The sequence below is a fragment of the Gordonia aquimaris genome (assembly GCF_026262595.1).
GTDB lineage: Bacteria > Actinomycetota > Actinomycetes > Mycobacteriales > Mycobacteriaceae > Gordonia > Gordonia tangerina.
This window is the reverse complement of record NZ_JAPKFM010000028.1, coordinates 1-56,104: the sequence shown is the minus strand read 5'-3', so window position 1 is coordinate 56,104 and position 56,104 is coordinate 1. Positions and strand designations below refer to the sequence as shown.

The following is a 56,104-nucleotide window of genomic DNA, read 5'->3' as shown; positions in this document are numbered from 1 at the left end:
CGGATGCCGGCATCATCTCAGGGAGCTCACCGCTGTCGTCGGTCGCGGACGGCAGCGGGACATCAAACAGCGACTGGGATCGTCATCTCGGCTTGTTCGCGTGACCGGGAGATTCAAGTAGAGGCATAGCGAACTGCACACGGAGAAGCCCTACCGAAGCGACGGAGGACCCGGGTTCAATTCCCGGCAGCTCCACCGACGAGACCCCCGACCGCCTGGTCGGGGGTTTCGTGCTTTTCTTGGTTTTGTTTGTAGGCGCGTCTAGGGCCTTTCGTGACCGCCGTGCTGGTGGCGTTTGGGAGCGCGGGCTACGGGTGATGTGCGCGCAGGACGGTGCCGACGAAATCGAGGGCGGCGTTCTGCCAGAGTCCGATGTGATCGAGCATCGCGTGCTTGCCGTCGGGCACGGGGACGAAGGTGGCGTCCACCCCGCGTTCGTCGAGTTCGTGCACACCTCGCTCGGTCCGGCGCGCGAAGGTCCGAGTGTCATCGGTGCCGTGTACCGCGACCACCCGGACGCCGTCGCGGATGTGACGCCAATCGGCATGCTGCCACCACGGTGCCAGTGCGAGCAGTCCGACGACTCGGCTGTCGGCCGCGAGGTGCGCACCCACCCGTCCGCCCATCGAGTGGCCGACGAGGACCACCGGTACGCCCGGATGCTCGCGCGTCAGATCGTCGAGTGCCTTGCGGGCGTCGTGGACCGGACAGTTCTGTGCGCCGTTCCATCCGTAGAAGCGGTAGCGCACCTGGTGCACACGTACCCGGTTGCGAAAGCGCGCCCGGATCGACCACGTGAACGGGTACATCCGCAGCGCTGACGGCTGGCGTGGGCTGAACGGCCGGTAGCTGCGGTCCGTTCCGCCCGGCAACACCAGGACCACCAGCTCGGTGCGGTCCGAACCTGACGTCGCCGGATCACGTTTCAGCACGACGAGCTGCCGGCTCTGGCGGACGACCGGGTGGCCGGTGGGCGCACCTGTGCGACGGTGCGTGCCTCGACGACGTGCATGCCAGACGATCCTCCTGTGTCCGGGCTCGGGGGCGGGCCTGCTGAGTCGGTGCCCACAGTAATCATTCGTACGATGCCGACGTTCGGATCGGTTCCGATGGCAGAATTGCGGCATGGCACATCCGAGAGCAGGAACACCGGCGCTCCCCGAGGACCTGATCGACGTCGCCGCGGTCGAGCGGGCCTACTACGACCGGGTGCCCGACCCCGACGATCCGATGCAGCAGGTGGTGTTCGGCACCTCGGGTCATCGTGGGTCCAGCCTCGACGGGGCGTTCAACGAAGCCCACATCCTGGCCACCACGCAGGCGATCGTGGAGTACCGTCGGTCGGCGGGGATCACCGGGCCGTTGTTCATCGGCTTCGACACCCATGCGCTTTCGATTCCGGCGTGGCGCAGCGCACTCGAGGTACTCACCGCCAACGAGGTCACCGTTTACATCGCCGAGAACGAGAAGTTCACGCCCACCCCGGCAGTGAGTTTCGCCATCCTCCGGTTCAACCAGGCCAACCCCGGTGTGCTTGCCGATGGCATCGTCGTCACCCCGTCGCACAACCCGCCGCGCGACGGTGGGTTCAAATACAACCCACCCAGCGGTGGGCCGGCCGACACGAGTATCACCTCGGTGGTGGCGCGCCGGGCCAACGAACTGCTCGCCGACAACCTCTCCGGCGTCAACCGGATTCCGTTCGAACGCGCCCGCAGCAGTGAATTCATCCACGAATATCCTTACACCGCAACCTATGTCGATCATCTTCAGGAGGTGGTCGACATGTCGGCCATCCGCGATACCGGTATCCACATCGGGGCCGATCCATTGGGTGGTGCGTCGGTCGGCTACTGGGCCGAGATCGGGTTCCGGTACAACCTGACGAACCTGACCGTGGTGAACCCGACGGTCGATCCGACGTTCCGGTTCATGACGCTGGACACCGACGGCAAGATCAGAATGGACTGCTCCTCGCCGAACGCGATGGCGTCGCTGATCTCGGCGCGCGAGCGCTACGACATCGCCACCGGTAACGACGCCGACTCCGACCGTCACGGCATCGTGACCCCCGATGGCGGCTTGATGAATCCGAATCACTACCTGGCGGTGGCGATCGACTACCTGTTCACGCACCGCCCGGGTTGGGGTGCACAGGCGGCGGTGGGCAAGACCCTGGTCAGCTCATCGTTGATCGATCGGGTCGTCGCCGGGATCGACCGCAAACTGCTCGAGGTCCCGGTCGGCTTCAAGTGGTTCGTCGACGGGCTGCTCGACGGCAGCATCGCGTTCGGTGGAGAGGAGAGCGCGGGCGCGTCGTTTCTCACCTTCGACGGCAAGCCGTGGTCGACCGACAAAGACGGGATCATCCTGGCGCTGTTGGCATCGGAGATGCTCGCGACGACCGGCAAGACACCGTCGCAGCGCTATCGGGAACTGGCCGACCGCTACGGCGAAAGCGCCTACGCCCGCGTCGACGCGCCGGCCTCACGGGCACAGAAGGCACTTCTCGGGAAGCTGTCGGCCGATCAGGTCAGCGCGACCGAACTTGCCGGCGAACCGATCACGGCCGTCCTCACCGAGGCGCCGGGGAACGGGGCGCCGATCGGGGGACTCAAGGTGACCACGGAGAACGCGTGGTTCGCCGCCCGACCGTCGGGGACCGAGGACGTCTACAAGATCTACGCAGAGTCGTTCAAGGGCGCCGATCACCTCGCGACGGTGCAGGCGCAAGCCCAGGAACTGGTCGACTCGGTACTGGTTTAAGGGTCACCGCCGCGTGCTCAACGCAGTCCTCGAACCAACTCAGACAGCTCTTATCGCTGCCGCATTAGAGTCGGCATGGTGAGCGACAAGCGCAAACCGAAATCCTCGACGGCGAACTCGAAGTACCAGCCGAGCGCGACGTCGAGCCGCACCACGTACATCCTCGGTGGGGTGGCGGTGGCGATCATCGTGGCCCTCATCGTCGGCGGTTTGGTGTGGAACAACAGTCAAGACGACGGCGGCGGCGTCGACGAGGCGGTGCTCAGCGAGAACGCCGCACTGATCATCGGCGAGCCCTCGGCTCCGCAGACGATCGACGTGTTCGAGGACTTCATGTGCCCGGTCTGTCAGGAGTTCGAGGAGCAGTCGGGCACCGCCATCACCGAGGCGATCAACAACGGGTCGCTGCGGGTTCGATACCACATGCTCACCTTCCTCGACGACAGGTCGGCATCCGGCGACTACTCGACGCGGGCCGCCGGGGCCGCCCAATGCGTAGGCACCGGAGAGGACAAAGAAGTCTTCGAGAAATTCCACACTGCGCTGTTCACCAATCAACCGGAAGAAGGCGGGGACAGCGACCTCAGCAACGCGGACATGGCTCGGCTGGCGGGCGCGCAGGGTGCCTCACCACAGACCCAGCAGTGTGTCGCGGACGGCGCCAGGGTGACCGAGGCGACGGAGGCCTCCGAACAGTCGCGGAACCAGCTCGGGAAGGCCACCGGCGGGCAGGTGGCCACGCCGACGGTGCTGTCCGGCGGCGAGCCGGTGAACGGCATCATGGACGGCACGGGCTGGCTGGACCAGCTGCTGAACGAGCAGGGCTGAGGTGGGTGACTCCGGTCCCAGGTAGCCGTCCAGGCGATTTGGTCGGAGTCGGAGCGATGGTGTAATTTCGCCTTTGCCCTTGAAACGGGGTGAACAACAGAAGACGGGGCTATGGCGCAGCTGGTAGCGCACCACACTGGCAGTGTGGGGGTCAGGGGTTCGAGTCCCCTTAGCTCCACAAACAGGGAGAAGCCCGCTTCATCGTCGAAGCGGGCTTCTCCCTGTCTTGGCCTATGTGCCCGACCCGCGCCGCCGACGGTGACCAGATCGGAGTTGGTCAGCCAGTCACACCTACCAAGAGATCTCGATTTCGATCTCGGACTCGTCGCCACGCTCGATCTCGACCGTCAACCGCACCATCGGCGGGATGTCGACCCGCACGGTCTTGTTGTTCTCGACGTAGGACACCTCGTTGTGGCGCGAAATCGCATCGGCGAGGTCGCGCAGACGTTGTGCGGCTTCTTCGCGCGTCATCTCGGTCGTGGTCTCGTGTTCGAACAACTCGTCGCTCATGCATCCATCCGAGTCGAGCGGGACGGCAAGGGCAAGGGGGTTCACCGACTGTTCAGTCGTTCGCAGCCGATCCCGTCGGGGTCTCGATGTTCGACGACGAGTGCGACGATGGTGCCCATGACCGCCACTCTCGTCGCCAAGGATCTCTCCGGCGGCTACGCCCACCGCGTACTGTTCGACCACCTCGATCTCACGGTCGCGCCGGGTGACGTGGTGGGGGTCGTCGGCGCCAACGGCGCCGGCAAGTCGACGCTGCTACGGGTGCTGGCCGGCGACCTGGCGCCCCTCGCGGGTTCGGTGACGAGATCACCGGCCGACGCCTTCGTCGGCTGGTTGCCGCAAGAGCATGAGCGCGTCCCGGGGGAGACCGTCGCGCAGTACGTCGCGCGCCGAACCGGGTGCGCCGCGGCCACCGCGGCGATGGACGTCGCGGCGGCTGCGCTCGCCGACGATCCGGCAGCATCATCCGGACCCGACGATCCAGCCGACGTCTACGCCGCCGCACTCGATCACTGGCTCGCGACCGGCGCCGCCGATCTCGACGACCGGTTGCCCGGCGTACTGGCCGATCTGGGCCTCGACGTCGACGCCGTCGAACCAGGCGCAGTCCTGATGGACGTCCTGTCGGGTGGCCAGGCCGCGCGGGTCGGCTTGGCCGCGCTGCTGTGCTCACGGTTCGACATCGTCCTGCTCGACGAACCGACCAACGATCTCGATCTCGACGGGCTCGCGAGGCTGGAGGACCTGGTCGGCGGCATGCGGGGTGGGGTGGTGCTGGTCAGTCACGATCGGGAATTCTTGGCGCGCAGCGTGACCCGGGTCGTCGAACTCGATCTGGCACAGCACACCAACACCGTCTACGGCGGCGGATACGAGAGCTACCTGGAAGAGCGTGAGGTCGCACGGCGGCATCGGCGCGAGGAGTACGAGGAGTACGCAGAGAAGAAGGCGGACCTGGTGGCGCGCGCGAGGACCCAACGTGAGTGGTCCTCCCAGGGCACCCGGAACGCGATACGCAAGGCGCCCGACAACGACAAGATCCGACGCCGCGCGGCGACCGAGTCGAGTGAGAAGCAGGCACAGAAGGTCCGGCAGATGGAGAGTCGGATCGCACGTCTCGAGGAGGTAGTCGAGCCGCGTAAGGAATGGGTTCTCGAGTTCACGATCGGGGCCGCACCCCGATCGAGTTCAGTGGTGGCGACGCTGAACAATGCGGTCGTCAGACACGGCGATTTCACGCTCGGGCCAGTGTCGTTGCAGGTCGATGCCGGCGACCGCATCGGAATCACGGGACCCAACGGCGCGGGCAAATCGACCCTGCTGAGACTGCTGCTCGGCGTGATCGGCCCCGACGTGGGCACCGCGCAGCTCGGCACCAATGTCGCGATCGGCGAGATCGACCAGGCGCGGGGCCGATTCGCCGGCGCCGCACCGCTCGTCGATCGATTCGGCGAGCTCGTGCCGGAGTACACCTCGGCCGAGGTCCGAACGCTGCTGGCGAAGTTCGGACTGCGAGCCGACCATGTCGGGCGGAGCGTGGACGATCTGTCGCCGGGGGAGCGCACCCGGGCGGCGCTGGCGTTGCTTCAGGCCCGCGGCACCAATGTCCTGGTGCTCGACGAGCCCACCAACCACCTCGACCTCCCGGCAATCGAACAGTTGGAGTCCGCGCTCGAGTCGTACGACGGGGCGCTGCTGTTGGTCACCCACGATCGGCGCATGCTCTCCACAGTGCGTACGAATCGCGTGTGGCATGTCGCTGGAGGCGTTGTCACCGAGCGCTGAGCCGGCTGCGTCCGCCGACGGATGCGCGCTGTGCGGGACCACGAGTTGTGCGGGGAACTCGGCATTGTTGCCTCAGTGATCCGGCGAGCCGTCCGGGTCTCTCTCGGTCGGTGGCTGCCCGGCGGTGAACGACAACAGCCCGGGAAGTGTGTGCTGCACGTCCTGCGCAGAAATGCGCGGGAGCCCCTCGTGGCCGTGGATGTAGCCGATTCCGGCGTACACCAGCAGCCCGGCCAACACGCGGGCTCGGCGCGGGCTCAGCTGGAGTTCGCGCAGGGTGGCATCGACCGCGGCGAAGATTTCCTCGTCGATGCTGCGAACCGTGTGCGCGACCTCGTCGTTGCTGCGCGCCCAACTCCGGATGGCGCGCTCCACCGTCAGATGGTCGTCGCCGACCAGCATCGTCGACAGCGCGGCGAGACGCTCGTCGGGCGGCAGCTCGGACAAGGCTTCGAGGTCGGCGACGCGTTGACGGTTCATTGTCTGCCAGCGCACCGCCATGGCCTCTCGCAGTGCGTCGAGGTCGTCGAAGTGCCAGTAGAAGCTGCCCTTCGTGACCTTCAGCGTCGTGCACAGACGGGCGATGGTGACCGCATGCGCACCGTCGGAGGTGACCAGTGCCAACGCAGCGTCCACCCAGTCGGTGGCGCTGAGACGTCTGGTGCGGCGGGAGCTGGTCATCGGTCGGTCGATTCTCTCAGACCGACGCGGGTGATGGTCGCGACCGAGGCAACGCCCGGGCGGACCGGACACGGGATGGCGCCACACCATACCGATGGTATGGTTCATCGGTCTCGACGTGGCCGAGCAGGGGGGAACCGAATGGGCCAGAGGATGAATCGTCGTCGATTCCTGTGGGGGGCAGCGTCGGCCGCTGCCTCGGGGGTGTTGGTGGGGCGCGTCGGTGCCGGGCCGGCAGGTGCCGATCCGGCGCCACCGATCAAGCTGCCCACCATCTTCCATTCGCCGGAGATGGTCAAGTACGTCGACGAAATGTCGGTGCCGAGCACCATCACCTCATCGCCGACGCAGCCGATCGAGATCGTCGCGCGCACCACGAGCACCAGATTCCACCGGGATCAGCCGAGGGTGCCGACGATGGCCTACAACGACGAGCCATACCTGGGCCCCACCGTCGAGGCGCATGTCGGTGAGCAGACCACTGTGCACTATCGCAGCGAACTCGCCGAACACATCTTCGCGGCGGATCTGGACACCTCGCTGCACGGAGTGACCGAACGCTATCGAGGCCAACCCGTCACCTCGATGCACCTGCACGGCGGGGTCACTCCGCCGGAGTTCGACGGTAACCCGGAGCGCCTGATGCTGCCCCACCACGGCACCGCAGTGTTCGAGTTCCCCAACCGCCAGGAAGCCGGGCACCTCTGGTATCACGACCACGCGATGGCGATCACGCGTGCCAACGTCTACGCCGGCCTGGCCGGGATGTATTTTCTGCGCGACGGCCACGACACGGGGACATCGGGCAATCCGCTGGGCCTGCCGGCCGGCGAACACGAGATCCCGTTGATTCTGCAGGAGAAGATCTTCCGCGTGGACGGGCATCAGTCATTGCGCTCGACACCGGTTGTGCCGCAGGGTATGTGGGAGGGTGGCGCGGTCGGTGACCGCGGTCTGGTGAACGGCAAGGTGTGGCCGACGATGACGGTCGATCGCGGGCTGTACCGGTTCCGACTGATCAACGCGGCGTCGTTCTCGGTCTGGAATCTGTTCTTCTCCAACCGCATGCCGTTCTGGGTGATCGGCAACGAGGGCGGTCTGCTCAACGCGCCGGTTCGGACTCGCTCATTCGCCGCGGCGCCGGCGGAGCGTTTTGATCTGCTCGTCGATTTCAGCTCGCTGGCGCCAGGGGAGACGGTGGAACTGTGCAACGACCTGGCACCACCGTTTCAGGCGGCCATGCTCGGTGAGGTCGTGATGTCCCGGTTCTGCCGGTTCGTAGCAGGCGCCGACCGCGGTGACCGACGGCCGGTACCGACGACGCTGCGCGGCGGTCGGGGACAACCGGCCCGCATCCCGCCGATCGCGACACCACAGCGGGTCCGGCACGTCAGCGTCTCGCAGCCCTACGAGCTGCGCGTCCCGCCGGCCATCATGTCGTTGAACAATCTGCGCTACGCCGATCCGCAGATCGAGAAGCCGCGCGCGGGCACAACGGAGCGCTGGGACATCATCAACATCACCCCGGACCCTCATCCGATTCATCTGCACCTGGTCATGTTCCGCATCCTGGGGCGTCGGCCGTTGCGCACTGTCGCGTATCAAGCCGCGAATCCGCAACCTCCGATCGGTACTCGCTGGGCTCCGGATCCGAGCGCGTTCTACGCCGGACCGATGCGCGGTCCGGCCGCGTGGGAGGCCGGCTCGAAGGACACGGTGCACGCCGTCGGTGGCCACGTCACCTCGATTGTCGTGCGGTTCCCGACGGCCGACGAGCTCGGGTTCGATCCGGACGCGATCTTCTCCTCCGATCCGACACAATCGTGGACCCGGCCGTCGGGTGGACATGCGGTGGCGCCATCCGCATCGGGACAGCACCGCCACGCCGCAGCCACGCCGGTGCACGGCATGGTGACCAAGGATCTACAGGGATATGTCTGGCACTGCCACATCCTCGATCACGAAGACCACGACATGATGCTGCGCTACCGAGTGGTGTCGTGAGGTTCGCGCTCACCCGAGGGCGGGTGGATCGTACTTCGGTTCGTAGATCGTGATCTGCCCTGCGCCGGGCACCGTGACGCCGATGGTCACACCCCACGGTTCGTCGACGGGTTCGCCGACGAACTGTGCGCCTTTCGCCGTCAGGTCGGCCATGGTCGTAGCGAGGTCGTCGCACATGAAGGAGATGTCGAAGCGCTGATCGGTGCCGCCGGTCGTGCCCTGGTACTCCCACGAGCTCGGATGTGCGCCCAACTCGCTGGGGCCGGTCCGGAAGATCAACCAGCCCCCGCCGGTGTCGGCGTAGGGGAATCCGAGCACATCGCGGAAGAAGGCGCGTGCGGCCTCGGGGTCATCGCAGTAGATCAACGTGTGCATGGCGGTGATCATGGGTTCAGGTTAGGCCGTACGCGCGGTGCGGGCAGCTGATTGCCTGCGGCGAGACGGGAGCGGCCGGTCTCGCTGCGGGGGTACCATGTGACCGTTGGCATTCGAGGCCAACTCAGCATCGGGAGTGCCCCATGGATACCGACGGCTCCGGCCACTGGTGACCCGAGGTGGGACGCGATGGTGCGACGAAGGTGGTGGCGAGCCATCGCGGGTGTGGTGGTCGCGACGTTGATCTTGGCCGCATGCGGTGGCGGTCCGGAAGACGATGTGGCAACAAGGTTCTCGTCGTGCTCGGTGTCCGACCGCATCGCCGATGCGACTGCGGAGCCGGTGGGGGATCGCGACATCATCATCGGCGCGTTCGTCGGTTGGGACGAATCTGCCGCTGCCGCTTACCTGATGAAAAACGTCCTCGCGACGAACGGCTACGGCGTACAGGTGAAGACAGTGGACGTGCAGGCCGGGTTCTCGGCGACGGCACACGGGGACATCGACGTCATCCCCGACGTCTGGTTGCCCACGACGCATAGTTCCTATGTCAATCGACACGGATCCCAGCTGGAATCGCTGGGCTGCTGGTACGACGACGCGACCTTGACCATCGCGGTGAACAGTTCGTCTCCGGCCCGGTCGATTGCCGATCTGAAGGACATGAGCGATGCCTACGACGACACGTTGGTCGGCATCGAGCCAGGCGCCGGTGAGACATTGCTGGTCACCGACCGGGTCATCCCGGAATACGGTCTGGGCGATCTGACCTTTCGCAGTTCCTCGACGGCGGACATGCTCGGGTCCCTGCAGCAGGCGATCGTCGATGAACGCAACATAGCGGTGACGCTCTGGCGGCCGCACTGGGCCTACGCGGAGTTCGACATCCGCGACCTCGATGATCCACTGGGCGCGTTGGGCGGCACCGAGGGAATCTGGAGCTTCGCCACGGAGGGATTCGCAGGCGCCGCACCGAAGGCCGCGCAGATGTTCGCCAATCTCATCCTGTCGGATGCCGAACTCGCCGATCTCGAGTACCTGATGGTCGCACGTCACGATCGGTCCGACCCCGACGGCGCCGTCGTCGACTGGCTCGGCGCGCACCCCGACTTCGCCGATCGACTCGTCCGCGGGACCTTGGGGTGAGGACCGTCGGACTCAGCCCTGGCGAGCCTTGAACCGGGGTTCCTTCTTGTTGATGACGAACACTCGTCCCCGTCGGCGGACCACTTGGGCCCCGGGGCGCTTCTTGAGGGATCGGACTGAGTTGCGTACCTTCATAGCTCTATCGTAAACGATAATCGTTGTCATTTAGAACCCGAGGGTGGTGCTGCTCGCGGCTGCGAGTCGGACCTCAACGCACTACCGCCGACGCCCCATCGGTGGCGCCGGCGGTAGTGCGGGTCGGGATAAGTCAGTGCGCGGCTTCGAAAGCCTCGATGACATTGAGCGGGATGCGGCCGCGATCGCTGACCTCGTATCCATTCTGGGTTGCCCAATCACGGATTGCCTTCGTCTGCTCTTTGCTGCGTCCGGCCGACACCGGAGCTGCACGTTTTACGCCGCGTGCTGCCGAGGTGACCCGGGAAACCGAGATGTATTTGGCCAGCGAATCACGGAACTGTGCCGCGTGCTTTGCCGATGTGTCGAATTCGTAGGTCTTTCCATCGAGTGACCACCGCACGGTCTCGTACTCCTCGAGAACCTTACCGTCGATGTCGTCGATGACCTGGACGATTTCTTTCTTCGCCATAGTGAACTCCGTCTTTCCTCGTCGTGACAATGTGTTCTCGGGTGGATTGGATGACCAACGTGCCGATGGCTGTCCCGCGCAGCATTGTTGCGAATTCTTCGATGGTCACATACTAGCGGTCAGAAAATAAGCGGTCCCTGAGAAACGCCCACATTCTCAGATGTATGTGAATAATCGCTGCGGACATTACCACCGGCGCGGTCAAGGGGTCGGGACCGCGCGGGGCGACGTCGTCGAGTCCATCGGTGTATCACCGTCCGTGTCAGGTGTGGCCGACGCGGACCCGGCGCGTGATTCGGGTATACCGAGAAGTTCTGCGGGCGCTCGATCTGACGCCTCGATTTCCGTCAAACCCGTTGGAGTGACTGCGAATCCATTGTCCGAGCGGGATTCGACGCAGAACATGCCCGCGGTCTCGACGAGACAGGAAAATCTTGAAATCGAAATCGTGTGACCGTAGTCGACGATTGTGCTCCGGTAGAGAACCGGATTGCGGTCGGAACAGGCTGCCAGGTCTGTTCCTTGTGGAGTCAGAGCGATCAGATTGTTCTCGCCGTCGCACCCGTCAGGGGTGACCGCTGCGGCCGAGTTCGGGATTTCTGTGTTCAGTCGGCACGCCAACGTCGCGGTGTCCGCGGCAATCGTCGAGCAGTTCACACTGCGGTCCGGAGGTGAGAAGTGAAAGCCGGAAGTGTCCTCGAGTGCGGAATCCGGTGTTTGGGACCCTTGGTGATACTTGGCATTGTCCACGCGGGGCGCAAGGGCTATCAGTCGACCGATCGTCCAATCGGGCAGCGGCGGGCCGGCGGTGTCCTCGACAAGAGGCGTGGCACTTGTGGTCGCGATGCTGGTTTCCGATTGGGTCGACAACACGTCGGTCGGTGGCAAGACGATCTCCGACGGACCGGTGTCGGCAGAGATTTCGCATCCGGTGGCCGATGCAAGCATGAATGCGCCGAGAACGAGGGTGCCGGGCAGCTGTAGCGAGCTGCGGCGCAGGTGTCCGTACCCTTGCATTGTGTCGACCCCCAAGATCGTGTTGTTCTACCAATTCACCCCGCTGGCCGACCCGGAGGCGATTCGTCTCTGGCAGCAGGCGCTGTGTGAGCAACACGGCCTGCGCGGCAGGATCATCGTGTCACCTCACGGCATCAACGGCACCGTCGGTGGCGACATCAGGCAGGTCAAACGCTACGTGAGGGCCACCCGCTCCTATCCGGCCTTCGCTGCCGCGGACATGAAATGGTCCGACGGCACCGGCGAGGACTTTCCCCGTCTGAGCGTCCGGGTTCGGCCGGAGATCGTCACCTTCGGTGTGCCCGAGGAGGTCAGGGTGACCGCCGAGGACGGGGTGGTCGACGGTGGGGCGCGCTTGTCCCCGCGCGACGTCCACGACCTGGTGGCCGCACGTGGCGAGGACGTCGTGTTCTTCGACGGTCGAAATCGCATCGAGGCCGAGATCGGACGCTTTTCCGGTGCGGTGGTCACTGACGCCCAGACGACCCGCGACTTCGTCCCCTTGCTCGACAGCGGGCGGTTCGATCACCTCAAGGACCGTCCCGTCGTCACCTACTGCACCGGTGGCGTGCGCTGTGAGGTGCTCAGCGGATTGATGCGGGCGCGTGGGTTTCGCGAGGTCTATCAGCTCGACGGCGGCATCGTGCGCTACGGCGAGGAGTTCGGTGACGACGGCCTCTGGGAGGGTTCCCTCTACGTCTTCGACAGCCGGATGACCGTCGAGTTCTCCGAGCACGCCGCCATCGTCGGTACCTGCGCGCGATGTGCGTCGCCGACCAACGAGGTGGCGAACTATCCCGACATACTGGGGCGAGAGCTCGCGGTCCTGTGTGCCGATTGCCGACAGGAGATGGGCACCGTCGCGGTGGAGCGATCGGCCCCGTGACCCGCTCGACGGTGCCTGTGATCGTGGTCGCGGGCTTTCTCGGTTCGGGTAAGACCACGCTGCTCAATCACCTGCTGCGCAACTCCGGCGGCGCTCGCATCGGGGTACTGGTCAACGATTTCGGGTCGATCAACGTCGACGCGATGTTGATCGCGGGTCAGGCCGACAGCACTGTGAGTCTGTCGAACGGGTGTATGTGCTGTGCCGTCGATGCCGACGGTGTGCAGGATGCGTTGGCGCGGCTGCTACGGCCGCGGGCAGCCATCGATGCGATCGTGATCGAGGCCAGTGGCATTGCAGAACCCCGCACGCTGGTTCGGATGGTGACCGAACTCGACGACCCGCGACTGCGTTATGGCGGACTGGTGTATCTCGTCGATGCCGCCTCCGGGAGTTCGCTCCGCACCCGGCATCCGGAGATCGACCGGCACGTGGAGATCGCCGACCTGATGGTGGTCAACAAGTCCGACCTGGTCGGTGACGACGAACTCACCCGGATCCGGGCCGACATACGGGCTGTCAACGACACCGCACCGCTGGTGGTGACCACCGAGGGCGGGATCGACCCGACCGCGTTGTTCGACGTGCTCCCGCGAGACGTCGAGGACGACCGGGTGCGCAGTCGGCAACTGACCCTCGACGAACTGCTCGACGAGTGTGCACACGAGCCACGTGCCCATGACGACGCTGGCCGGCACGGACACCTTCACGACGCGTTCACCTCGGTGGAGTTCACTTCCGAGGCGCCGTTGCAGCCGCGTCGGCTCGCCGAATTCCTGGAACGACCACCGGCCGGCTGCTACCGGATCAAAGGGGTGGTGTCGTTCGACGTTCCCGGTCACCGACAGCGGTTCGTCGTGCACGCGGTGGGCGGATTCGTCCGCGTGCAGCGCGAGACCTGGGGTGGTCGGCCGAGGGTGTCGACCCTGGTCGCCATCGGTACCGACATGGACGCCGACCTGGTCGATCGTCGTCTGCAAGCACTCGTCGACGACGGGCAACCCGACCCCAACGGCATCCTCAGTGTCACCCGGCACCTGGTCACAGCTCACTAACGGTTTGCGGTCAGCCCAGGTCGCGGATTTCCCATCTGGACGACAGACTGTTTCACTTGTTACAACTGTGACTGATGTGGCCAGTGTTGCGTCTTGGAAGGAGTGTGGCGGCGGTTCCCGGTCTCGGCCGGCCGACGCCCGATGTAGCGATGACCCAGCAACGCATGACATACCCCGAGATCACGTCCCGCCCGACCGCCGTCCGGTGGGCCACACCGCGTCGTCGGCGTCGACTCGTCGTCGCCGCGATGTCGGCGCTGGCACTGACCGCCGGCGCCGTGTCGGCGACGACCCCAGTGGCTTCGGCAGCACCTGCTCCCGCGCCGACCGGCAACGCGCTGGCCGGCAAAACGGTCTTCCTCGATCCGGGGCATCAGGGCAGCGCTGCCGGACGCGACCTGAACGCGCAGGTGCCCGACGGCAGGGGCGGTAAGAAGGACTGCCAGACCAGCGGCGCCACCGGGGTGAACGGCGCCCGAGAGCACACCGTCAACTGGGATATCGGGCAGCTCGTCAAGGCTGGTCTGGAGAGCCAGGGGGCGCGGGTCGTGCTGAGCCGGCCCGACGACACCGGGTGGGGCGGCTGTATCGACGAGCGTGCTGATGCCGCGAGTCGGTCGGGTGCGGCCGTCGCGGTCAGTCTCCACGCCGACTCGACCACCGCTGGCGCGGACGCCTCGAAAAAAGGCTTCCACATGATCGTGCCGTCACTGCCGGTGCCGGACGCCACCGTCAACCGGGTTCAGGGCGATGAAGGGCGCAAGGCGTCGGAAACCATGCGTGACGCCTTCGTCAAGGCAGGTTTCCCGGCCGCGAACTACGCCGGGGTCGACAACGGCCTGCAGACGCGGTCGGACATTGCGGCGGTCAACCTGACCAAGGTGCCCGCGGTCTTCGTCGAGATGGGCAATCTGTCCAATCCCCAAGAGGCTGCGGCGCTGTCGGGCAAGGACGGCCAGCTCAAGTACGCGATGGCCATCACCGACGGCATCCTCAACTATGTGCGCGGCGCCGCCACCACACCGGCCGATCCGCCGGCGGCGACCGGTGCTGCGCCCGGGGCCACGGCCTCGCCGACCAGCACCACCCCGGAGCCGACCGACGGCGAGCAGGGACTGGAGATCGTCATCCCGTTCGTGCAGCAGTTGCTCGCCACCGAGGACCCCGCCGAGGTGGTGCAGTTGCTGCTCGGCGAGGGACAGGACGTCTCCGCGCAGGTCCTCAAGGCGATGCTGACGATCGTCTACGGCCTCTTCGACGGCGATCTGCCGGTCGGCTGACGCCCCGCACCCAGATCCTCGCAGGTCCCACCCGCGACGGCGCACCGCAACTATGGTGGGGCCATGGGGATCAAGGACCTGCTCGTGATGAAGACGCCGGTACCCACGCTCGGCGGCCGGACGGTCCTGATCACCGGCGCCGCCAGCGGGATCGGGCGCGCCACCGCCGAAGCGGCCGCCCGCGACGGTGCACAGCTGGTGCTGACCGACCTGCACGCCGATGCGCTCGACGACGTGGTCAAGCGCATCAACACCTCCGGTGGCGAGGTCGTCTATCACCAGGCCGGTGACATCTCCGATCATCAGTGGGTGTCGACATTCGCTCGTCAGGTCGACGCGGAGGTCGGCGTGATGGGCGTCGTGATGAACATCGCCGGCGTTTCCGCGTGGGGCACGGTCGACAACCTCGAACACCGACACTGGCGCACGATGGTCGACGTCAACCTGATGGGTCCCATTCACGTCATCGAGAGCTTTGTGCCACAGATGATCCGGCGAGGTGCAGGTGGGCACCTGGTCAACGTGTCGTCGGCGGCGGGGCTGTTGGCCTTCCCGTGGCATGCGGCGTACAGCGCCAGCAAGTTCGGGGTGCGGGGCATGTCGGAGGTCCTGCGTTTCGACCTGCGACGCCACGGCATCGGCGTGTCACTGGTCTGCCCGGGCGGTGTCGACACACCGTTGGTGGACACCGTGGACATCGTGGGCGTCGACCGCACCGATCCTCGTGTCAAAGCTGCGGTGGCGAATTTCCACAAGGTCGCGGTGAGTCCGGAAAAGGCCGCCCAGGCGATCCTGGCCGGTGTGCGGCGCAACCGTTTCCTCGTCTACACCTCGTTCGATGTCCGCTTCGGCTACTGGTGGGCACGCAAGTTCGCGTTGCCCTACGAGATCGTCATGCGTGTGGCCAACGACCGCTTCGACCGTCTGGCCCGGATCAGCTCGCCCGAGTCGAGCTCCCGTACCAGCGCCCCCGACGGCTCCGACGCGACACCGTAGATGCCGACGACACACCGCAAGCAACGTACCGACGTCGATCGCGACTTCTTCCGCGCGGAGGCGGCCGGTCTGCGATGGTTACGCGAGGGCGGCGGTCCGGTCGTCGACGTCCTCGATGTGGGCGACGACTTCATCGCGTTGGCCCACCTCGACTCCTCCCCACCGACCGTGCACGCCGCCCGAGAATTCGGCGCCGCGCTGGCCGGCATGCATGACGCGGGGGCACCCCGGTTCGGCACGCCGCCCGCCGGGCATACCGGCAAGCAGTACATCGGTGAGCGCCGACTGAGTTCGCACACCCATGATCGGTGGGGGGAGTTCTACGCCGCGGAACGAGTGCTGCCGTACCTGGCGCCGGCCATCGATGCCGGCAATCTGCAATCCGACGATGCCGCAGCCACGCGGCACGCCTGCGAGTTGATCGCCGCCGGTGCCTTCGACGACACGGATCCGCCGGCCCGTATCCATGGCGATCTGTGGAACGGGAATGTCATCTGGACTCCGTCGGGTGTGGTGCTGATCGATCCGGCTGCGCACGGCGGCCACCGCGAAACCGATCTGGCGATGCTGGCGCTCTTCGGTTGTCCGCATCTCGACGTCGTCATCACCGGCTATCAGGACACACATGCATTGCGGCCGGGATGGGAGCAGCGCGTGCCACTTCATCAACTGCACCCGCTGGCCGTGCACGCGGCCGGTCACGGTCCCTCCTACGGCAGCGCGTTGGGCCGCGCCGCCCGCACGTGTGTCGCGCTTGCCCAGCGGGCCCGCTAAGTTCTGCTGCGTGACGACAGACCCCTTCGATCGTTCGACCCTGCTGGTGGCCGCCACGCGCGCCGAGGCGCACCACCTACCGGCCGACGCCCGCGTGCTCGTGACCGGAATCGGCAAGGTGCGCGCGGCGACCACGCTGACCCGGGCGCTGGTGGAGGCCGAGCGTGACGGCCGACAACCGATTCGGCAACTGATCAGCATCGGCACGGCAGGTGCGCTGCGCGCCCAACACACCGGCATCTTCTTCCCATCGGTCGTGATCGAACACGACATATCCGCAACGGAGTTGCGCGCGATGGGCTACCCGCTGGTCGACCGGTGGGAGCTGCCCGACGGGGACGGCACGGTGCTGGCCTCGGGCGACACATTCGTGGCCGATCCGGTGCGCCGCGACGTCCTCGCCCGCCACGCCGACCTCGTGGACATGGAGGGTGCTGCGGTGGCACATGTCGCCGCCGATTTTGGCATCCCATGCCGCATGGTCAAGATCGTCAGCGATGCCGCCGACGAGTCGGCGATGGACTGGCCATCGGTGGTCGACGCGGCGGCGCGCCGGCTCGGCGAGTGGTGTGCGGGGGCTGCTGCGATCGGCTGAACGCCGACCCGGCGATCAGCCGCGGTTGCGGGCGCGCGTGGACCGATATTGCGCGGTCGGGGCTCGTCCGGTGGCCGATTCGTACCGTGGATACTCGTCCGCGGCCGGGCGGACGCGTCCGCGCGCGGCGACCTCGCCTGCCGTCGCGGTGGTTGCGGGCGCGGGTGCGGCCACCGGCGCGATCACCTCGTCGACCGCGTCGATCTGCTCGCCCGCGCCGGCCCTGAAGACCGCGCCGGCGGTCGAACGCCGTCCGTTCGGGACGGCGCCGTTGCGTGTGTGGCCGTTGCGTGTGGGGCCGGTAGCGCTGACCCGGCTCTGTTCGGTGCGCGCGGTGGCGTCGGGTCGGCTGACGCTGTCACGGGTGGGGTCGTCCGGACGCAAGCTGGGCTTTGCCGATCGCGACGCCTTGGCAGCCGCTGAACGTTGCGACCGGTCGGCGACTTCCGGCGGAGTGCCTGGTCGAGACGCACGAGATTGCGCCGCACGCGATTGCGTGGTGTTCGACGTGCCGGGGGCCGGTCGGCTCGACTCGGGTGCCCCCGACTCGCGTGCCCCCGACTTCGATGCTGCCGACTTCGATGTTCCGGACTGCGACGGGGCTGTGTCCTTCGCTGCCCTCGCGCTGCTCCGCCTCTGACCGGCGGTCCGGGTGGATGACCTCTTCGCGCCCTTGGCAGCAGCGGGCCGCGCCGGGCCGCTGGGTCGTTTCTTGTCGCCTGCGGCTCGATCTCGGGTGAGGTACCAGCGGGCCACCACAAGACCCAACGTGACGAGGAAGGTCAGCGCCATCCACGGGAAGTCGTTCGCGATCGGCAGCAGCACCTGGAAGATCAGGCTCTTGAGGCCCGACGACGCCTGTTCAGCGTTCAACCCGTAGAGGGTGATGACCCCGACGAGGAATGCGATCAACGGAGGCTGCGCCGCGGCGGTGAACAGGGCCCGGCGCCGGACGGCCAGTGCGGCACTCACACATCCGACCAGGTAGCAGAACTTGAACACGGCACCGAGCCCGTCGGTATTGCTCGCGTCGATCGCTGCTCCGATGCCGGCGATGACCGTGGCCACCAACACGGCGCCCCACCAGGGAACCCCGCGGACCGTGGGCAGCACGGACTGCTGATCCAGCGGCACCGCTGAACGCTGTTGGGCAGAAGACACATCTAGACGGTACCGGGTCGACCGCAGAAATCCGTTAACCGCCGGGTGATGTTGCCCATTGGTCGTCGTTGGGGGAGTCTGCGCTGGTCCGCACGCCTCCAGCGCTGCGAATCGTGATGTCGATGGGCGTCGGGCCGGTGTGTTCGGCCTCACCCTGCAGAGCGTCGAGTTCGGCCAATTTGCGGGCTGTGACCCCTACTCGTGCGTCCACCGCGCCGACGGTGGAGTTGAACGATTCCACCGCACGACGCAGCGAGCCACCCAGCCGGTCGAGGTGGCCGAGCACCCCGCCGAGTCGATGGTGCAGTTCGGTCCCGAGTTGGTGGATGGTCGCCGCGTCGCGGGCCATCGCGTCGTGGCGCCAACCGAGGGCGACGGTGCGCAGAAGCGCGACGAGGGTGGCAGGAGTGGTCAGCACCACGTTCTTGGTGAAGCCGAATTCGATCAGGTCCCCCTCGGCCCGGACCGCGGCTTCCAGGACCGGGTCGCTCGGCACGAACAGCACCACCATCTCCGGCGTGTTGTCGAAGGCCGACCAGTAGGCCTTGGACGCCAGTTGGGTGATGTGGTTGCGCAACGCGCGGCCGTGTTCGGTGTGCAGCCGCGCGATCTCGTCCGGATCGTCGGTGTCGACAGCACGGAGATATGCGTGCAGCGGTACTTTCGCGTCCACCACGATGGTGCGCCCTCCGGCGAGGTGGACCACCATATCCGGCCGGACCGAGCCTGCGGTGCCGTCGGCACCCACCTGCGTGGCGAAGTCGCAATGCCGGGACATGCCTGCGAGCTCCACCACACGTTCGAGCTGGACCTCACCCCACCGCCCTCGGATCTGCGGCGTGTGCAGGGCATTCGTCAACGCCCGGGTCTGGTCGGTGAGTTGCGCCGACGCTGCATGCATACCGCGCACCTGTTCGCTGAGACCTGCGTAGGCGTTGATCCGGTGATGTTCGGTTCGGTGCAGTTCCTCGGACATTTGTGCCAGCAGACCGCGCAGTGGGTCGATGATGTGAGCCACCTGCCCGCCGATGGCCGAGGACTGACGTCGGGCGGCGTCCTCGGAGGCCGAAGACAGCGCGCGCGCCGTCAGATCCTGCGCGGACCGCACGGAATCGAGTTCGGCGCGGGCGGCGGCGAGTGCGGCGGTGGAACGTGACGCACTCGCCAACCATCCGATCACCAGCCCGACCATCAGTCCGGCGATGACGCCGGCGACCACAGAGATGTTCATGGCCGCCATCGTGGCCGACGGGTACGACAAACCGCTCAGGCCGTCGCGTATCCCTCGCGCGTGAGCAACGACCGCTTGACGGGGAGCCCGTACCGGAACCCGCCGAGCGAGCCGTCGCTGCGCAGCACCCGGTGACACGGGACGAACAATGCCGCGGCGTTGCGCGAACAGGCGGCCGCCGCGCCGCGTATCGCGGTGGGTGTGCCGGCGAGTTCGGCCAGTTGTGCATAACTGACCGGTTTGCCGGGGGCGACCGTCCGCAGCACGGGCCAGGCCCGACCCAGAAACGGCCCTGATCGCTGGTGGACCTCGATGGCATCGAGTTGCGTCGGCTCACCGGCGTAATAGGCGTCGACGGCGTCGGTGACGGTTCCGAGGGACTCGGTGTGCAGTACAGCGATGGGGCGGATCGATCGATGGACGAGGTCGATCAGGTAATCCGCGTTCTCGGTCCAGCCCGAGGCCAAGACACGGTCGGCGTCGTCGGCGATCACCGTGAAGGTGCCATCGGGGGTCGAGACCGAGGCCCGGCGTGCCGTCGTCGTCGCGGAGTGGGTGGGGGAGATGGTTGCGGTCATGGTGCTCCTTCGAGAGTGCCGACCGGTTGGCCCGGCCGAGCGGGTATCGATCGCGTCATCCGCGATCTCGGTGAGGGGGCCCGCATGGAATCCTTCGGCAACATCGACGTGTCCGCTGTCTGGTCACCCAGTATCGGCTCAGACACCGACAATCGGGATCGCCACAGATGCATCGACGCATACGAACGCCACGGCGACCATGCGGTGTGGCCGTGCTGGAGGTCCAGGTCGAGGTCGGCGGCGGCGCGTCGCACCACGAGATCGTGGTCGAGCATGATGTCGGGGTTCCCGGTCACGCGCATCGTCACGTAGTCGGCGGTCCACGGGCCGATTCCGGGCAGCGTCAACAGCTCCGCGCGGAGGTCGGCGGCACCGCGGCCCGGGTGCAGATCGATCCGGTTGTCGGCGAGCACGGCTGCAGTCGACACAATCGCGTCGATGCGGCGACGTGGGCCGGCCAGGACTGTGTGACCGTGCTCGGCGATCGCCGCCGGCGTGGGGAACAACCTGCGGGCGTCGTCTGGTCCCGGAGGAGCGGGCGTGCGAGCGTCATCTGGTCGCTGAGGAGTGCGCGTGCGGGCGTCGTCTGGTCTTGGAGGAGCGAGCTTGCGAGCGTCACGAAGGTCCACCCCCGTAAGCGAGTCGTCTCGCAATGTCCACGGCGCGGGGCGGCCGAGCTCGTCGACCAACCGATCCACATGACGGCGCGCCGCCGCCACACTGATCTGTTGCCCGATCATCGTGCGTATCAAAGTTTCGGCAGAGTCCATGGTTCCCGGGACGCGCAGCCCCGGAGCAGTACGTACCAGGCGGGCCAGGTCGGGATCGGCGCCGAGTGCCTCGTCGGTACTGCGCGGGTCGGCATCGAGGTCGAGCAGTCGTCGGACCCGGTTGACCGCGACGCCCAGGTCCCGCATGTCGAGATGCTCGATGCGCACGTTGACATGTGCGGCGGCGGGTTCGATGGTGACCAGAGCGGGGCCGTGTGGAAGGTCGACTGCGCGACTGTGCCGCCACTCGTACGGGTCACTGCCGGTCCACATGGTCTCGAGACCGGCGACCAGGTGGGCACCGAGAAACCAACGTAACCACGGCAGGTGCAGCGGGGGTCGATATGCAAGCCGGAGCGACACCTCGCCGATGGCGCTCGGGCGGCCGGCGGCCGCGGGCGCGCCCAGTGACCGCATGCGCGACGGAGTAAGACCGAAAACGTCGCGGATGGTGTCGTTGAACTGCCGCACACTGCGAAAGCCGGACGCAAACGCGATGTCGGCCATCGGCATGGCACTGCGCTGAATCAGCACGCGCGCGGTGCCCGCCCGATGGGCGCGGGCCAGCGCGAGCGGGCCGGCGCCGAGTTCGGTCGTGAGCACTCGGGTGAGGTGACGGGATGTGTAGCCCAGGCGGGCGGCCAGTTCCTCGACGCCGCCGCGTTCGAGGGCGCCGTCGGCGATGAGACGCATGGCCCGCGCGGAGAGGTCGGCGTGGGTGTTCCATCTCGGTGAGCCGGGCACGGCATCGGGTGTGCAGCGGCGACACGCGCGATATCCCTGCTGCTGAGCGGCTGCTGCGGTCAGCACGAAGTGCACGTTTTGTCGGTGGGGGGTCCGGGCGGGACACGACGGTCGGCAGTAGATCCCGGTTGTGTGCACGGCGATGAAGAACTGGCCGTCGAACCGGCTGTCGCGTGCAGAGACCGCGCGATAGCAGCTGTCGAAATCGAGAACGCCGGCACAGTCGATCGTGGTGGTCACCCATCCACTCTGACACGGTCGGCGGTGCGATCCTGGCGGGAATCAGACATGGCGATCTGGTGCATCGTAATAACCAGAAAATAGTGACGCAGATAACAAATGCTGGCACGATATGGCTCATGACCGCTCTGTTCGGTGGCCGTCAACGACGACGTGACCACGAACCCGCCTTGGCTGAACTACCTGCGTGGGGGCTCGAGATCATGATGGCTCTTTACGGGCCCGAGACCATTCAACGCGAATGCGCGCGGGAGGAGGTATCGCACGAGCGGGTGCGCCCTCAACGGGCACGACGTGATCAGTCCCGGGTACACATGCCGGAGCGGCGTGAACCGGCGATCGATGGACAGTGTGTTGACGACGCTGCCCGTTGCGACACGGCCCGTTCCGATTCTGCCCGCCGCGACGATGCACTCCCACCGCCGTCGCCGCTCATCGTGGAACTCGAGGCGATGAACGAACTCGTCAAGTACCTCGAGCGCAAACTGAAGCGACACTGATCCACCCGCCCGGGTACGCGGCGCGGTGCGACTCGTCGTCATCGGTTCATGTCGTGCGCCCGGCAAGTATGTGACCATTTGGGCGTGACAGATGAATCGGGTGCGCCCGATCCCGACGCAACGCGCTCCGCCAGCTCGACGCCACCGGCGCAGTCGCATCCCACTCGGGTCCAGGTCGTGTTGGCTGGACTGCGCTCCACGTCGATCGTGAGCCTGCAGTTCGTGTTGGTCGTCGCGGCGTTCTGGGTGCTTCTCTGGGTGATCGGCAAGCTCTGGGTGATCCTGCTGCCGGTGCTCTTCGCGATCATCGTCTCCACGGTGCTGTGGCCGCCGGCGCGGTGGATGCGCAATCGCGGTGTTCCGGGAGTGGTTGCCGCGCTGGTGATGATGTTGCTGGGATTCGGGGTGCTGGCCGGCGTGGTCAGTCTGATCGTGCCGTCGATCGTGGATCAGGCGCCCGAGTTCGCATCTCGCGCCACCGACGGTGTGCGGCAGCTGCAGGACTGGGTTCAGGGTCCGCCGTTCAACGTCCAGGACGAGCAACTCAACAACATCGTCGACACGGTGGTCCAGCGGTTGCAGTCCAGCGCGTCGACGATCGCTGCCGGTGTGTTCAGCGGCGTCGGGACCGCGACGTCGATTCTCGTCACCCTGTTCACCACGTTGATCCTGGTGTTCTTCTTCCTCAAAGACGGCCCGAAGTTCCTCCCGTGGCTCGACCGGACCGTCGGCAGGCCCTCGGGCGCGCACATCGGCGAGGTGCTCCTACGGATGTGGAACACCCTGGGTGGCTTCATACGCACGCAGGCGATCGTCAGTTTCGTCGACGCGGCGCTGATCGGTGCCGGGCTGTTCATCCTCGGTGTACCGCTCGCCGCGGTGCTGATGGTGATCACGTTCCTCGGCGGCTTCATCCCGATCGTCGGTGCGTTCGTGGCCGGCGCGCTGGCGGTGTTGATCGCGCTGGTGTCCAACGGATTGACCACCGCGCTCATCGTGCTCGGCATCATCCTGGCGGTGCAGCAGCTCGAGGGGAATGTGCTGCAGCCGTGGCTGCAGGCGAGATCAATGGATCTGCATGCGGTGATCGTGCTGCTGTCGGTGACCCTGGGCGGCACCCTCTTCGGTATCACCGGCGCGTTTCTCGCGGTGCCCGCCGCCGCGGCACTGGCCGTGGTGCTGCGCTATCTCAACGAGCAGATTGCCGAACGTGCCGGCGAGGCCCTGCCGCCGCACAGCACGCCGGTCACCGCGCACGTCGGCGTCCCCGACGACGAACCCGCCGATGACGCGCCCATCGACGATCCGGGCACCTCCACCGAGAAGTAGCGCCGACAGAACCCGCAATCCCGCCAAGGGAATCGCGGTGCGGGTGCGAGTCCCGTCGGTGCCCTCGCCGACGTTCGATCCCGATGCCGATAGACTGGACGCCCGTGAGTCTCACCCTCGGAATCGTCGGGCTTCCCAACGTCGGCAAGTCGACCCTGTTCAATGCACTGACCCGCAACGACGTGCTGGCGGCCAACTATCCGTTCGCCACCATCGAACCCAACGTCGGCGTGGTCGAACTGCCCGATCCGCGCCTCAATCGGCTGGCCGAGATCCATTCCAGCGAGCGCATCCTGCCCGCCACGGTGTCGTTCGTCGACATCGCCGGCATCGTCAAGGGGGCGTCTGAGGGGGAGGGGATGGGCAACCAGTTCCTCGCCAACATCCGCGAGGCCGACGCCATCTGCCAAGTGGTGCGCGTCTTCGCCGACGATGACGTCGTGCACGTGGACGGCCGCGTCGATCCGCTCGCCGACATCGGCATCATCGAGACCGAACTGATCCTCGCCGACCTGCAGACGATCGAGAAGGCGCTGCCGCGGATGGAGAAGGATGCCCGCAAAAACAAGGACCTCGCCGAGACGGTCGCGGCTGCGCAGAAGGCCCAGGAGATCCTGAACGAGGGCAAGACGCTGTTCTCCCAGAAGGATTCGTTCGACCTGTCGGCGGTCCGGGAACTGCATCTGATGACCGCCAAGCCGTTCCTCTACGTCTTCAACGCCGACGAGTCCGTCCTCACCGACGACGCGCGCAAACAGGAACTCCGTGATTCGGTGGCCCCGGCGGACGCGGTGTTCCTCGACGCCAAGGTGGAGAGCGAACTCCTCGAACTCGACGAGGAGGACGCGCAGGAACTGCTCGACTCCATCGGGCAGGACGAACCCGGCCTGCGTTCGCTGGCCCGCGCCGGTTTCCACACCCTCGGGCTGCAGACCTACCTGACGGCGGGGCCCAAGGAGTCGCGTGCCTGGACCATCCACCGTGGCGACACCGCACCGAAGGCGGCCGGCGTGATCCACACCGACTTCGAGAAGGGCTTCATCAAGGCCGAGATCGTGTCCTTCGACGACCTCGATGCCGCCGGCACGATGGCTGCCGCCAAGGCCGCCGGCAGGGTGCGTATGGAGGGCAAGGACTACGTGATGGCCGACGGAGACGTGGTCGAGTTCAGATTTAACGTCTAGCGTTATTAACGCATAGCGGTATATTCTGATCGCGTGATCCGGTCGTTCGGCAACCAAGGACACCGAACGCCTGTGGCGTCGTGAACGCGCTCGCTCGCTCGATCCGCGGATTCATCGGGTCGCGCTGCGCAAACTTCGTCAGGTGGGATCGGCAGAGTCGCTCGACGACCTCAGGGTCCCACCCGGGAACCGGCTCGAAGCGCTGAAAGGTGATCGGGCGGGACAACACAGCATCAGAAACAATGACCAGCGTCGAATCTGCTTCGTCTGGGCGGACACTGTGCCGGAGGAGGTGGAAATCGGTGACTACCACTGACAAGATCGCGCCGATCCATCCCGGGAAAGTCCTCATGGAGGACTTCATCGAGGGTTTCGGCATCACGCAGAACAGGTTGGCAGTGTCAATCGGTGTGCCTCCGCGCCGCATCAACGAGATCGTGCACGGCAAGCGTGCGATCACCGCTGACACGGCCTTGCGACTCGGGAAGTACTTTGGCACGTCGGCTCAATTCTGGCTCAATTTGCAGTCGCATTACGACCTTGACCTCGCCGAGGACCGTGCCGCCGAGCAGATTGATGCGATCATTCCGCTGCAGTCGGCATGACGGGCGAGGTCGTCCTTACGGGTCATCTCGTCTGTGCGAACTTCAACGAGGCTGACGTTGTCGAACGGCACTTGCGCCGTCACCTCGAACTGACCCGATGCGAGCCGGGTTGCTTGTCCTTCGATGTCGACCGGACCAACGATCCATTGGTCTGGCGGGTTGCCGAGAGATTTGCCGACGAGTCCGCGTTTGCCTTCCACCAGGGTCGAGTTGCGGAGAGCGAGTGGGGCCGCGCCACGGTCGACATAGAACGCCGGTACTCGGTCACGATCGGGGAAGGCGGCTGACGCACGTTATCGGTCGCGCAAACCGGTCGAGTTTCGGTTCAACGTCTAGTCGAGTGCCGATGCAACGTCTCACGGCGTGCTCGGCGAGTCGACTGTAGATGAACGTGTCGCGGCGTTCGGTCCCAACGTGCTGCCAGCTGCGCAGCAATCCCTCTCGGTCGAATCCGCAACTCTCGGCGGTGCGCCAGGAAGCCTCATTCTCGGGTTCCACGTGCAGTTCACGGCGCGCGACCCTCGGAAATGTCGCGCGTCCGTGATGATCAGCGAAGCGTCGCCGTCGTTGAATGGTCGCAATGAACATCGGTTCCAGTGAGCACCGGAAATCTCGGCTGGCCGGGTCACGTGCGGGAATACCGATCCCATGGCATCATCAACGACATCGTTTGATGCGATTGGAGATGCGGCATGCGCACGACGGTGACCCTTGACGACGAGCTTCTGGCGAAGGCGGCCGAGCTGACCGGGGTTCATGAGAGAGCGGCGCTCATTCGCGAGGGGTTGCAGGCGTTGATCCGCATGGAGAGTGCGCGTCGCCTCGCTGCGCTTGGAGGCACCGATCCTACGGCCGCGGCTGCTCCGCGTCGCCGTTCGTCGGTCGGATGATCCTCGTTGATACGTCGGTCTGGATCGACCATCTGCATACCAAGAACGAACGGTTGACCGCTCTCCTCGGGGACGGTGAGATCAGTTGTCACCCAATGGTCGTCGAGGAACTCGCAATGGGATCGATCGCGAACCGGGAGGCAGTGATCGACCTTCTCGGCAATCTCGTCCAGTTTCCCGTTCTCACTCATGTGGAGCTGCTACATCTCGTCGAGACCCGGCGACTCTGGGGTCGCGGATTGAGTCCAGTCGATGCTGGGCTGCTGGGCTCAGTGCTTCTTGTCGATGGCGCGCGGCTGTGGACACGGGACAAGCGGTTGAGTGCGGTGTCCGTGGAGGCCGGGGTGGATGCCGCGGTCGAGTGATGTTCATTGGTCGCGTGATCCGGTCGAGTTCAGGTTTAGAGTCGCTCGACGACCTCAGGGTCCCACCCGGGAACCGGCGCGAAGCGCTGAAAGGTGATCGGGCGGGACAACGCAGCATCAGAAGCAATGACCAGTGTCGAATCTGCTTCGTCTGGGCGGAGACTGGGCTGGAGGAGGTGGAGATCGGTGACTATCACTGACAAGATCGCGCCGATCCATCCCGGGGAAGTTCTCATGGAGGAATGAATCGCCTGCCACGGCTCGTACCCCAGCGCTATCTTTGATGCAATCATTTTGGGGAGGTGGTTGAGGCGGCGTCCATCGTCGTTCGTGGGCTCGATGAGTCCGACAAAGCCCGGATCGCCGCTCAGGCAAAGGAGCATGGCCGTTCCATGGAGGCCGAGGTGCGGGAGATCCTGACCAACGCAGCCACGCGGCCGAACATCGGCCTGGCGCTCTTGCAGGCGGGGCGGTCGGTCGGCGGTGTTGATGAACTCGTGGTGTATGAGCGGGCGGACTTCGCGCGAGCTGTCGACTTCTCGTGATCGTCCTCGACACCAACGTCGTCTTCGAGGTGTTGAGACCTCAGCCGGACGCCCGCGTCGTCGCGTGGCTGGAATCGCTGGCTGATGATGTCGCGATCACCGCGGTCGCTCTCGCGGAACTGCTGGCAGGGCTGCGTAGGCTGCCTGATGGCCGACGGAAGAAAGAACTCACGTCCCTGGTTGAGGCCGCAGTCCTGCCGAATCGGGACGCGGGGGCGGTCATCGCGTTCGATGCTGAGGTAGCTCCCCGTTACGCTGACATCCTTGCCGCACGTGAAGCTGCCGGCTTGTCGATCGCAACTGGCGACGCACAGATCGCGGCTATCTGCCGATCCCGGGATGCGGTCTGCGCGACGCGCAACACGAAGGGCTTCATCCACTCCGGGGTTGCGCTTGTCAACCCGTGGACAGGTGAGGAACATGCGGCTTCGTTGTGACGGCTCTGACGGATCTACGGAATCCGCTGGGCAATCGGCTTGAGCGTCTAGGTGGTGACCGCAGGGCACGGCACAGTATTCGCGTCGATGACCAGTGGCGGATCTGCTTCACCTGGAGAGACGGAGTGCTGAGGTTCCCATGAGGCGGTCCGGTCTCGCATCGGCCGCCCTCTCGCGCTCAGCGGCACGCCCTCACAGAGACGTACTCGGTGCTGACCCGGTTGCCAGGCGATGCGCGAGCGGCGCCGTCGGACGCCCAGGCTCTGGTCGACGACAATTTTGGCGAGGCGCTGCAGCTCCCGGTCGACATGGTGGTCTGAAGCGTCATTGATCCGTCCATGGCACAGCATCGACGCTGCGGCCGCTACCGAGCGCGGACGGCGAGTGCCGCATGTGCACGCGCCGCATCGGTGCCGGCCCGGCGCGCTCGACCTCGACGAACCCGGCCGCAGCCAGCACCGCCGACATTCCGTCGACCGGCCGGCGGTACGCGGTCGTGACCTTGTGGTCGAACGATTCCACCACGTCTCCTTCGAAGAATCCGACGACGAGCACGCCGCCACCGACCATGGCTCTGCGAAACTCGGCGACGATCTCGGCGACCTCGTGCGGCTCATGGTGAATCAGCGGGTACCAGGCCAGGATTCCGCCCAGCGACCCGTCGGGGACATCGAGCGCGCGCATCGATCCGACGGCGAAATCGAGGTCGGGTCGGGTGGATCGGGCATTGTGGACGAAGTCCGGCACCAGATCGATCCCGCGTGCCGAGACACCGAGATCGGCGAGATGGGCCGTGAGATGTCCGGGGCCGCAGCCGACGTCGAGGACCGGACCGGTGACGTTGCCGAGATGCCGGGCGATGAAGGCACGGTTGGCGGCGTCCACGCGGTCCGGGCTGCCGAACATGTCGATGTAGAGGTCGGCGACCTGGGTATAGCGTGAGCCGATCTCGTCATCCTGCATACGGTGTCTCCGGCCCTCGATCAACAGTTTCCGTCAGGACGATTTTCGCGCACCTATTCCGAAAGTTGTGCATGGTGTACGTGTCGTCGTCGATACTGCACCAGTGATGCGTACCAGGCGAACAGTGTTCTCCCTCATGACGATCGTGCTGACTGCCGCGGGACTGCTGGTCTCGGCGCAGGGCACCGGCCACGCCGCGCCGTCCGGCTGGCGGTACACCATGGTCGGGTTCAGCAACGCCACCGACCGCGACATGGACGTTTACACGTCGACCGACGCCACGAATTTTCGGCTGCTGCGGAAGTCGGCCTACCGGCCGCCGGCCGGTCGGGTGCGGGATGCCAGCATCTTTCGCAACACCGACGGCTGGTACTACATCACCTACACGACGGTCGATGGCGCGAACATCGGTTTCGCGCGCAGCCGGGACCGAGTGTCGTGGACACCCATCGGCAACTGGCCGGTCCCGCTGTGCTGCGCACTGTTGCCCGGCACCGGCGACGGCAAGGGCCTGTTCGGTTCGAGCGGCTCGGACTCGTCGGGGTCGGCCGGCTCCAGTGAACTCCCGTCGTTGTCGCCGTTCACCACGAAGGCGTGGGCGCCGGAGTTCTTCGTCGAGGGCGGCCGGGTCAACGTGATCCTGTCGATGTCGACCGGTGGCGGCTTCGTTCCGTACGTCATGACCGCCCTCGATCCGTCGCTGCGGGTGTGGAGTCCACCGGTACCGATCGTCGGGATCGGTGCCGACCACATCGACACCACTGTGGTGAAGATCGGCGCCACGTACCACGCGTTCACCAAGAACGAGACGACGAAGATCATCGAGCACGCGGTGGCACCGTCGCTGGCCGGACCGTATCGATTCGTACCGACCCGGAACTGGGGTCGGTACGTGGAGGGGCCGGTGCTCACCCAGTTGCCCAACGGAACCTGGCGGCTCTATCTGGACGCCTACCGCAGCGGACGGTACCTGTACTCCGACAGCACAGACGGGCTGCGGTCGTGGTCTCCGCCGAAAACACTGCCACGACTGTCCGGGACGGTGCGCCATATCGGCATCATGCGCGAGCCCGCCTGATGCCTCCCGGCGGGGCCATGCGGCGTCGATCTCTGTGGATGTCATTCGACGGACCGGTTCCTCGACCTGACCTGCGGATCTACCATGAGTAGGTGAGTTTCGCCGTTCCGTCGGAGGTGTACGCCCGTTTCATGGGGCGCTATGCCGAGCCGCTCGCAAGCGTCTTCGCGGCGTTCGCCGGCGTCAGTACCAGCCAGCGGGTCCTCGACGTCGGCTGTGGCCCAGGAGCTTTGGCGGCGCACCTGTACTCGATAGGTGCCGAGGTGTCGGCGATAGACCCCTCGCCGCCGTTCGTCGCGGCGATTCGGCAGCGACTCCCCGACGTCGACGTCCGGAAGGGCACGGCCGAAGAACTGCCCTACGGCAACGCCGAGTTCGACGCTGCGGTGGCACAACTGGTGGTTCATTTCATGACCGATCCGGTCGGCGGAATCCGGCAGATGGCCCGTGTCACGCGACCGGGCGGCATGGTCGCCGCGTGCGTGTGGGACGGGCCGACCGGTGCACTGGCACCCTTCTGGGATGCGGTGCACGTGCTCGACCCCGCCGCCGAGGACGAGGCCTTGCTGTCGGGAGCACATCGGGGTCATCTGACCGCGTTGTTCGAGGACGCCGGACTGCGGTCGGTCGTCGAGGAGCCCATCACGGCCGATATCGAACATCCCACCTTCGAGGAATGGTGGGAACCGTACACATTCGGTGTGGGACCGGCCGGTGAGTACGTCCGGGGACTGGATGCCGACGCTCGAGCACGACTCGAGAGTGTTGCGCGGGGCCGGCTGGGGCCGGGACCGTTTCGGGTGGTCGCCACCGCCTGGGCGGCGCGCGGGATCGTGTGAGGCGGACTCGCCCGACGGCGCAGCGGACAGAGCGCCGGCCGAGACGCCGTGTGGGGGCACCGACCGGAGGCAGGCAATCGGCACGCACTATTGGTAGTGCCGGGGCCAAAGAATTGCCGCACCGGTGGCAGGCTTTGTTGCCGGCGCTCTGACCTGCGGTTACCGCCATTTGCCTGCCTTTCTCCACACGATGATCGGCCGAGTCTGCGCGTACCCGGTGGAGGCCGCTGGTAGTCCTCTGTAGGTTGGGTTCAGGAAGAAGCAGCATGAACCGCGCACGAACTGCAGCGAAAGGACATGCATGACCGCGCCTGCCACAGCACCACACGACGCACCCGCGAAGGCACCCAAGAACCCCGACAAAGGCTATGTGGCCTTGCTGGGCTGGAGTCTTGGCGCCATCGAGGCGGTCGACTCATTCGACCGCCGCTACGTGGTGGTGGCCCCCGACTGGGCCGAAGAATATTGCGCCGAACACAACATCCCGTATCTCTCCTGGAACTTCGAGCGCCTCAACGACCGCTCGATGGAGATCGCCGAGACGTTGCAGGATATGGGTGTCGACGTCGCGATCCCGCTCTTCGAGGAAACCGTCGAGTGGGCGGGCGCCATCAATTCGGTGTTGATGAACAAGCCGCGGCTGTTCGGCCAGGCGATGCTGTTGCGTGACAAAGCGCTGATGAAGCGCCGCGCCCAGCTCGGTGGTATCCGGGTCGGCATCTTCGAAGAAGCGCACGACCGTGATGACGTAGTGCGCTTTCTGCGCCGGGTGAATCAGACCCTGCTCAAACTCGACGGCGATCCCAATGACCCGATCCATCTGAAGGCCTTCGACAAGGCCGGCTGCCTCGGACATCGGGTGATCCGTACCCCCGACGAGGTCGACACCATTCCGGAAGAAGAGTTCCCGGTCTTGATGGAGTCGCATCTCGACGGCTGGGAATTCGCGGTCGAGGCGTGGATTCACAACGGCAAGATCAAGTTTCTCAACATCTCCGAATACGTGACGCTGGGCTATTCGGTCTTCGTGCCCGCCACCCCGGAACTGGAGAAGTACCGTCCGGCGATCACCGCACAGATCGAAAAGCTGATCAAGACCTTCGACATCGATTTCGGATTCGTACACCCCGAATACTTCGTGACCAACGACGGTGAGATGTACTTTGGCGAAGTCGCTTATCGGCCACCGGGTTTCAAGGTGTTTGAGCTGCTGGAACGTGCGTACGGATTCAATGCCTACCAAGCGCTGGTGCTGTCTTTCGACCCGAAGACCACCGAGGAGGAGATCGATGCCTTCTTCCCGCGTGAGGTGGTCGACGCCAGCGGCGTCGCGGGATGTTTCGGTGTGTATCCACGCCGCCGGGTGGTCTCCAATCTCGAGATCCCGGAGGAGACCGCCGACGACGACTACTACGAGACCAACGATCTCTCCGAGCCACTCGAGGAGACCGTCACCAAGCGCACTGCCTTCGGCACGCACTGGGGTCTGCTGTACTTCTTCGGTGAGGATCCCTATCGGATGCGTGATCTGCTCAAGCGTCAGGAAGAACTCGATTTCTACGTGTGAGACGTCGCCGCGGTCCGCCGAGGTGCGCGGCACGCGGCACCGCGAGAACCACAAAAGGTGCCCTTGCCAGTGACATCTATCGACCATCCCGACACCGGCCGTGCGTTGGTGTCTCGGATCGAACAACTCGACCACGCCACGACGGCCATGGACGAGGCGCCCGAGTTCACCAAGCCGGGCAAACTGCGACGAGTCCTCGACGCACTGCGCCGGGTGCTGACCCAACCCGGTGGATGCGCGGCTGTCCGCGCGCGGGCCGCGGCGCTGGAACGTGCCGGTGTGTTCGCCGGCTCCGACTGGGATAAACCCGACATCCTGGTGCCGGCGCTGGCCGGTCCGAGCCTGCGAGGCGACAACACTGACACCGTGATCCTCGAGGCCACGAGTGAGTTGCGGCTGGTGGCGATCGCCGCCGGTGAGCACACGCGTCCGGACATGACCGCCGACGATGCCCGACGATTCTTGTCGCAGGTACTGGCACTGAACCTGGATCTGCTGCTCGCGCCGATGTCGGAAGCCGACCGCGCACGGCAAAACGGCGGCGCGCGGGTGGCCCGCGCCGTGTTCGACTATGTGGTCGACGAGATCGGCTACGACAGCGTGCTCGACGAACTGGTCGAGGAGATCTGGCGAATTCTGCGTCAGCGACCGATCCAGGTCGATCACGTGAAGGCGATGGTCACCCGGATCGCCGTCCATCGCAACAACCCCGACGTCGACCTGGGCGCCGCGGGGCAGGGACTCGATCGTCTGACGACCGCGCTGTTCGGTCCCACCGAGGCCTGCCGCGAGGACCCCGGCATCGACGTGTACCTGTCGCGGTTGTCGGCGATGGACGCCGAGGGGCTGGAGTTCGAGGCGCGCGGATTCGCTCGCGCCATGCACGACACCGGTCTGGTGTCCGGATACCACGCCGCCCTGGTGCGGTTCCTGGTGGACGACAACATCTTTCTCCTGCCCGAGGCCCTCGGACTCTCGGAGGTGGGACGCAATTGTCTGCTCCGCTACACCGACCTGGTGCAGGAGCTGATCCTGCGCACCGTGGAACCGCAGCATGCGCAATGCCTGTACGGACTGGCCTTGCTGCTCGACCGCGGGATACTGCACCAGGCGCCGGTGGTGCCGTCGCTGTGGCGTCAGGTGTCGCTGAAACTCGCACCAGCAGTTCGGGAGCGTCTGCACTCGGCCTTCGGGCCGGCGGTGGAACCCGAGGGACTGTTGCTGGGCGGTCTCCTGTCGATGCTGGGCCAGCCACTCGGGGTGGGCCAGGGTGACAACCCGACGTGCCAGTCGGCGCGTGCGTTGTCGATGTGGGCTTACAACGATCCCGACTACCTGCTGCAGGTGGTGGCGTGGGCGGCCCGCGACGACGAGGTGATCGCCCACTTCGAGGGCCAGCGCATCTCCTCGGCCGAGAGTGTCGGCGGCGTCGCGACAGCTGACCCGATCGATCTCGATCCGGTGTCGCTGCTGGTGGTTCCGCACCTTGATCGCATCTACGCCGAGATGGTGCGCCGTTGTGCCGACCGTCCCGGCGACCCGCACCGGTGGGTGAACCCGGAATTCCACGGCTGGTGGTCGGCTCGGGGATTTCGGATCAACGTGGATGTGGCGACCGGCGACATCGTGGACCTCGACGACTTCATCCGCCAGTTCTATGCCGCATATCACCCGCGCTACAACGGCAATCAACCGCTGATCCACCCTCAACCGGCCGGGATCGCGTTCACCGACAGTGCAGCGCGCTACGTCGGCTGGCACGCCATCACAATCCTGCGGGTCGCCGCGGACCCCAACGGTGACATCCGCGTCTACTTCTTCAACCCCAACAATGACAGTGGCCAGGACTGGGGCGACTCGGTGGTGGTGGGCACCGCCGGCAACGGTGAACGACCGGGGGAAGGCTCACTGCCGTTCGCCCAGTTTGCCTCCCGGCTCTACATCTTCCACGCCGATCCGCTCGAGGACGGCACCCTCACCGATGTCCCGGCCGTCGACGTCGCCGAAGTGGTCGGCTACGTCGAACGCAGCTGGGGGGCCGATCGCACGCTGCGACCTCGCGACGGCCAGGTCCATCACGGCTCGCCGTGACGGGCTGAACCGAACATCTACGCATCCGCGTTTCGGGGTCCGTGCCGCGGGGAATCATTCCCGTGCGGGGTGGTCATCTCCCGCATGGCATGGCCGGAAGGTGAGGCGTGAGGTTGATCGCAGAAGACACCGTAGTCCAATTCGCGAGAGCGATCCGTCCCCGACCGTGGTCGCATCACCGCGGACCGGAGGTCAGGTCATGACGATGGTGTCGCCGGCCTCGGCCGGCGAGCCGGCGATCGGCACCGACGTGTATTTGCCCCAGGAGGACACTGCGCTGCTGATCGATGCGATGGATACACATGGAGTGCGCGGAGCACGTGTGCTCGATCTGTGCACGGGCACCGGTGCCGTCGCAATCGCTGCAGCCGCGGGCGGAGCCCGCGAGGCGGTGGCGGTGGATTCCTCGCACAGCGCCGTGGAGCACGCACGGGCAGCGGCCTGCGCCGCAGGCCGACCGGTCACGGTGAGACACGCTGACCTGGCCGCCGAGCACGGCCGGTTCGAGGTTGTGACCTGCAATCCACCGTATGTACCGACGCCGACACTTTCGCATCCTGCATTCCATCCGGCCGGACCGGCGCATGCCTGGGATGCCGGGGTCGACGGGCGTGCGGTGCTCGACCCCCTGTGTCGCCACGCGCCGACGTTGTTGACGCCCGGCGGCACGCTACTGGTGGTGCAGTCGGAGTTCGCCGGCGTCGACGCCTCCATCGTCGCCCTGGAGGGTGCGGGCCTCGCCGCGCAGGTGATCGCTGAACGCTGGATCCCGTTCGGCCCGGTGCTGACTGCCCGGGCTCGATGGCTCGAGCAACGCGGATTACTGGAACACGGTCGTCGGATCGAACGGCTGGTGGTGATCGCGGCGAGGGCCCCGGACACAACGGCGCAGGCGAGAGGGCGACACAGATGACCGCCCAGCGGCGGACAGTTCGGGTGGTTCGCGGCGGCCCGGTGCTGGTCGAGGGCCCGATCGACATCGAACTTCCCGACGGCACCTGTGTCGAGTCGGATCGGTTCATGGTCGCGATCTGCGCGTGCGGCCGCAGCAAGAACTACCCGCTGTGCGACACCAGCCATCGCAAGCGCCGGCGGCGCTGATCGGATTCGGACAGCTACAGCTCCCCGACGAGGGCACTGCGGCCCGCCCGCCAGGCGGTCATCACGTGCGCATCCAGCGCGTCTTCGACGAACAGAAACGCGCGGATGCCGAAGACGATGTCGGTCTCGCACTCGGGCTCGGTGCGGATCAGGTCGCCGACCACGTCGGTGCGCAGGATCTGTTCGTGCACCGCGTCGGCCTCGACGTGCTCGCGATAGAAATGCCGGCAGGGCTCTGGTGCCTGCAGCCGGTCGAGCCCCGACAGCAGACGCGCCGAACCCGGCGGTGAGGTGATCTCGGTGGCCGCCAGGTGACCGACGGCGGCGCCGCGGTAGCGCCGGTGCAGACCGAACAGCGACATCAGATTGACCGGTGTCAGAGCCGCGGCGGGGACGATGTCGAGGTAGCCGAGGTAGTCCTCGCGCAGATGCGCAGCCCGCAGCAGCTCGGCGAACAGCTCCTGGTGGACAGCATCACCGTGTCCGCCGCCGAACTCATCGAACTCGACCGCGACAAATGCGGCTTTGGCGTGGCCGCGCAGCCGCGGAATCGCCCAGGCGTGCGGATCGGCTTCCTTCAGGTGATAGACGGAGCGCAGCGCGAACATCTGGCGGTACTGGTCCCACGTGCCCGCGTCACGCAGGTGATAGGAGGCGCCGTCACCGTCGGGTGACTCGACGCTCAACTCGTCCATGGCGTGCCCGGCGGTCTCGCCACCGGTGACCGGAACGTCACGATGCAGCGCGGCGCGGAAGTGTCGTTCGAGCTCGCCGCGCAGGGCCAGCAGGCCGGGCTGCCATTCCCACTCGGTGTCGACTTCGGCGAAGCCGCGGTAGTGCAACTCGTAACAGAGGTAGAGGGCCAGCTGCAGATCATCGCCGTACGGGTCGACCTCCGTCAGCGCGGCCGGGGATACCGCCTCCGGTGCCGCGATGCCGTGCGGGGCCGTCGGATCGGCCCGGAGGTGATCGATCACCAGCGCCGAGAGCGGCCCGCGCGCAGAGGGCAGCGTCGGCGCGGGTGCGTTGGTCACTGCGGGTCTGTTCAGCTGGCTGGTCATTGACATCGCGCCTCTCATCGATATGCCCTAATCCGGACGTCGTCCCCAGGGTAGAACCTGGAGTATCCGGTGTACGCCGTGCCGAAACGATGCCGTGGGCGCCGGCAGGCGAGCCGCAGCGGGCGGACACTGGGCCATGTCCTCGCTGGGCAGGCTGCTCTTGGGTACCGTTGCCCCCGATGCGCGCGGTGTGGAGACGGTTCAGGGCGCGGCTGCCGTCGCGTGTGCGCTCGGTCGTCGACCTCGCCGTCGCCACGGTCAAGGACTCGGGTGATGACCGCATCACCGGACTCGCCAGCGAGATCGCGTTCTGGGTGCTGCTGAGCCTGCCGGCCGTGTCCATCGCCATGGTCTCGTTGGCCGGACTGCTCGACCCGGTGCTGGGTTCGGATGCCCGGGCTCAACTCATCGAACGCATCGAAGAGATCGCCGCGCAAGTATTCCGGCAGCAGACCGTCGACGATGTCATCGCGGCAATGCTCGACCGGCTGTTGGTCGAGGGGTCCCCGTCGGTGTTCTCGATCTCGTTTCTGGTCGCGGTCTTCACCGCCAGCCGTATCCTGCGCGTGGTGGTTCTGGCGGTCACGATCGCCTACGACCTGGACGAGGAACGTCCCACCTGGATGGCGCGCGTGTTGGGACTGGTGTTCTCCGTGATCGGCCTGATCCTCGGAGTGGTGCTGGTGCCGCTGGTGGTGGCCGGCCCGCAGCTGGGCTACATCGTCGAACGGCGGTGGGGTCTGGCGGCGCTGCCTCTCGGCGAGATCTGGACAATCGCTTACTGGCCGGTGGCGGTGGTGGTGTTGACTCTGGTCGTGGCGGCGCTGTTCCACTGGGCCACACCACGGCGGACCCCGTTTTATCGGGATCTGCCCGGCGCCGTACTGGCCACCGGCGGGGGTCTCGCGGTCAGCGCGCTCCTGCGGCTCTACACCGACACCGCGTTCGGCGGCGATGCGGTGTACGCCCCGCTCGCCGCGCCCCTGGCGATCCTGGTGTGGGTGTGGTCGGTGGCCATCGTGCTGCTCTTCGGGGCCGAACTCAACGCCGAGATCGAGAAGGCCCACCCCAGTAACGGCTGGCCACCGCCGCGTCGGCGTTCCCCGGCGGAGCTCGGCGCGAGCGGCCTCGCCCGGGTCCGCCGGTTCACCGGTCCCGCCCGCCGCGAGTAAGCCGGCACAACAGTTCGTCCCCCGGTTATCGCCACACCTACCGCGAGTTCGGCGGGAAGTTGCGAGTGTCGGGGGACGAACGTTGTGCAGGATCTGGCCTGAGGCGACGATCAGGAATCGGCGACGACCGCGCGCTCCTTGGCGTCGGACTTCTTCGCCTGCACCTCCTGGGCGACGTCGATCTCGGTGGTGCCCTCCGGAACGCGTCGCGACGGTCCCGTGCGGCCGTGAGTGGCGTAGAGCATCAATCCGACGAAGGTGAGGCCACCGACGAGATTGCCGAGCACCGTCGGGATCTCGTTCCAGACCAGGTAGTCGCCGATCGAGAAGTCACCGCCCAGCATCAGTCCCGACGGGAAGAGGAACATGTTGACGATGGAATGCTCGAAACCCATGTAGAAGAACAGCATGATCGGCATCCACATCGCGATCACCTTGCCCGGCACCGACGTCGACATCATCGCCGCGACCACACCGGTGGACACCATCCAGTTGCACAGCACGCCGCGGATGAACAGGGTCAACATGCCCGCGGCGCCGTGCTCGGCGTAGCCGACGGTCCGGGAATGACCTATCTCGCCGAGCTGCTGCCCGACGGCATCGGGATCGGTACTGAACCCGTAGGTGACGATGATCGCCATGAACACCGCGACGGTGAACGCACCCAGGAAGTTGCCGACGAACACCAGGCCGAAGTTGCGCAACATGCTCTTGAACGTCACGCCTCGCCGTTTGTCGATCAACGCCAGCGGTACCAGCGTGAACACCCCGGTCAGCAGGTCGAATCCCATCAGGTAGAGCAAACAGAATCCGACGGGGAACAACACCGCACCGAGCAGCGGTTCACCCGTTCGGACGGTGATGGTGACGGCGAACGCCGCGGCGAGCGCGAGAATCGCGCCTGCCATGTACGCGCGTATCAGCGTATCCCGGGTGGACAGGAACGTTTTCGCCTCGCCGGCATCGACCATCTGTTTCACGAACTCGGCAGGCTTCACGTACGACATGAGACTCCTCAGGTTGACGGTGAATGTGCGTCAGTCAATCGAGTCGGAATGTCGGTTTTGTGTCATGAGGACGAATCGGTGTTACGTCCTCCTCACGGCAACCCCCGGCGTGTGTGAGTTCTCGATGGGCAAGTGACATGAGACACCGGCCTGTCGTCATGGATAGCCGAATCACATCAGGCCGTGCTCGTAGGCGTAAGCCGTTGCCGCGGTCCTGGTGTTCACGTCGAGCTTGGCGAAGATGTTGGAGAGATGCCGCGACACCGTCTTCTCACTCAGGGTCAGCGTTTCGGCGATCTGACCGTTGCTCCGTCCGGTGGCGACCAGGCGTAACACCTCGACCTCGCGATCGGACAGGCCCGCCGGGTGAGCGTCGGGACCGAGTAGGTCGGCGACGGCCTCGGCGTCCGGTCGGGCGCCCAGAGCGTCGAAGATGCGACCGGCGGCGGCCAATTCGGCTCGGGCCGAATCGGAGTCCGACAGGGCGAGCAGACCGCGGCCGATCGCTGCCTGGCAGCGCGCTGCCTCGTACGGACAGTGCAACTCCATCCATTGCTGACGTGCCTTGCGCAGGTAGGGTAGGGCACCGGCCGGATCGTCGTCGGCGAGTTCGACCGTGCCCGACGCGAACGCCGCCTTGGCCTGCAACGCAACGCACCCGAACCGATCGCCGATCTCGGCGAGTTCGGCTGCCAGCGGCCGCGATTGCGCCACCGCCCCGGTCGCCAGCAGGATCTCCACTGCGCCGGGCAGGATGCGGGCCCGCAACACCGGTTCGGTGGACTCCAGCAACAGACATTGGGCCTCGCCCGCCGCGGCCTGCGCTCGCCCGCGGGCCAGCCACAGCCGGGCCAGGGCCGGCTGCGGATCATAGCCATGTGCTCCTGCCTGCGAGAACGACAGTTCCGCATTGTCCAGATCGCCGAGAATGCGGTACACCTCACCGCGCTCGGCGAAGGCCAGACCTGCTGCGGACGCTGACGTGTCGAGGTATCGCGCCAGCGCCGCATCGAATTCGGCGATCGCATCGCGAAACGCACCCGACAACGTGCACATCTGCCCGCGGTGCACGGCGCACTGTCCGGTGAACGGCACCAGTCCCGGTTGGCGGTCACACCATCGGGTCAGCGCCGCGGTCCAGGTGGCGGCCCGGCCGACATCCAACACTCGTTGGCAGCCCTCGATCATGGTGCAGTACACCTGGCCGGCGAACACCGCGGACACCTCGCCGGCGGCCACCCTCGTCATCGCCTCGTCGAACAGCGCCAGGCCCTCGGGTACCCGGCCTTCTTCCAGGATGAGCCGTCCCTGCGACGGCACGTGCGCAGTCGAACGCCTGTGGCCATCGGGCGGCATCGATGTGTGCGTACATGCGCACGATTTCGATGTATCCGCGCTCCACCACGTCGGCGTCGTGATCGGCGAGCAGCCGGTTGGCGCGCGCGGTCCAGCCCTGGCCGACGACGGGGTCGCCGGCCATCGTGGCGATCATCGCCATCCAGAACGCGCACCGCACGGCGGCGGGGACGTTCGCGTTGTCGAGTTCGGCTGCGAAGGCGTGGTGCAGCGCGTCGAGAGCGGTCTGATCGTGACCACCGAGATACGCGGCGACACCGAGCCTGCCGAGATCGTCCGGACGGAGTTCGGCCGGATCGATGTCCATCCAGCGCCGCAGAGCCGTCGACCAGTCGCCGGCCTCGAACTCTCCTCGGGCCCGCTCGAGTTCGCCGGCGATCGTCATCGATTCGCCACCTCCTGCTTCGAGCGTAGAACCCGCCGGGGCCGCCTGAACCGGCGGTCGGGTCGTAGATCGAACGCAGGGCGCTCTCGCCGGCAAGAGTGTCGTCATCGCGTGCGATCAGGACGTCGACCATGAGCTGAATGGCGTCGCGCGGGGTATAGAAAGCACCGGCAGCCTTCCCCTTCTTGTTGAAGGCCCGGTACATGACATCTTCGAAGACGTCACCCATCCCGGTGTTGCTCAGGTTCCTCGGGCTGAGGTCGAGCGTAGAGAAGTGCTTGACGACGGCGTGCAGGCGGTTAGCATCGGCGAGGACCTTGACGCGGCGGGTGAAGTCAAAAGAGACCCAGATGTCGGCGATGTTGTTTGAGAATCCGTCGATGTAGCTCTTGAGCGACCTGTCCACGTTGTCGTCAACCGAGGCGATAGTGGCGAGGTCGAGCCGCGAAACATTGTAGAAGCTCAGGCCGAACTTATCTTTGACCGCGATGTCGATGAGGTGATGGGGCATACCGGCTAAGGCGCCGACGTATTTGATGACGTCGTCCTTGCTATCGGCGAGCATGCATTCGAGACGGCGGAGGACCGTGAACGGCAGGATGTAGTCCCCGTAGTCCTCTTCATCGACTATGTTGCGCAGGAACTTGTCCGCGGTGTCCCAGACGATCCGAGCCGTCGTCTTCCTCGATGCCTCTGCCGACTCGGCCATGCCCACCTGTTCCTGCTAGATATGCCGTTTGTATCACGGACTTTACATGGATTCGTGTATCAGAAATGTGACATCTTGTCTCGTGTGGTCGGCGACCCAGGTCGATGTCGAGTCGGACGGGATGCCTGGCGAAAATCGACCGGGTTGCGGCCACGATCCACCGGCGCGGTCCATTCAAGTGACGCTCGACCCCTTCAGTAAAAGTTAGCAATGGGGATCGCGCAGAATGCTGGCGGCCACATCCATCCATCGGAGCCCACGAGACCCGCGGTGACACTGCGGTCCTCGTCGCCGCCGCTGCTGTCGGCGGTTCGCGTCCTCCGATCAGGTGAATTCCGGATCATCCGGCCTCGATGCACGCGTCAGTCGGGACGAGTGCGACCCCGATCGCAGCAGAAGCGGATACGACGAGGCGGCATCGCTCGCTGGCCTGCATCGATGCGGGTCATCGAACGCCCTTAGTGTTCGTCCAGATCGACGAGGGCCCCTCGGCTGTCGAGGGACAGAAGGTCGAACAGTTGGTCGCGGGTCTGTAGCCAACAAGTCGCACTCGCGGGTCCGCGACGCCAATCCGCAAGTCATCGTGTTGGAGCCGGCGCCAACGCTGCACGGCCTCGGGCTTTTGCCTCTCGCCGGGGCTGGTGATGAGACCTCGAATGCCCCGCTGTCAGGCAACGATTTTCGTGACCACCTTCGGTTGCGCCTCCCGAGGCTAACGCAGATGCGTGCGTGTGCCAGAGTCCCGTGCTGACGACGTAGTCAGACATTATCGGCGACGGCCGTCCGCGTCTGTCCCGATGTCAAACAGGGCGAGTTGTTCGGGCGCCTGGCTGTCATCGACCGCAGATGCCCCGCGCGCATCTCGGACAGTCCAAACACCAGCACCAGTCAGAGCGATCCCGAAGGCGATCAACGCGACACCGGCCGCCCACCGGTCGTCCACAATCGCCGCGACCCCGCCGCCGATTACCGCGACAAGGAACGCCCACCGGCCGTCCACGATCGCCACGCCACCGAGTCCGATCATCGCACCCCGCCCTGGTCCCGCGAGTGATGTGGGTGGTGTGCCCCTGTTCTTCCCTCAGGAGCACACCACCCACACCGAGCAGGGTACTACACTGTCGAAAGTATGTTCGACTATTCGGGGTGGCCCGATCGAAGGACACTGCGCGTGTTCGACCCACCCCGCCCGGTCCTGATCGACATGGCCACCGCAGACCCCTCCTGCAGCCGCCCCTACGTCACCGCCGCCGGCAGCGTCTCGCTACGGGTACGCGCATTCGGTGTCCGCATCGAACCCACCATGCCGGCGCAGCAAACCGCCTGGCTGCAACTGGCTTCTCTGCACTAAGTCAAGTAGCGATCAACCAGGTCGGCTCATTGAATGTCGTCGCGCCGGTTGATTCATTGCTCGTCCTCGGGGTCCTTCGAGGGGTTTGCTTTGGTTCCGGCGTCCTCGTCTTCGGCGGCCATGCGCCAGCCGCGGTGTGTCACCGGGGACTCTTCTGGGTCACCGCCATAAGCAATGTAGATCCGTTGTCTGCCGTGCTTGTCGATGTGCGATCTTTGCGGGGAGCTCGGCTTGAATCGCTCAGCGAACCACCCGATCCGGGGGATCACCAGCATCCGATCGAACGGCTCTTGACGTGCAGGGATCGCATGCGGGTGGTCTTGCGGAAGGACGGGGTCCCACAGCCGCTGGACGTCCGAGACAGCTGCCAGTATGACGTCGGCGTCGAAGGTCACTTGGGCTTCGGGAACGTCGTAGAACGGCCAGGCAGTGACGATGGTGAACGGTCCCGGAGGTGGGTGGCGGTCAAGCCGTAGCGTGGTTTGGTTTCGTTGCAACCCTCCCCGAGACCCACCGTTTGACAATCCGCCCGTCGTGCGTCTGCTTCCAGGCATGTTTGATGCGAAACTGCCGTCGGCGAACTGGACGCCAAACAGCATCGCCGGGCTCGATCCGGTTTCCGGGCGGCCAAAACCGTAGCCGCCCATCGGCACTCCGTCAGGCGATCGTTTGAACGCCTCGATCGTCCATTCGAGCCCCGTGGAGAACACCAGCGTCGAGACCAGCGCAATCGCCATTTCTGGGGTTCGGTTCAGCACGCCATGGACAGGTACGGACACAGGTACCTCGTTGTCCGGTCGCTGCATTAACTCAACCTCCGTGTGCGAGTTGCTGTCGGCGTTGTTCGACTCTCGGCTAGGTGTGACGTAGGTCGGAAGTCCTAAACGCAGTTAGCGTAACGGGGTGAACTTCCTGCTCCTAGGACACTCGGCGGCTTCTCAGGTCGGCCGAGCCAGTTTGAGCCGACGCTCGTCGGTAGCTAACTAAGACGTCCCCGCTCCTGTCACGAGAACTGCGGTTGCCGGATCGTCCATGTAATCCATTGTGCCGGAGACGTGCAGGGTTGCGCTGGCCGCTTGACGGCCCATAAGTTCGACCCACGAGAGCTCACCTATGAGTCCAGACTATTCTTCCTGGTTTCCGTTGTCGGTATCCCGAGGTCAGTATGTCGGCGGAGCCGTCGCTCCACGTCGGTTCGCTTACTGCGCAGGAACGACAGGGTGAGGTCGATCCCTTCGATTTCACCGAGCCAATTCTCGGTGTGGGCGCGGTCTCTGCGTTCGAGCAGGCTCGTTTCGATGTCATCGAGGCGTGGCAGCATTTTGGGGTCGATGTGCAGCATGGGGCAGCGGATGCAGGCGTGTTCGTGACTGCACGGTGTGGCGTAGGGTCGGCCACACCCGCCGAGTTCGACCTTGCGTTTGTCGAAGTGCGCTTCGAACTCTGCCCATTCGATGTCGGTGACGGGTGAGTACTCCTCCGGCGGCCGCAGTGCGCGCCGGCGTTGTAGGTGGGCTTGGTAGTGGCGGGTGACATCTTCGTTGAACACGGCAACGTAGCCGCGGGTGGTCTCGAGGTCGAGGTGCCCAAGCAGGGCGGCGCCGATGTGGATGGGGAGGCCGTTGTTGACCAGTTCGGTGGCGAACAGTCGGCGGAAGTCGTGGGGCCGGAAGTGGATCCCGTCGAAACGTGGGTCGGTGGTGGCGATGTCAGCGCACACGTTGCGCAGGTGTGTGCCGATCGCGCCGGTGGTCATCACCTCGACGCGTTGGCCGATGCGGCGTTGAAACAGGAATGGCTGAGGGTCGCTGGTGATGCGTTCGTAGTCGTCGTAGCGGGTGGCCAGCGGCACTGTCGCTCGGCCGGCGGTGATCCGGCGGATGATGCAGGCGATGACGTGGAACAGGTCCGCAGACATAGGGATGACGCGTTCGCGGTCGGTCTTGGACGGCGCCACCACCAGTAGCGCGATGACTTCGCCGTTGGGTCGTCGGTATTGTCGAATGCTCAACTGGGACAGTTCTGTGAGTTCTTCGATACGTAATCCGCTGTGCCGCAGCGTTTCTACGATGGCCCACCCCCAGAACGCGGCGTCTTCCTGCCGGTTGACATCGACGCCTTTGCCGGCCTGATGATCGTGCACCCGGACTCGTGGCGCGATGCCTTGGGCGACCAGGCGGCGGTCCTCGCGGGAGTAGATGCGAGTGTAGCTCCGGTCGCCCACGGTGAAGTGTTGCTGATCGTCGATACCAGTGGCGGCGTCGAGGAGGATGCGCCACGTCTCGTACCGGGTGGCGACGGCGTCGACGAGTGCCGGTAGCAGCGGTTGCAGGGTGCGGATGGTGGCGTGGGTTCGTTCGCGGACGCGGTGTCTGTGGTTCATCAGCATGCGGATGTCGCTGCGCGGGACGGGGCAGGGCGCGGCCCAGTGCGCCCACTTCTCGGGTTCGTGAGTGGCCCACAGGTTGATGTCGAAGTACATGGTGCGCACGGCGCCGAGCACAGTTGCCTGGTCGGTGCGTGGGCTGCCGTCGTCGCAGACGGTGATGTCTTCTCGCCACCGGGCATAGAGCTCGTGGGACACGCGGAGATCGCTTTGTCCGGGATTGAGCTGTTCGATCGCCAGCCAGAACAGCTTCGTGATGAGGTGTGCCTGTCGTGCCAGGGAGGCGTAGTCGATCTCGGCGCCGCGGCGATCGAGGTAGTCGATGAGAAGCTGCCGTACCGGCTGGTTGCGCACAGGATATTGGTCAACCATCTGTGTGGTTGTCAGCTGCGGCGCCCGTAGGGCACCCCGCAGCGTGGGTGGTGCTGAGGCTCGGAAGTGCCCGCATCCGTGCAGGACCTGCCAAGCCAGGTGCCCGACGTACTTGCCGAGGTGCTCCCCGTTGCGCCCGGTGGTTTCGCGTGTGCGGACCGCGTAGTCCATGAATGCTTCGGGCGTGAGATCGGCGAACGGGATGCCTTGGTAGGTCAGCGCAGTGCATACGTCGAAGACGGCCCACCGTTTGAACTTGTCGCCGGCGTCGGTCTCATCGACGGCGGTGATGAAGCGCTCCAGCTCGGGATCGCCTTCGGCCTGGGCGAACTCGTGGGCGTAGCGCATCAGTTTGTTGGCCCGTAGGGCTTGCAATGTCGGGCGGATCACGCGCAGCGCGAACAGCGCTTCAAGGCCCTGCGCGAACTCGGCGCGGGTAGTCGTTGTGCCTGTGGGCGAGGCGTCGCCGGCGGGCAATAGTCGAGTGTTGATTTCGCATGCGTCCCACCGTTGTTGCCACGTTTCGCCGGGATAACCGCGCAGGTAGTCGCCGATCTTGTCCAGCCCGCGGTTGCGGCTGCGCCGCCGATGGACTGGCTCGGGCCACACGCTGGTAGCGAGCGCAACGATCATCGGCATGGGTGCCGCTGACAGGTCGCCGTAGCGGTCCACTGCCCGCGGCTCGGCGGGTTGAGCAACGATCGTGGGTCTGGTGTAGCGGGTCGCTGGCGCTGCGCCGTCAGGCTGGCGGGGTATCCGGGCCCGTTCTTTGCCACTGGCCCTATTCACCGAACACCGTCGCGATGTCGTCAGTGTGGTACCCGGGGCTGTAGGTGAGTTCGGGGCGGGGACGAGCGAAGTGCTCCTGCAGTTTGTCGTGGAGTTCTTCGACCCGTGGTTGCAGGTACTGCTCGGTCGCTGACAGGTGCCGGTGACGCAGGATGGTCTGTACCTCGGGCAGCGTCAGATTGGGGTCGTTGACCATCCGTGTGGCGGCGGTGTGTCGTAGATCGTGCAGAGTCCAGTTCGTGCCCAGTACGACATTGGCGCGCTGCATGATTCGTCGCATCGCCCAGTACGTCAAAGGACGCGGCTCACCACGCAGTGTCCGCCATACCGGTTCTGCGGGTCTTGGTATTCCGCACTGTTGGAAGTATTGGGCTAGGTAGGTGAACGCCTCGGGGGAGCCGGGCACCGCGGCCACTTCGCGGCTGCCCTTGGACACCACCCATAGCTTCTTGTTCGCCCAGTCCACGTCTGCTCCTGTGACGCCCAACAGTTCGCTGGCCCTGGCGCCCGAGGAGACGAAGAAGGCCAGCAGCGCACGGTCACGGTCGTGAGACATCGTCGTGAACAGCTCGTCCCACAGGCCATCTGGGATCGATCGGGGAACGCGACGTGGGCTCCGTTGACGCAGCGGTCCTCGCCGTTGCGGCGCATCACGTTCGAGTGGACTGTGGTGGCGGGTCATCCGGCGTCGCGCGGCAGACACAGGAACCGGGTTAAGCAGCGGACCGCGTCCGTATAGGAGGTGGAACTCGTAGAACCCGGAGACAACGGTCAGTGCATGGTTGATTGTCGATGGGGCATATCCTCTGGCCAACAGCGGCTTTCCGGTGCGCAGGTTCACCGTTCCGGGTTGCGGCGCCGATTGGTCGCTGCGTCGGCGTTGCGGATTCGGCGTGATCCGCAGCCAACCCACCAGAAGCTCGACATCAGAGGTGGTGGCGCGATCCCAGTCGACGTTGACCACCGCCAGAATCCTCCACCAACGAAGCAGATCGTGGGCATACGATCGCACCGTCAACGGGCTCATATCTGACAGCGTCAGACTCGTCAGATAGTCGACGATCGGCGCGACCTCCTCGCCGTTCATCGCCACCACGTACGGCGGAACGTTTGGCGGTAGACGCCGGCAGACCTCGCCGACCGCGGGTACGTCGACTTGCCCTTCGAGCACGCTGCGTCTCAGATCGTCCATCAACTGCCTCCACCGCAGGGTCGGTTCACGTGTTGGTGCAGTTAACAGGACCAACGGCCTGTGGCGGGGGATCTGCGAGCTGCGCATCGAAAGTGCCAATCAGGTGTCGGCGGCGACGATCACCGTGTGGGTGCCGCCGGATGCCATCACAGTCGAACACGAGGAGGCAACGTCATGACCGAGAACATCGACGGCGGTAGCGGCGGATACACCAATCGGGTTGCGCCCACCCGCGGCCGGGCGGCACTGGCCGATCTGACGCTGATCGTGCGTCCACCAGGTCAGGCTGCTGGTGTCCGGGTCTACACCCGCGACCAAGCGCACGAGGCCGAGGCGTATGCCGCCGAGACTGGTGCTGCCGTCGAGCAACTGCCGTAAAGCTGGCCTGCACGACGAGTCTGCGCAGCGCTGCCGACGAGACCCTGCGGGGTCCCATCGGTTGTGTCACTGCAGGTCTGCCCAGAGCGCTTCGTCGGGTGTCTTGTCGGTGCGAAACCCCTTCCAGGAGGGGTGGCGGAGGCGACGGGTGAACTCGCGATACTCCACGGTGCCGACCAGAAGTGGACGCACCCACCTCACGTGGTCGCTCGATGACGGCGCGACGCCGGTGAAGGGAGGTTCGGCGCACTCGATGGGTGTCAACAGGGCGGCGAGTTCTCGCCGGTGTCGGTGGGTGAAACCCGTGCCGACGTCGCCGAGATAGACCAACTCGCCGGGGCCTCGGTAGGCACCGACCAGCAGCGATCGGACCGCAGTGCGGCCAACCCACCCGCACACAACCACCTCGGCGCTACGCCGCAGCGGCATCTTGATCCAGGACGGCGAACGCTGCCCGCGCAGATAAGGCGAGGTGATGCGCTTGGCCACCACACCCTCCAGGCCGAACTCTGTTGCTATGTCCTGCATGGTGGCGGCGTCGACGTCGGTCCAGTACGGGGTGATCTGCACGGTGTGGCTGCTGATCAGGGTGTCCAGGAGAGTGCGCCGCTCAAGGTAGGGCAGGGCAGCGACATCGGCACCGTCGATCTCGAGGAGATCGAACAGATAGAACACTGCCGGCACGGCGGTGAGCAGTCGGCGAGTGGGCCGCTGCACGGGCATGCGGCGCTGCAGGAGCGAGAACGACGGACGCCCGGCGGTGTCGAGGGCGACGATCTCGCCGTCGACGACGACATCGTGTCCGGCCGCGGCCGACGGCAGAGCGGCGGCGATCTCGGGGTACGACGAGGTGATCGGGCTGCGGTTGCGGCTGACTAGCAGCACGTCAGTGTCGGTGACCCGGGCGAGGCATCGCTGTCCACTGGAGTGCAGGCGGGTTCTGTGTCGGACCGAAGAGGACGGTGGTCAGGTTGTTCCTGGTCTCGGGGCCCTTTGGTGGCGCAGGGAGAGCGCCGAAAATATGGCGATTACTGCGAGATTCTGACAGTTGGGGGCATATAATGCGAGCTTATGGCAGATTTTCGAACCCGCCGAGCGGCTGCGGTTGCCGCCGAGGCGCCCGGGTCTGTCATACCCACTGGGTTGGCGGACGTCGAAATCATTCAAGCTGCGCGCTCTGATGCGGCTCATCTTGCCGATGAGTCGGCGTTCTTCGTCGAGACGATCGCGGAGTACGGCTGGGCGCGCGACGTCTCAGGCCTGGCGCCTTCGACGTTGCAGTCGTTGGTCAGGCCGGTGCTGGAGGTTTGTGACCATTATGGCTGTGTGCCTTGGCGTTTGACGTCTCGGCAGTTTGATCAGTACTTCTCCGGGCCGGGTAAACGCCACCACTCGACGATGCGTAAGAAGGCTAGTCAGGTCGACACGTACTTCGCCTTCCTCGAGCAGCGATACGGTGGTGAGATCGCACGTAGATTTGGCGTGACGGTTCGTTCGCCGGTCGACCCGTTCAACCGTCCCCGGCACCGCGGCGACTTCGCGTTGCGCATCCCTCCCTCGCAGCGGGCGATGACTGAGTTCTTCGCAGTGTGGCGAGCTGATCTGGTCGAGTCGCGCAAGTACCCGGTCGCGGTGCGCGACTACGTCATGGCCAAGATTGCGTACTTCTCGGGGGTCCGAGCGAAAGAGCTGTGCGCGGTCAAGATTGGTGACGTGCACTGGGAGCGAGGGCATTGGGGCCGGTTTGTTGTGACCGGCAAAGGTGCACGCGGTTCGGGCCCGCGGCAGCGTGAAGCATTCCTCTTCGCGGAGGGACGGGAACTGCTCTGGTGGTACATCGAGAACATACGCGGCCAGTTCTGCGACGACGCCTCCAACGACGCGGCCCCGCTGTGGCCTTCAGAACGCCTGCCAACCGCGGTCGCGGCCTTGAACATGGCCACAGCATCGCCGATCCGCCCCGAGACTTTCCGCAAGGCGCTCAAGCGGGCATCGCGAATGTATCTACCCGGGCCGGTCGATGAGCTGTTTCCGCACCTCCTGCGCCACGCCTGCGCGACGCACAACTACCAGAACGGTATGCCGCTGTGGGATGTGCAGCGGCTGCTCGGGCACCAATGGCCGAGCACCACGGTGGGTTATCTGGCATCTACGAGTGCTGATCCGGAGCACGCTGTGTTGACCTCCACGCAGCGAGCGGTTCGACGTCTGGGAATCGAGGGTTAGATGAAGTGGAATCTGAGAATGGTTGCCGCGCAACGGGACATATGGAGGCCGACGCAACTCCTAAAGGCGTTCGAAGACGTGGGCTTTGAGCCATCACTGAGCAAGGTAGCGTCACTCTGGTCCAAGTCGCCGGTCACGATCCGTCTCGACGATCTGGACAAGATCTGCGCCGCGCTCGACTGCACCGTCGATGAGCTCATGCAAGCAGAACCCGTGCTGAGCCGCGCCACTCCCAACCAGGAGCAAAACGCTGTCGGGCACAACCCCACGGCCAGCCGGCCGGTGCCACGCACGTCCGGTGGCCGATCGTTGCCGCCGAACTGACGACACGCACCCGGACATGGACCCCACTCCGACGCCACCGCCGGCCACGCCTGGCCGCGATGAGCGATCGGTACACCGCTACCTTCACGAAGATGTTCCGCCCCAGTTTCGACACGACATCACAGTCTGGATCCGGTCGCTACGCGGGGACGGTTCCCGACCCTCGATCCCCGTCCAGTGGGTCACAGTCCGAACTTACCTGGCCTTCTCCCTTCCAGCTCTACGTAATTGGGCGACCCGATACCAGTCTTTGCGAGAGATCACACGGCACGACGTCGAGTCGGAACTCGAGGCACACCTCGGCGGCTCTGCGCCCAACGTGCATGTCGCACTACGATCACTGTTCGGGCGGTTACAGCGAGAGAACCGGATCTTCGCCAGCCCAGCGCGAGGACTCGTCGGGCGGTACGCACGCCGGGTGCCGCAGTCGCTGCCCAGCAGTCAGTTACGTGCAGCGTTCGAGGTCACCCATTCGCCACGGGACCGGCTCATCCTGGCACTCGCTGCGGTGCACGCCTTGGGAGTGAAAGAGATACAGCAGTTGTCGATCGACGACGTCGACTTGGCCGGCGGGACGATCGCGATTGCTCGCCGCTCCGGCCGGCAAACCGTGCCGCTCGATTAGGCCGTGCATCGGCTCATTCAACAATGGCTCGATCATCGTCATCGTCAATGGCCGCGAACGCAAAACCGGTACCTGATCGTCAGCAGAAACACAGCGCTACAACCAGATCAGGCGATGAGTCCTTACGGACTTACTGCCGTCTTCCGGAGAGTCGGACTCAGTGCCAGCAGACTTCGCGCTGACCGAATCTACGACGAAGCCACCCACACCGCCGACCCGGTGGTCCTGATGAAAGTGTTCGGCATCGGGGTCGGCACAGCAGTGCGCTACGTGCGGGCAGCGCACCCGACCCGCTTCCACCTCGACCCTGTCGCGGACTAGCAGCGGGACCGCCTGGCGACAGCTCGCCTAGTTCGTAGCCTGGTTGAGTGCGTCGGTGAGATCGTCGATCGAGGTGGGCTCTAGCCGCTGGTCGTCGAGGAAGAATGTGGGGGTACCCTGCACGCCGAGAGCCAGTCCGTCTGCGACGTCGGCGCGGATCCGGGCGAGCGTCGCCGGACTGTCATAGACGACATCGAAGGCCGTCATGTCCAGGCCGAGGTCGACCGCGAAGCTGCGAAACAGATCGTCGGCTGGGGTTCGTTGTTCACCCCACTGAGCCTGTGTGGTGAACATGTGCTGATACATCTGCTCGAATCGTCCCTGTTGGGCGGCGGCTTCTACTGCACGAGCGGCCCGTTCGGCGTTGAAGTGACCGGGCATGGGGAAGTAGCGCACCACGAAGGTGACGCGGTCACCGTAGGTGCGCCGCATGTCCTCGATGATCGGATAGAGCGCACCGCAGGCCTCACACTCGAAGTCGAGGAACTCGACGAAAGTGGCTTTGCTCTGCGGTGGCGAGGTCAGTCGATGGCTATCAGGTCGCACCACCAGATCTGAAACCAGTGCGGTGTCAGTCGGTGTAGGTGTGTCTTCTCTGTCGAGGAGCATCGCGACGCCGATGGCGAGCAGGATGGCAGCGACAATCGACCACGCGATCTTGGTGGGTCTGCTGGTGTTCATGACTGCAACCGCGAGGCGATGTCGGCGGGAATCGGCATCGGGCGCATCAGGCCGGCGTCTACTCGTCCGGTGTTTCCTTCGGGGTAGCGTCCGCTCAGCGATCCTGGGGCAGCGACGATGATGCGCAAGACCTGTCCGAGCGCTTCGCGCCGATCATGCTGACGTACAGCGAACTTGAACATGGCGACGTGATTCTGGGTGTGCAACCAGGGGTCCGGCTGGGACACGATGTGGGCGCGTTCGAGATGATGCCACCGCTGCTCGGCCACCTCGGTGACAGCGGCAGCCGCCATCTCAGAACGGTAGAGGTCACGGGCGGAGTCACTTATGCGAGCCATCACGAGCCTCCTCAGCGCAGCACGAGCACCCGTGATCCTCGCCGGCACCGGCGAGCTGGCCAACAGGTGCGCAGCAGGCTTCGCCCTTCCAAGCGTTGACGCCCTCACGCACCGCGATCGCGGCGATCACCAGCGCGGCGACCGGATCCGCCCATGACCATCCGAACAAACTGTTGAGCAACAAACCGACCAGCAACACCGCCGACAGGTACGTGCACAACAGCGTCTGCTTCGAGTCGGCCACAGCGCTCAACGAGCCGAGCTCGCGACCTGCGCGGCGTTCTGCCCACGACAGCAACGGCATGATCGCCAAACTAACCGCGGCCAACACGATGCCAATCGACGAATGCTCGGCCTCGCTACCTACCCCCAGCAGCGTGCGGATCGAGTCGACGCTCACGTACGCAGCCAACGCGAAGAACGAGAACGCAATGATCCGCAGCGCAACCTTCTCCCGCCGTTCGGGATCCTTGCCGGCAAACTGCCAAGCAACTGCCGCGGCCGAGGACACCTCGATCACCGAATCCAGGCCGAACCCAATCAACGCCCCGGACGAGACCCGCGCGCCCTCGCTGATCGCGATCACGGCCTCAATCACGTTGTAGGTAATGGTCGCTGCGACAAACCAACGGATACGACGTTGCAACAGCTCCCGGCGCTCGACACTCAGCGACGGACGGCCAAGACTCGGTAGGCCCAGCTCGGCGGCCATCAGCAGCACCCCTGGTCACCGGAGTCGGGGCAGCACGACGGGTCCACCGCGAGCACCAAGCCGAGTAGATCGTCGAGCGCATGCCCAATCCGACTGTCAGCCAGTTCGTAACGACTACGCCGGCCCACCGGCACCGCAACCACCAGACCGCAACCCCGGAGGCAGGCCAGATGGTTCGACAATGCTTGCCGCGACACCCCGATCGTCACGGCCAAGTCCGCCGGATAGGCCGCACCGTGCCGCAGCCGCAACAGCACCTGCGTGCGGGTCGAATCAGATAACGCGTAGCCGAACCTCGTCAAAGCGTCCCGCTGTGCAGTCACAACAGTTCCCATGATGCGAACTGTACATGGATTCGTGTATTCAGAAAATAGTGAACATCGACGTGCTGGGCGGCCGAAGGAGCGGGCGGCAGGTGCAGGTCGCGTCCGTCATTCAGAACCGGCGCGTTCCATCACGACGCGTGCAGCACGTTCGAACCGGGCGGCAAACAGCGAGTTGTCTTTTCGACGATGGAACCCCCAGGTGTCGCGGTACTCGCGGTAGAAGAACCCCATCGCGGTCAGGTAGTGACGCTCGACGGTCAGAAGCTTCGCGACGATGCGGCGCAGTTGGTCAGCCGAGGCAGGTGATGAAGCGTCAGGGGCCAGCCGGTAGGCCGCCAAACGATGAGACCACGTGCCCTCGAGGTAGTCCGCCCAGTCGACCTGCTGTTCCGTGAGCACGTCGACAGTTCCAGGCATCGCGTCTGCGGCAACTGCCGCCGCGATGTAGGCCATCTTCTTCGACGACCAATTGTGAACCGCAGCGATATCACCAGCAAGCCGTTCGACGTCGTTGGCGTTTGTCTTGTCAACGACTGCCTCCATTACATCTAGGTTCACATCGGTAGCGACCTGGCCCGCGGCGGGCCAGTCCACCTCCTGCGCGAGCGGGAAGCCCTGCGCGTAGACGGCCCGCTCAACCCTGTACTCGTCCAGCGCGGTCGTTGCGAGCGCATAAAGCACCTGTTCACCCATCTGCGGCGAACGGAGGTCAAGGTCGGGATGGCCCTCCATCCGCGAGTGGATCAGAGCATGTCCGGCCTCGTGCGCCAGTAGTCGGCCGAGCTGCGCGAGTTCCAACCCGCGCACGGGTTCAGCGTTCACCACGATCACCTGGCAGTCGTCAGATACCGGGATTGTCTTCGCGGCAACGACATTCGTTCCACGGGCAGTGTCGTACGTCGTTGAACTCAACAGATTGCGTACCTCGCTGACGAAGTCGTCACAGATCACAACCTCCGCGGACGCAGGACACGACATTCGATCCAGGCCTTCGGACATCGTCGCTAGCTGATCGCTGGAGAAGTCGGCGCGGTTGTCAATGCGAATACCCACGCTGAGCAGCCTAGGCGCCACCTACGACATGTTCAGACGCGTCGCGTCGCCGCGAACCTGCCCGCCCACCGAGCTAAGTTCGATTTCCTGCCGTCAATTCACCTCGGTTGCAGGTGCAGAATTCCAGAACCCACCTGATTCCGTCTCACTTCATCTCCCACGCCCACCCTGACCCCGCGGGCGCGGGCCCGGGGGTGGCAAGCATCGGTGACATACCGGCCGGCGATGGATGCTGCGCTCCTGTGCCTGCCGAATCTTCCTTCCCCGCGCCCTCGCCCGGAAACAATGAATCTGCTCGACTAAATCACGAGAGGGACTGCAGACGACGACCCACAGTAGTGTGTCCAACGTGACGAGGCCGGATGCAACTCCCGGTCGTTGCGATCCGGCGTTGAGTATCTGCGTGTTCGAGGGGGATACAGCTTCCTGGGGAGGTCTGGCGCCATGCGTCGCCGTTCCGCCTGCTGATTTCCTCTCGCGCGTGGCGATCACACACGAGCATGATGGATCTGCCCGCGATCCGACTGTTGAGAATCGGACCGCCCAGGAGCGGGCGCGCAACCCGGGCTTACCTTGCGTGGATCGCGTTGCATACCGCTATCAAATGATTCGGGTAGCCTCATTTACAGTTACGGCTGTACGAAATTTGGGGGGGGTGGGCGTTGGCCAGGTCGCGGCGACCGAGTGTCCGGGTCGGTGCGATGCGATCGACGGTAGGGCCGGCCTTCGTTGCGGCGATTGCCTATGTGGACCCCGGAAATGTCGCCTCGAATGTCAGTGCTGGAGCACGGTTCGGTTATCTGCTCGTCTGGGTGGTGGTGACTGCGAACGCCATGGCTGGACTGGTTCAGTTTCTTTCTGCGAAATTGGGAATCGTGGCGGGAATATCGCTGCCGGAGGCCGTGCGAGCGCGCACCTGTAGACCTGTTCGGCTTTTGTATTGGGGGCAGGCAGAGATCGTTGCGGTGGCGACCGATCTCGCCGAAGTGGTTGGCGGTGCTATCGCACTGAATCTGCTGTTCGGTTTGCCGTTGGTCGTTGGCGGTGTGATCACCGGGGTTGTCTCGATGGCGCTATTGGTGTTTCAGGACCGTGGTGAGCGTTGGTTCGAGCGAGCGATCATCGGTCTGTTGGCGGTGGTAGCTGTCGGATTCGTGGTGAGCGCGGTCGTTGCGCGCCCGGCGCCGCAGGAGGCTGCGGCGGGTCTGGTTCCGGCTTTCGCCGGCGCTGACAGCGTGGTGCTTGCGGCGGCGATGCTCGGTGCCACAGTGATGCCGCACGCGGTCTACTTGCATTCGGGGCTGGTCCGTGACCGGTTCGGGCCGGTCAGAAGCGGTGACCATCGGCGGTTGCTGTGGGGGACCAGGATTGATGTGACCTCTTCCATGTTCATCGCGGGGGTGGTCAACATGTCTATGTTGCTGCTGGCGGCGAGCGCGCTGCAGGGCAGTGGTGGCGACGTCGAGTCGATCTCCGGGGCGCACGCGGCAGTGACCAATGCCCTCGGCGGCGGTGTCGGATTGCTCTTCGCGATCGGGTTGCTTGCTTCGGGATTTGCATCGTCGTCGGTCGGGGCCTACGCGGGCGCGATGATCATGGACGGACTGCTGCAGCGGAGGGTTCCGTTGGTCTTGCGGCGGATGATCACCTTGGTGCCGGCGGTGGCTGTTCTAGCAGCCGGGGTGGATCCCAGTCGAGCTCTGATCGTTTCTCAAGTCGTTTTGTCGTTTGGAATCCCTTTCGCTCTGATTCCCCTGGTGCGTTTTACTAGCGATGCGACACTGATGGGGCAGTGGGTTAACCGGCGCGGTGTC

General features: G+C 65.4%; 59 protein-coding genes, 1 tRNA gene, 1 other RNA gene and 3 pseudogenes (1 of these 64 cut by a window edge). 40 read left to right on the top strand and 24 right to left on the bottom strand.

Features of this window, described 5'->3' with window-relative positions:
• Positions 1-198: a transfer-messenger RNA gene (gene ssrA, locus OSB52_RS20865) on the top strand; it begins 175 nt to the left of the window's first position.
• 110 nt (positions 199-308) lie between these two features.
• Here ssrA and OSB52_RS20860 read toward each other — a convergent pair.
• A complete protein-coding gene (locus OSB52_RS20860; RefSeq protein ID WP_235724552.1) occupies positions 309-932 on the bottom strand; it encodes an alpha/beta hydrolase in 624 nt (207 codons plus the stop codon).
• 193 nt (positions 933-1,125) lie between these two features.
• Between OSB52_RS20860 and pgm the strand changes: the two genes are divergently transcribed.
• From pgm to OSB52_RS20845, 3 genes are all read left to right on the top strand, one after another.
• Complete coding sequence (gene pgm, locus OSB52_RS20855) at positions 1,126-2,766, top strand: phosphoglucomutase (alpha-D-glucose-1,6-bisphosphate-dependent) (RefSeq protein WP_266063389.1); 1,641 nt, start codon at positions 1,126-1,128, stop codon at positions 2,764-2,766.
• Between the two features lie 78 nt (positions 2,767-2,844).
• On the top strand, positions 2,845-3,594 hold the full coding sequence (locus OSB52_RS20850; RefSeq protein ID WP_266063388.1) for a DsbA family protein: 750 nt from the start codon (positions 2,845-2,847) through the stop codon (positions 3,592-3,594).
• Positions 3,595-3,699: 105 nt separating this feature from the next.
• Positions 3,700-3,772, top strand: a tRNA-Ala gene (locus OSB52_RS20845).
• Between the two features lie 113 nt (positions 3,773-3,885).
• Here OSB52_RS20845 and OSB52_RS20840 read toward each other — a convergent pair.
• Entirely contained in the window at positions 3,886-4,107 is a 222-nt protein-coding gene (locus tag OSB52_RS20840; RefSeq protein WP_235724550.1) for an amphi-Trp domain-containing protein, read from the bottom strand.
• Between the two features lie 117 nt (positions 4,108-4,224).
• Here OSB52_RS20840 and OSB52_RS20835 point away from each other — a divergent pair, with 117 nt between their 5' ends.
• On the top strand, positions 4,225-5,892 hold the full coding sequence (locus OSB52_RS20835; protein ID WP_266063387.1) for an ABC-F family ATP-binding cassette domain-containing protein: 1,668 nt from the start codon (positions 4,225-4,227) through the stop codon (positions 5,890-5,892).
• A gap of 72 nt (positions 5,893-5,964) precedes the next feature.
• Here the strand turns inward: OSB52_RS20835 and OSB52_RS20830 are convergent, their stop codons facing one another.
• Positions 5,965-6,573, bottom strand: a complete 609-nt coding sequence (locus OSB52_RS20830; protein WP_266063386.1) for a TetR/AcrR family transcriptional regulator — start codon at positions 6,571-6,573, stop codon at positions 5,965-5,967.
• Positions 6,574-6,714: 141 nt separating this feature from the next.
• Between OSB52_RS20830 and OSB52_RS20825 the strand changes: the two genes are divergently transcribed.
• On the top strand, positions 6,715-8,577 hold the full coding sequence (locus OSB52_RS20825) for a multicopper oxidase family protein (protein WP_266063385.1): 1,863 nt from the start codon (positions 6,715-6,717) through the stop codon (positions 8,575-8,577).
• Positions 8,578-8,586: 9 nt separating this feature from the next.
• Here the strand turns inward: OSB52_RS20825 and OSB52_RS20820 are convergent, their stop codons facing one another.
• Complete coding sequence (locus tag OSB52_RS20820) at positions 8,587-8,964, bottom strand: VOC family protein (protein ID WP_266063384.1); 378 nt, start codon at positions 8,962-8,964, stop codon at positions 8,587-8,589.
• Between the two features lie 177 nt (positions 8,965-9,141).
• On the opposite strand from OSB52_RS20820, the gene OSB52_RS20815 reads away from it, so the two are divergent.
• On the top strand, positions 9,142-10,098 hold the full coding sequence (locus OSB52_RS20815) for a glycine betaine ABC transporter substrate-binding protein (RefSeq protein WP_266063383.1): 957 nt from the start codon (positions 9,142-9,144) through the stop codon (positions 10,096-10,098).
• A 12-nt stretch (positions 10,099-10,110) separates the two neighbouring features.
• Here the strand turns inward: OSB52_RS20815 and ykgO are convergent, their stop codons facing one another.
• Positions 10,111-10,233, bottom strand: coding sequence for a type B 50S ribosomal protein L36 (ykgO, locus tag OSB52_RS20810; RefSeq protein ID WP_235724544.1), 123 nt, complete (start codon positions 10,231-10,233; stop codon positions 10,111-10,113).
• A 133-nt stretch (positions 10,234-10,366) separates the two neighbouring features.
• Complete coding sequence (locus tag OSB52_RS20805) at positions 10,367-10,705, bottom strand: histone-like nucleoid-structuring protein Lsr2 (protein WP_235724543.1); 339 nt, start codon at positions 10,703-10,705, stop codon at positions 10,367-10,369.
• A 1,018-nt stretch (positions 10,706-11,723) separates the two neighbouring features.
• Here OSB52_RS20805 and trhO point away from each other — a divergent pair.
• From trhO to OSB52_RS20775, 6 genes are all read left to right on the top strand, one after another.
• Positions 11,724-12,608, top strand: a complete 885-nt coding sequence (gene trhO / locus OSB52_RS20800; RefSeq protein ID WP_266063382.1) for an oxygen-dependent tRNA uridine(34) hydroxylase TrhO — start codon at positions 11,724-11,726, stop codon at positions 12,606-12,608.
• Complete coding sequence (locus tag OSB52_RS20795; RefSeq protein ID WP_266063381.1) at positions 12,605-13,663, top strand: CobW family GTP-binding protein; 1,059 nt, start codon at positions 12,605-12,607, stop codon at positions 13,661-13,663. The genes trhO and OSB52_RS20795 overlap by 4 nt, the downstream gene beginning before the upstream one ends.
• A 248-nt stretch (positions 13,664-13,911) precedes the next feature.
• Positions 13,912-14,943 carry an N-acetylmuramoyl-L-alanine amidase family protein gene (locus tag OSB52_RS20790; protein WP_266063403.1) on the top strand — a complete coding sequence of 344 codons (1,032 nt, stop codon included), beginning with the start codon at positions 13,912-13,914 and terminating at the stop codon, positions 14,941-14,943.
• Between the two features lie 63 nt (positions 14,944-15,006).
• Entirely contained in the window at positions 15,007-15,939 is a 933-nt protein-coding gene (locus OSB52_RS20785; protein ID WP_266063380.1) for an SDR family oxidoreductase, read from the top strand.
• Positions 15,940-16,713, top strand: coding sequence for a fructosamine kinase family protein (locus OSB52_RS20780; RefSeq protein ID WP_266063379.1), 774 nt, complete (start codon positions 15,940-15,942; stop codon positions 16,711-16,713).
• A gap of 10 nt (positions 16,714-16,723) precedes the next feature.
• The gene (locus OSB52_RS20775; protein WP_235724538.1) at positions 16,724-17,308 is read left to right on the top strand and encodes a nucleosidase; all 585 of its coding nucleotides are present in this window, start codon (positions 16,724-16,726) and stop codon (positions 17,306-17,308) included.
• A gap of 15 nt (positions 17,309-17,323) precedes the next feature.
• Here the strand turns inward: OSB52_RS20775 and OSB52_RS20770 are convergent, their stop codons facing one another.
• The 4 genes from OSB52_RS20770 to OSB52_RS20755 all read right to left on the bottom strand — a co-directional run bounded on the left by OSB52_RS20770 (position 17,324) and on the right by OSB52_RS20755 (position 22,032).
• Complete coding sequence (locus OSB52_RS20770) at positions 17,324-18,442, bottom strand: DUF6542 domain-containing protein (RefSeq protein ID WP_443673200.1); 1,119 nt, start codon at positions 18,440-18,442, stop codon at positions 17,324-17,326.
• Between the two features lie 61 nt (positions 18,443-18,503).
• Positions 18,504-19,709, bottom strand: a complete 1,206-nt coding sequence (locus OSB52_RS20765) for a DNA recombination protein RmuC (RefSeq protein WP_266063377.1) — start codon at positions 19,707-19,709, stop codon at positions 18,504-18,506.
• Positions 19,710-19,735: 26 nt separating this feature from the next.
• Positions 19,736-20,278 carry a methylated-DNA--[protein]-cysteine S-methyltransferase gene (locus OSB52_RS20760; RefSeq protein ID WP_266063376.1) on the bottom strand — a complete coding sequence of 181 codons (543 nt, stop codon included), beginning with the start codon at positions 20,276-20,278 and terminating at the stop codon, positions 19,736-19,738.
• On the bottom strand, positions 20,275-22,032 hold the full coding sequence (locus OSB52_RS20755; RefSeq protein WP_266063375.1) for a DNA-3-methyladenine glycosylase 2 family protein: 1,758 nt from the start codon (positions 22,030-22,032) through the stop codon (positions 20,275-20,277). Before OSB52_RS20755 ends, OSB52_RS20760 begins: the two co-directional genes overlap by 4 nt.
• A gap of 119 nt (positions 22,033-22,151) precedes the next feature.
• On the opposite strand from OSB52_RS20755, the gene OSB52_RS20750 reads away from it, so the two are divergent.
• The 13 genes and pseudogenes from OSB52_RS20750 to OSB52_RS25070 all read left to right on the top strand — a co-directional run.
• Positions 22,152-22,532, top strand: coding sequence for a hypothetical protein (locus OSB52_RS20750; protein ID WP_235724533.1), 381 nt, complete (start codon positions 22,152-22,154; stop codon positions 22,530-22,532).
• 48 nt (positions 22,533-22,580) lie between these two features.
• Positions 22,581-23,861, top strand: a complete 1,281-nt coding sequence (locus OSB52_RS20745; protein WP_266063374.1) for an AI-2E family transporter — start codon at positions 22,581-22,583, stop codon at positions 23,859-23,861.
• 104 nt (positions 23,862-23,965) lie between these two features.
• Positions 23,966-25,045, top strand: a complete 1,080-nt coding sequence (gene ychF, locus OSB52_RS20740; protein WP_266063373.1) for a redox-regulated ATPase YchF — start codon at positions 23,966-23,968, stop codon at positions 25,043-25,045.
• 70 nt (positions 25,046-25,115) lie between these two features.
• Entirely contained in the window at positions 25,116-25,361 is a 246-nt protein-coding gene (locus OSB52_RS20735) for a type II toxin-antitoxin system RelE/ParE family toxin (RefSeq protein ID WP_266063402.1), read from the top strand.
• Positions 25,348-25,650, top strand: coding sequence for a HigA family addiction module antitoxin (locus OSB52_RS20730; protein ID WP_266063372.1), 303 nt, complete (start codon positions 25,348-25,350; stop codon positions 25,648-25,650). Before OSB52_RS20735 ends, OSB52_RS20730 begins: the two co-directional genes overlap by 14 nt.
• The gene (locus OSB52_RS20725; RefSeq protein ID WP_266063371.1) at positions 25,647-25,937 is read left to right on the top strand and encodes a putative quinol monooxygenase; all 291 of its coding nucleotides are present in this window, start codon (positions 25,647-25,649) and stop codon (positions 25,935-25,937) included. The genes OSB52_RS20730 and OSB52_RS20725 overlap by 4 nt, the downstream gene beginning before the upstream one ends.
• Before the next feature lie 405 nt (positions 25,938-26,342).
• Positions 26,343-26,540: a type II toxin-antitoxin system VapB family antitoxin gene (locus OSB52_RS20720; RefSeq protein WP_235724527.1), complete on the top strand. Its 198-nt coding sequence runs from the start codon at positions 26,343-26,345 to the stop codon at positions 26,538-26,540.
• A complete protein-coding gene (locus OSB52_RS20715; protein WP_266063370.1) occupies positions 26,537-26,905 on the top strand; it encodes a type II toxin-antitoxin system VapC family toxin in 369 nt (122 codons plus the stop codon). Before OSB52_RS20720 ends, OSB52_RS20715 begins: the two co-directional genes overlap by 4 nt.
• A gap of 38 nt (positions 26,906-26,943) precedes the next feature.
• Positions 26,944-27,105 (top strand): annotated as a pseudogene (locus OSB52_RS20710) (type II toxin-antitoxin system RelE/ParE family toxin); the annotation flags it as partial.
• A 102-nt stretch (positions 27,106-27,207) separates the two neighbouring features.
• Positions 27,208-27,450: a FitA-like ribbon-helix-helix domain-containing protein gene (locus OSB52_RS20705; RefSeq protein WP_266063369.1), complete on the top strand. Its 243-nt coding sequence runs from the start codon at positions 27,208-27,210 to the stop codon at positions 27,448-27,450.
• On the top strand, positions 27,447-27,887 hold the full coding sequence (locus tag OSB52_RS20700; protein WP_266063368.1) for a type II toxin-antitoxin system VapC family toxin: 441 nt from the start codon (positions 27,447-27,449) through the stop codon (positions 27,885-27,887). Before OSB52_RS20705 ends, OSB52_RS20700 begins: the two co-directional genes overlap by 4 nt.
• 2 nt (positions 27,888-27,889) lie before the next feature.
• Positions 27,890-28,030 (top strand): annotated as a pseudogene (locus OSB52_RS20695) (type II toxin-antitoxin system RelE/ParE family toxin); the annotation flags it as partial.
• 42 nt (positions 28,031-28,072) lie between these two features.
• Positions 28,073-28,186: pseudogene (locus OSB52_RS25070) on the top strand (VapC toxin family PIN domain ribonuclease); the annotation flags it as partial.
• 25 nt (positions 28,187-28,211) lie between these two features.
• Here the strand turns inward: OSB52_RS25070 and OSB52_RS20690 are convergent.
• A complete protein-coding gene (locus OSB52_RS20690) occupies positions 28,212-28,850 on the bottom strand; it encodes a class I SAM-dependent methyltransferase (RefSeq protein WP_266063367.1) in 639 nt (212 codons plus the stop codon).
• Between the two features lie 136 nt (positions 28,851-28,986).
• Between OSB52_RS20690 and OSB52_RS20685 the strand changes: the two genes are divergently transcribed.
• From OSB52_RS20685 to OSB52_RS20660, 6 genes are all read left to right on the top strand, one after another.
• Positions 28,987-29,928 carry a glycoside hydrolase family protein gene (locus OSB52_RS20685; RefSeq protein WP_266063366.1) on the top strand — a complete coding sequence of 314 codons (942 nt, stop codon included), beginning with the start codon at positions 28,987-28,989 and terminating at the stop codon, positions 29,926-29,928.
• A gap of 92 nt (positions 29,929-30,020) precedes the next feature.
• Positions 30,021-30,767 (top strand): class I SAM-dependent methyltransferase, encoded by a 747-nt coding sequence (locus OSB52_RS20680; protein ID WP_266063365.1) that lies wholly within the window; start codon positions 30,021-30,023, stop codon positions 30,765-30,767.
• 301 nt (positions 30,768-31,068) lie between these two features.
• Complete coding sequence (locus OSB52_RS20675; protein WP_266063364.1) at positions 31,069-32,334, top strand: ATP-grasp domain-containing protein; 1,266 nt, start codon at positions 31,069-31,071, stop codon at positions 32,332-32,334.
• Positions 32,335-32,481: 147 nt separating this feature from the next.
• A complete protein-coding gene (locus OSB52_RS20670) occupies positions 32,482-34,425 on the top strand; it encodes a hypothetical protein (RefSeq protein WP_266063401.1) in 1,944 nt (647 codons plus the stop codon).
• A 199-nt stretch (positions 34,426-34,624) separates the two neighbouring features.
• Complete coding sequence (locus OSB52_RS20665) at positions 34,625-35,338, top strand: methyltransferase (protein WP_266063363.1); 714 nt, start codon at positions 34,625-34,627, stop codon at positions 35,336-35,338.
• Positions 35,335-35,526, top strand: coding sequence for a CDGSH iron-sulfur domain-containing protein (locus tag OSB52_RS20660; RefSeq protein WP_266063362.1), 192 nt, complete (start codon positions 35,335-35,337; stop codon positions 35,524-35,526). Before OSB52_RS20665 ends, OSB52_RS20660 begins: the two co-directional genes overlap by 4 nt.
• Before the next feature lie 14 nt (positions 35,527-35,540).
• On the opposite strand, the gene OSB52_RS20655 is transcribed toward OSB52_RS20660, so the two are convergent.
• The gene (locus OSB52_RS20655) at positions 35,541-36,593 is read right to left on the bottom strand and encodes an iron-containing redox enzyme family protein (protein WP_372512458.1); all 1,053 of its coding nucleotides are present in this window, start codon (positions 36,591-36,593) and stop codon (positions 35,541-35,543) included.
• A gap of 173 nt (positions 36,594-36,766) precedes the next feature.
• Between OSB52_RS20655 and OSB52_RS20650 the strand changes: the two genes are divergently transcribed.
• On the top strand, positions 36,767-37,759 hold the full coding sequence (locus OSB52_RS20650) for a YihY/virulence factor BrkB family protein (RefSeq protein WP_266063360.1): 993 nt from the start codon (positions 36,767-36,769) through the stop codon (positions 37,757-37,759).
• A 110-nt stretch (positions 37,760-37,869) separates the two neighbouring features.
• Here the strand turns inward: OSB52_RS20650 and OSB52_RS20645 are convergent, their stop codons facing one another.
• The 3 genes from OSB52_RS20645 to OSB52_RS20635 all read right to left on the bottom strand — a co-directional run bounded on the left by OSB52_RS20645 (position 37,870) and on the right by OSB52_RS20635 (position 41,216).
• Positions 37,870-38,766: a formate/nitrite transporter family protein gene (locus tag OSB52_RS20645; protein ID WP_235724513.1), complete on the bottom strand. Its 897-nt coding sequence runs from the start codon at positions 38,764-38,766 to the stop codon at positions 37,870-37,872.
• Between the two features lie 171 nt (positions 38,767-38,937).
• The gene (locus tag OSB52_RS20640; protein ID WP_266063400.1) at positions 38,938-40,014 is read right to left on the bottom strand and encodes a helix-turn-helix transcriptional regulator; all 1,077 of its coding nucleotides are present in this window, start codon (positions 40,012-40,014) and stop codon (positions 38,938-38,940) included.
• Positions 40,011-41,216 carry a type I restriction-modification system subunit M N-terminal domain-containing protein gene (locus OSB52_RS20635; RefSeq protein ID WP_266063359.1) on the bottom strand — a complete coding sequence of 402 codons (1,206 nt, stop codon included), beginning with the start codon at positions 41,214-41,216 and terminating at the stop codon, positions 40,011-40,013. The genes OSB52_RS20640 and OSB52_RS20635 overlap by 4 nt, the downstream gene beginning before the upstream one ends.
• 1,171 nt (positions 41,217-42,387) lie before the next feature.
• Here OSB52_RS20635 and OSB52_RS20630 point away from each other — a divergent pair.
• On the top strand, positions 42,388-42,567 hold the full coding sequence (locus OSB52_RS20630) for a hypothetical protein (protein ID WP_266063358.1): 180 nt from the start codon (positions 42,388-42,390) through the stop codon (positions 42,565-42,567).
• A 53-nt stretch (positions 42,568-42,620) separates the two neighbouring features.
• On the opposite strand, the gene OSB52_RS20625 is transcribed toward OSB52_RS20630, so the two are convergent.
• From OSB52_RS20625 to OSB52_RS20615, 3 genes are all read right to left on the bottom strand, one after another.
• A complete protein-coding gene (locus OSB52_RS20625; protein WP_266063357.1) occupies positions 42,621-43,373 on the bottom strand; it encodes a hypothetical protein in 753 nt (250 codons plus the stop codon).
• A gap of 305 nt (positions 43,374-43,678) precedes the next feature.
• On the bottom strand, positions 43,679-46,114 hold the full coding sequence (locus OSB52_RS25065) for a tyrosine-type recombinase/integrase (protein WP_266063356.1): 2,436 nt from the start codon (positions 46,112-46,114) through the stop codon (positions 43,679-43,681).
• Entirely contained in the window at positions 46,107-47,306 is a 1,200-nt protein-coding gene (locus OSB52_RS20615) for a tyrosine-type recombinase/integrase (protein ID WP_266063355.1), read from the bottom strand. Before OSB52_RS20615 ends, OSB52_RS25065 begins: the two co-directional genes overlap by 8 nt.
• A gap of 174 nt (positions 47,307-47,480) precedes the next feature.
• Between OSB52_RS20615 and OSB52_RS20610 the strand changes: the two genes are divergently transcribed.
• Positions 47,481-47,684 (top strand): hypothetical protein, encoded by a 204-nt coding sequence (locus tag OSB52_RS20610; RefSeq protein WP_266063354.1) that lies wholly within the window; start codon positions 47,481-47,483, stop codon positions 47,682-47,684.
• 66 nt (positions 47,685-47,750) lie between these two features.
• Here OSB52_RS20610 and ligD read toward each other — a convergent pair whose 3' ends face one another.
• The gene (gene ligD / locus OSB52_RS20605; protein ID WP_266063399.1) at positions 47,751-48,617 is read right to left on the bottom strand and encodes a non-homologous end-joining DNA ligase; all 867 of its coding nucleotides are present in this window, start codon (positions 48,615-48,617) and stop codon (positions 47,751-47,753) included.
• Between the two features lie 393 nt (positions 48,618-49,010).
• Between ligD and OSB52_RS20600 the strand changes: the two genes are divergently transcribed.
• From OSB52_RS20600 to OSB52_RS20585, 4 genes are all read left to right on the top strand, one after another.
• A complete protein-coding gene (locus tag OSB52_RS20600) occupies positions 49,011-49,910 on the top strand; it encodes a tyrosine-type recombinase/integrase (protein ID WP_266063353.1) in 900 nt (299 codons plus the stop codon).
• On the top strand, positions 49,911-50,234 hold the full coding sequence (locus OSB52_RS20595; RefSeq protein WP_266063352.1) for a helix-turn-helix domain-containing protein: 324 nt from the start codon (positions 49,911-49,913) through the stop codon (positions 50,232-50,234).
• A 418-nt stretch (positions 50,235-50,652) separates the two neighbouring features.
• On the top strand, positions 50,653-50,859 hold the full coding sequence (locus OSB52_RS20590) for a site-specific integrase (RefSeq protein WP_266063351.1): 207 nt from the start codon (positions 50,653-50,655) through the stop codon (positions 50,857-50,859).
• 114 nt (positions 50,860-50,973) lie between these two features.
• Positions 50,974-51,180 (top strand): hypothetical protein, encoded by a 207-nt coding sequence (locus tag OSB52_RS20585; RefSeq protein WP_266063350.1) that lies wholly within the window; start codon positions 50,974-50,976, stop codon positions 51,178-51,180.
• A 27-nt stretch (positions 51,181-51,207) separates the two neighbouring features.
• Here OSB52_RS20585 and OSB52_RS20580 read toward each other — a convergent pair whose 3' ends face one another.
• The 5 genes from OSB52_RS20580 to OSB52_RS20560 all read right to left on the bottom strand — a co-directional run bounded on the left by OSB52_RS20580 (position 51,208) and on the right by OSB52_RS20560 (position 54,290).
• A complete protein-coding gene (locus OSB52_RS20580) occupies positions 51,208-51,861 on the bottom strand; it encodes a DsbA family protein (protein ID WP_266063349.1) in 654 nt (217 codons plus the stop codon).
• The gene (locus tag OSB52_RS20575; RefSeq protein ID WP_266063348.1) at positions 51,858-52,199 is read right to left on the bottom strand and encodes a DUF3703 domain-containing protein; all 342 of its coding nucleotides are present in this window, start codon (positions 52,197-52,199) and stop codon (positions 51,858-51,860) included. The genes OSB52_RS20580 and OSB52_RS20575 overlap by 4 nt, the downstream gene beginning before the upstream one ends.
• On the bottom strand, positions 52,183-52,911 hold the full coding sequence (locus OSB52_RS20570) for a cation efflux transmembrane domain-containing protein (RefSeq protein ID WP_266063347.1): 729 nt from the start codon (positions 52,909-52,911) through the stop codon (positions 52,183-52,185). The genes OSB52_RS20575 and OSB52_RS20570 overlap by 17 nt, the downstream gene beginning before the upstream one ends.
• Positions 52,911-53,246 (bottom strand): ArsR/SmtB family transcription factor, encoded by a 336-nt coding sequence (locus OSB52_RS20565; RefSeq protein WP_266063346.1) that lies wholly within the window; start codon positions 53,244-53,246, stop codon positions 52,911-52,913. Before OSB52_RS20565 ends, OSB52_RS20570 begins: the two co-directional genes overlap by 1 nt.
• A gap of 96 nt (positions 53,247-53,342) precedes the next feature.
• Positions 53,343-54,290, bottom strand: a complete 948-nt coding sequence (locus tag OSB52_RS20560) for a hypothetical protein (protein WP_266063345.1) — start codon at positions 54,288-54,290, stop codon at positions 53,343-53,345.
• Positions 54,291-54,991: 701 nt separating this feature from the next.
• Here OSB52_RS20560 and OSB52_RS20555 point away from each other — a divergent pair.
• On the top strand, positions 54,992-56,104 hold a 1,113-nt coding region (locus OSB52_RS20555; protein WP_266063344.1), incomplete at its 3' end, for an Nramp family divalent metal transporter.

Bases quoted from the DNA above. Each gene is read 5' to 3' on its own strand.
- OSB52_RS20715 (WP_266063370.1), top strand. From the start codon at position 26,537: ATGATCCTCGTTGATACGTCGGTCTGGATCGACCATCTGCATACCAAG.
- OSB52_RS20615 (WP_266063355.1), bottom strand. From the start codon at position 47,306: ATGGACGATCTGAGACGCAGCGTGCTCGAAGGGCAAGTCGACGTACCC.
- OSB52_RS20765 (WP_266063377.1), bottom strand. From the start codon at position 19,709: ATGGCGGCCATGAACATCTCTGTGGTCGCCGGCGTCATCGCCGGACTG.
- OSB52_RS20805 (WP_235724543.1), bottom strand. From the start codon at position 10,705: ATGGCGAAGAAAGAAATCGTCCAGGTCATCGACGACATCGACGGTAAG.
- OSB52_RS20685 (WP_266063366.1), top strand. From the start codon at position 28,987: ATGACGATCGTGCTGACTGCCGCGGGACTGCTGGTCTCGGCGCAGGGC.
- OSB52_RS20745 (WP_266063374.1), top strand. From the start codon at position 22,581: ATGTCGTGCGCCCGGCAAGTATGTGACCATTTGGGCGTGACAGATGAA.
- OSB52_RS20650 (WP_266063360.1), top strand. From the start codon at position 36,767: ATGCGCGCGGTGTGGAGACGGTTCAGGGCGCGGCTGCCGTCGCGTGTG.
- OSB52_RS20760 (WP_266063376.1), bottom strand. From the start codon at position 20,278: ATGACCGCAACCATCTCCCCCACCCACTCCGCGACGACGACGGCACGC.
- OSB52_RS20790 (WP_266063403.1), top strand. From the start codon at position 13,912: ATGTCGGCGCTGGCACTGACCGCCGGCGCCGTGTCGGCGACGACCCCA.
- OSB52_RS20645 (WP_235724513.1), bottom strand. From the start codon at position 38,766: ATGTCGTACGTGAAGCCTGCCGAGTTCGTGAAACAGATGGTCGATGCC.
- OSB52_RS20660 (WP_266063362.1), top strand. From the start codon at position 35,335: ATGACCGCCCAGCGGCGGACAGTTCGGGTGGTTCGCGGCGGCCCGGTG.
- OSB52_RS20785 (WP_266063380.1), top strand. From the start codon at position 15,007: ATGGGGATCAAGGACCTGCTCGTGATGAAGACGCCGGTACCCACGCTC.
- OSB52_RS20670 (WP_266063401.1), top strand. From the start codon at position 32,482: ATGGACGAGGCGCCCGAGTTCACCAAGCCGGGCAAACTGCGACGAGTC.
- OSB52_RS20825 (WP_266063385.1), top strand. From the start codon at position 6,715: ATGGGCCAGAGGATGAATCGTCGTCGATTCCTGTGGGGGGCAGCGTCG.
- OSB52_RS20575 (WP_266063348.1), bottom strand. From the start codon at position 52,199: ATGGCTCGCATAAGTGACTCCGCCCGTGACCTCTACCGTTCTGAGATG.
- OSB52_RS20640 (WP_266063400.1), bottom strand. From the start codon at position 40,014: ATGACGAGGGTGGCCGCCGGCGAGGTGTCCGCGGTGTTCGCCGGCCAG.
- OSB52_RS20835 (WP_266063387.1), top strand. From the start codon at position 4,225: ATGACCGCCACTCTCGTCGCCAAGGATCTCTCCGGCGGCTACGCCCAC.
- OSB52_RS20610 (WP_266063354.1), top strand. From the start codon at position 47,481: ATGACCGAGAACATCGACGGCGGTAGCGGCGGATACACCAATCGGGTT.
- OSB52_RS20690 (WP_266063367.1), bottom strand. From the start codon at position 28,850: ATGCAGGATGACGAGATCGGCTCACGCTATACCCAGGTCGCCGACCTC.
- OSB52_RS20585 (WP_266063350.1), top strand. From the start codon at position 50,974: ATGAGTCCTTACGGACTTACTGCCGTCTTCCGGAGAGTCGGACTCAGT.
- OSB52_RS20580 (WP_266063349.1), bottom strand. From the start codon at position 51,861: ATGAACACCAGCAGACCCACCAAGATCGCGTGGTCGATTGTCGCTGCC.
- OSB52_RS20675 (WP_266063364.1), top strand. From the start codon at position 31,069: ATGACCGCGCCTGCCACAGCACCACACGACGCACCCGCGAAGGCACCC.
- OSB52_RS20750 (WP_235724533.1), top strand. From the start codon at position 22,152: ATGACCGCTCTGTTCGGTGGCCGTCAACGACGACGTGACCACGAACCC.
- OSB52_RS20565 (WP_266063346.1), bottom strand. From the start codon at position 53,246: ATGGGAACTGTTGTGACTGCACAGCGGGACGCTTTGACGAGGTTCGGC.
- OSB52_RS20820 (WP_266063384.1), bottom strand. From the start codon at position 8,964: ATGATCACCGCCATGCACACGTTGATCTACTGCGATGACCCCGAGGCC.
- OSB52_RS20780 (WP_266063379.1), top strand. From the start codon at position 15,940: ATGCCGACGACACACCGCAAGCAACGTACCGACGTCGATCGCGACTTC.
- OSB52_RS20725 (WP_266063371.1), top strand. From the start codon at position 25,647: ATGACGGGCGAGGTCGTCCTTACGGGTCATCTCGTCTGTGCGAACTTC.
- OSB52_RS20830 (WP_266063386.1), bottom strand. From the start codon at position 6,573: ATGACCAGCTCCCGCCGCACCAGACGTCTCAGCGCCACCGACTGGGTG.
- OSB52_RS20570 (WP_266063347.1), bottom strand. From the start codon at position 52,911: ATGGCCGCCGAGCTGGGCCTACCGAGTCTTGGCCGTCCGTCGCTGAGT.
- OSB52_RS20720 (WP_235724527.1), top strand. From the start codon at position 26,343: ATGCGCACGACGGTGACCCTTGACGACGAGCTTCTGGCGAAGGCGGCC.
- OSB52_RS20595 (WP_266063352.1), top strand. From the start codon at position 49,911: ATGAAGTGGAATCTGAGAATGGTTGCCGCGCAACGGGACATATGGAGG.
- OSB52_RS20655 (WP_372512458.1), bottom strand. From the start codon at position 36,593: ATGTCAATGACCAGCCAGCTGAACAGACCCGCAGTGACCAACGCACCC.
- OSB52_RS20665 (WP_266063363.1), top strand. From the start codon at position 34,625: ATGACGATGGTGTCGCCGGCCTCGGCCGGCGAGCCGGCGATCGGCACC.
- OSB52_RS20840 (WP_235724550.1), bottom strand. From the start codon at position 4,107: ATGAGCGACGAGTTGTTCGAACACGAGACCACGACCGAGATGACGCGC.
- OSB52_RS20635 (WP_266063359.1), bottom strand. From the start codon at position 41,216: ATGGCCGAGTCGGCAGAGGCATCGAGGAAGACGACGGCTCGGATCGTC.
- pgm (WP_266063389.1), top strand. From the start codon at position 1,126: ATGGCACATCCGAGAGCAGGAACACCGGCGCTCCCCGAGGACCTGATC.
- OSB52_RS20815 (WP_266063383.1), top strand. From the start codon at position 9,142: ATGGTGCGACGAAGGTGGTGGCGAGCCATCGCGGGTGTGGTGGTCGCG.
- OSB52_RS20625 (WP_266063357.1), bottom strand. From the start codon at position 43,373: ATGCAGCGACCGGACAACGAGGTACCTGTGTCCGTACCTGTCCATGGC.
- ykgO (WP_235724544.1), bottom strand. From the start codon at position 10,233: ATGAAGGTACGCAACTCAGTCCGATCCCTCAAGAAGCGCCCCGGGGCC.